This window comes from Streptomyces sp. NPDC049887, assembly GCF_040656535.1.
GTDB lineage: Bacteria > Actinomycetota > Actinomycetes > Streptomycetales > Streptomycetaceae > Streptomyces.
On the sequence record NZ_JBFAMM010000019.1, the window covers coordinates 1 to 57671 of the forward strand.

At 66.6% G+C, this 57671-nt stretch carries 36 protein-coding genes and 11 pseudogenes; 18 read left to right on the top strand and 29 right to left on the bottom strand.

Translation table 11 applies throughout. The features are described 5' to 3' along the window. Window positions 1–214 precede the first annotated feature (214 nt). The gene (locus AB0J10_RS22280; RefSeq protein WP_363064177.1) at window positions 215–727 is read right to left on the bottom strand and encodes a hypothetical protein; all 513 of its coding nucleotides are present in this window, start codon (window positions 725–727) and stop codon (window positions 215–217) included. 503 nt (window positions 728–1230) lie between these two features. Between AB0J10_RS22280 and AB0J10_RS22285 the strand changes: the two are divergent. The 5 genes and pseudogenes from AB0J10_RS22285 to truD form a co-directional block, all read left to right on the top strand. Continuing rightward, window positions 1231–1494, top strand: a pseudogene (locus AB0J10_RS22285) (transposase); the annotation flags it as partial. A gap of 629 nt (window positions 1495–2123) precedes the next feature. Next, window positions 2124–3386, top strand: coding sequence for a dicarboxylate/amino acid:cation symporter (locus tag AB0J10_RS22290; RefSeq protein WP_363064179.1), 1263 nt, complete (start codon window positions 2124–2126; stop codon window positions 3384–3386). Then, window positions 3373–4386 (top strand): hypothetical protein, encoded by a 1014-nt coding sequence (locus AB0J10_RS22295; RefSeq protein WP_363064181.1) that lies wholly within the window; start codon window positions 3373–3375, stop codon window positions 4384–4386. Before AB0J10_RS22290 ends, AB0J10_RS22295 begins: the two co-directional genes overlap by 14 nt. Continuing rightward, on the top strand, window positions 4383–5252 hold the full coding sequence (locus AB0J10_RS22300) for a hypothetical protein (protein ID WP_363064183.1): 870 nt from the start codon (window positions 4383–4385) through the stop codon (window positions 5250–5252). The genes AB0J10_RS22295 and AB0J10_RS22300 overlap by 4 nt, the downstream gene beginning before the upstream one ends. A gap of 4 nt (window positions 5253–5256) precedes the next feature. Continuing rightward, window positions 5257–6180, top strand: a complete 924-nt coding sequence (gene truD / locus AB0J10_RS22305; RefSeq protein WP_363064185.1) for a tRNA pseudouridine(13) synthase TruD — start codon at window positions 5257–5259, stop codon at window positions 6178–6180. Window positions 6181–6193: 13 nt separating this feature from the next. On the opposite strand, the pseudogene AB0J10_RS22310 reads toward truD, so the two are convergent. Further along, a pseudogene (locus AB0J10_RS22310) lies at window positions 6194–6438 on the bottom strand (transposase family protein); the annotation flags it as partial. Between the two features lie 313 nt (window positions 6439–6751). Here AB0J10_RS22310 and AB0J10_RS22315 point away from each other — a divergent pair. Together AB0J10_RS22315 and istB are read left to right on the top strand one after the other, a co-directional pair. Next, a pseudogene (locus AB0J10_RS22315) lies at window positions 6752–7030 on the top strand (IS21 family transposase); the annotation flags it as partial. Then, a pseudogene (gene istB, locus AB0J10_RS22320) lies at window positions 7027–7788 on the top strand (IS21-like element helper ATPase IstB). The pseudogenes AB0J10_RS22315 and istB, both read left to right, overlap by 4 nt. A 10-nt stretch (window positions 7789–7798) precedes the next feature. On the opposite strand, the gene AB0J10_RS22325 reads toward istB, so the two are convergent. From AB0J10_RS22325 to AB0J10_RS22345, 5 genes are all read right to left on the bottom strand, one after another. Continuing rightward, entirely contained in the window at window positions 7799–8200 is a 402-nt protein-coding gene (locus tag AB0J10_RS22325; RefSeq protein ID WP_363064187.1) for a hypothetical protein, read from the bottom strand. Window positions 8201–9186: 986 nt separating this feature from the next. Further along, window positions 9187–9723 (bottom strand): GNAT family N-acetyltransferase, encoded by a 537-nt coding sequence (locus AB0J10_RS22330; protein ID WP_363064189.1) that lies wholly within the window; start codon window positions 9721–9723, stop codon window positions 9187–9189. A gap of 846 nt (window positions 9724–10569) precedes the next feature. After that, the gene (locus AB0J10_RS22335) at window positions 10570–12048 is read right to left on the bottom strand and encodes an MFS transporter (RefSeq protein ID WP_363064191.1); all 1479 of its coding nucleotides are present in this window, start codon (window positions 12046–12048) and stop codon (window positions 10570–10572) included. 162 nt (window positions 12049–12210) lie between these two features. Continuing rightward, window positions 12211–13671 (bottom strand): FAD-dependent monooxygenase, encoded by a 1461-nt coding sequence (locus tag AB0J10_RS22340; RefSeq protein WP_363064193.1) that lies wholly within the window; start codon window positions 13669–13671, stop codon window positions 12211–12213. After that, on the bottom strand, window positions 13668–14516 hold the full coding sequence (locus AB0J10_RS22345; protein ID WP_363064195.1) for a hypothetical protein: 849 nt from the start codon (window positions 14514–14516) through the stop codon (window positions 13668–13670). The genes AB0J10_RS22340 and AB0J10_RS22345 overlap by 4 nt, the downstream gene beginning before the upstream one ends. Window positions 14517–14616: 100 nt before the next feature. Here AB0J10_RS22345 and AB0J10_RS22350 point away from each other — a divergent pair, with 100 nt between their 5' ends. Beyond that, window positions 14617–15531, top strand: a complete 915-nt coding sequence (locus AB0J10_RS22350; RefSeq protein WP_363064197.1) for a hypothetical protein — start codon at window positions 14617–14619, stop codon at window positions 15529–15531. Between the two features lie 35 nt (window positions 15532–15566). Next, the gene (locus tag AB0J10_RS22355; RefSeq protein ID WP_363064199.1) at window positions 15567–16157 is read left to right on the top strand and encodes an LOG family protein; all 591 of its coding nucleotides are present in this window, start codon (window positions 15567–15569) and stop codon (window positions 16155–16157) included. A gap of 53 nt (window positions 16158–16210) precedes the next feature. On the opposite strand, the pseudogene AB0J10_RS22360 reads toward AB0J10_RS22355, so the two are convergent. Continuing rightward, window positions 16211–16535 (bottom strand): annotated as a pseudogene (locus AB0J10_RS22360) (transposase); the annotation flags it as partial. Between the two features lie 3 nt (window positions 16536–16538). On the opposite strand from AB0J10_RS22360, the pseudogene AB0J10_RS22365 reads away from it, so the two are divergent. After that, a pseudogene (locus AB0J10_RS22365) lies at window positions 16539–16784 on the top strand (IS5/IS1182 family transposase); the annotation flags it as partial. Window positions 16785–17189: 405 nt separating this feature from the next. Continuing rightward, window positions 17190–18515, top strand: coding sequence for a hypothetical protein (locus AB0J10_RS22370; protein WP_363064201.1), 1326 nt, complete (start codon window positions 17190–17192; stop codon window positions 18513–18515). Between the two features lie 344 nt (window positions 18516–18859). Here the strand turns inward: AB0J10_RS22370 and AB0J10_RS22375 are convergent, their stop codons facing one another. Then, a complete protein-coding gene (locus AB0J10_RS22375) occupies window positions 18860–20263 on the bottom strand; it encodes a hypothetical protein (protein WP_363064203.1) in 1404 nt (467 codons plus the stop codon). 448 nt (window positions 20264–20711) lie between these two features. On the opposite strand from AB0J10_RS22375, the pseudogene AB0J10_RS22380 reads away from it, so the two are divergent. Both AB0J10_RS22380 and AB0J10_RS22385 read left to right on the top strand, forming a co-directional pair. Beyond that, a pseudogene (locus tag AB0J10_RS22380) lies at window positions 20712–21503 on the top strand (transposase); the annotation flags it as partial. A 165-nt stretch (window positions 21504–21668) separates the two neighbouring features. After that, window positions 21669–22628 carry a TAXI family TRAP transporter solute-binding subunit gene (locus AB0J10_RS22385; RefSeq protein WP_363064205.1) on the top strand — a complete coding sequence of 320 codons (960 nt, stop codon included), beginning with the start codon at window positions 21669–21671 and terminating at the stop codon, window positions 22626–22628. Between the two features lie 12 nt (window positions 22629–22640). On the opposite strand, the gene AB0J10_RS22390 is transcribed toward AB0J10_RS22385, so the two are convergent. The 13 genes and pseudogenes from AB0J10_RS22390 to AB0J10_RS22450 all read right to left on the bottom strand — a co-directional run. Further along, window positions 22641–24071 carry a HAMP domain-containing sensor histidine kinase gene (locus AB0J10_RS22390; protein ID WP_363064207.1) on the bottom strand — a complete coding sequence of 477 codons (1431 nt, stop codon included), beginning with the start codon at window positions 24069–24071 and terminating at the stop codon, window positions 22641–22643. A 15-nt stretch (window positions 24072–24086) separates the two neighbouring features. Next, the gene (locus tag AB0J10_RS22395) at window positions 24087–24854 is read right to left on the bottom strand and encodes a response regulator transcription factor (protein WP_363064209.1); all 768 of its coding nucleotides are present in this window, start codon (window positions 24852–24854) and stop codon (window positions 24087–24089) included. A 1444-nt stretch (window positions 24855–26298) separates the two neighbouring features. Then, window positions 26299–27423 (bottom strand): DUF475 domain-containing protein, encoded by a 1125-nt coding sequence (locus tag AB0J10_RS22400; protein ID WP_363064211.1) that lies wholly within the window; start codon window positions 27421–27423, stop codon window positions 26299–26301. A gap of 57 nt (window positions 27424–27480) precedes the next feature. Then, window positions 27481–27918, bottom strand: coding sequence for an ATP-binding protein (locus AB0J10_RS22405; RefSeq protein WP_363064213.1), 438 nt, complete (start codon window positions 27916–27918; stop codon window positions 27481–27483). Between the two features lie 117 nt (window positions 27919–28035). Then, entirely contained in the window at window positions 28036–29034 is a 999-nt protein-coding gene (locus tag AB0J10_RS22410) for a TAXI family TRAP transporter solute-binding subunit (RefSeq protein WP_363064215.1), read from the bottom strand. Next, window positions 29031–31136: a TRAP transporter fused permease subunit gene (locus AB0J10_RS22415; protein ID WP_363064217.1), complete on the bottom strand. Its 2106-nt coding sequence runs from the start codon at window positions 31134–31136 to the stop codon at window positions 29031–29033. Before AB0J10_RS22415 ends, AB0J10_RS22410 begins: the two co-directional genes overlap by 4 nt. A 266-nt stretch (window positions 31137–31402) precedes the next feature. Further along, a pseudogene (locus tag AB0J10_RS22420) lies at window positions 31403–31519 on the bottom strand (IS5/IS1182 family transposase); the annotation flags it as partial. After that, a complete protein-coding gene (locus tag AB0J10_RS22425) occupies window positions 31464–32168 on the bottom strand; it encodes a winged helix-turn-helix domain-containing protein (protein WP_363064219.1) in 705 nt (234 codons plus the stop codon). The pseudogene AB0J10_RS22420 and the gene AB0J10_RS22425, both read right to left, overlap by 56 nt. 58 nt (window positions 32169–32226) lie before the next feature. Continuing rightward, a complete protein-coding gene (locus AB0J10_RS22430) occupies window positions 32227–32658 on the bottom strand; it encodes a hypothetical protein (RefSeq protein WP_363064221.1) in 432 nt (143 codons plus the stop codon). Between the two features lie 381 nt (window positions 32659–33039). After that, window positions 33040–33537: a hypothetical protein gene (locus tag AB0J10_RS22435; RefSeq protein WP_363064223.1), complete on the bottom strand. Its 498-nt coding sequence runs from the start codon at window positions 33535–33537 to the stop codon at window positions 33040–33042. Beyond that, entirely contained in the window at window positions 33531–34502 is a 972-nt protein-coding gene (locus AB0J10_RS22440; protein ID WP_363064225.1) for a hypothetical protein, read from the bottom strand. The genes AB0J10_RS22435 and AB0J10_RS22440 overlap by 7 nt, the downstream gene beginning before the upstream one ends. A gap of 350 nt (window positions 34503–34852) precedes the next feature. After that, entirely contained in the window at window positions 34853–35179 is a 327-nt protein-coding gene (locus AB0J10_RS22445; RefSeq protein WP_363064227.1) for a hypothetical protein, read from the bottom strand. 27 nt (window positions 35180–35206) lie between these two features. Next, window positions 35207–39181, bottom strand: a pseudogene (locus tag AB0J10_RS22450) (RHS repeat-associated core domain-containing protein); the annotation flags it as partial. 894 nt (window positions 39182–40075) lie between these two features. Here AB0J10_RS22450 and AB0J10_RS22455 point away from each other — a divergent pair. Next, window positions 40076–40180, top strand: a pseudogene (locus AB0J10_RS22455) (IS5/IS1182 family transposase); the annotation flags it as partial. A gap of 11 nt (window positions 40181–40191) precedes the next feature. Here AB0J10_RS22455 and AB0J10_RS22460 read toward each other — a convergent pair. The 6 genes from AB0J10_RS22460 to AB0J10_RS22485 form a co-directional block, all read right to left on the bottom strand. Beyond that, window positions 40192–40689, bottom strand: a complete 498-nt coding sequence (locus AB0J10_RS22460; protein WP_363064229.1) for an IS5 family transposase — start codon at window positions 40687–40689, stop codon at window positions 40192–40194. A gap of 277 nt (window positions 40690–40966) precedes the next feature. Then, window positions 40967–41338 (bottom strand): DUF742 domain-containing protein, encoded by a 372-nt coding sequence (locus AB0J10_RS22465; protein WP_363064231.1) that lies wholly within the window; start codon window positions 41336–41338, stop codon window positions 40967–40969. Continuing rightward, a complete protein-coding gene (locus AB0J10_RS22470) occupies window positions 41335–41769 on the bottom strand; it encodes a roadblock/LC7 domain-containing protein (protein WP_363064233.1) in 435 nt (144 codons plus the stop codon). Before AB0J10_RS22470 ends, AB0J10_RS22465 begins: the two co-directional genes overlap by 4 nt. Then, on the bottom strand, window positions 41766–44105 hold the full coding sequence (locus AB0J10_RS22475; protein WP_363064235.1) for a nitrate- and nitrite sensing domain-containing protein: 2340 nt from the start codon (window positions 44103–44105) through the stop codon (window positions 41766–41768). Before AB0J10_RS22475 ends, AB0J10_RS22470 begins: the two co-directional genes overlap by 4 nt. A gap of 272 nt (window positions 44106–44377) precedes the next feature. Beyond that, window positions 44378–45157, bottom strand: a complete 780-nt coding sequence (locus AB0J10_RS22480; RefSeq protein ID WP_363064237.1) for an MHYT domain-containing protein — start codon at window positions 45155–45157, stop codon at window positions 44378–44380. Between the two features lie 1452 nt (window positions 45158–46609). Beyond that, entirely contained in the window at window positions 46610–50029 is a 3420-nt protein-coding gene (locus AB0J10_RS22485; RefSeq protein ID WP_363064239.1) for a GH92 family glycosyl hydrolase, read from the bottom strand. Window positions 50030–50426: 397 nt separating this feature from the next. Here AB0J10_RS22485 and AB0J10_RS22490 point away from each other — a divergent pair. Then, window positions 50427–50864: pseudogene (locus AB0J10_RS22490) on the top strand (transposase family protein); the annotation flags it as partial. 193 nt (window positions 50865–51057) lie between these two features. Here the strand turns inward: AB0J10_RS22490 and AB0J10_RS22495 are convergent. Further along, window positions 51058–52749, bottom strand: a complete 1692-nt coding sequence (locus AB0J10_RS22495) for an RICIN domain-containing protein (protein ID WP_363064241.1) — start codon at window positions 52747–52749, stop codon at window positions 51058–51060. A gap of 1123 nt (window positions 52750–53872) precedes the next feature. Between AB0J10_RS22495 and AB0J10_RS22500 the strand changes: the two genes are divergently transcribed. The 3 genes from AB0J10_RS22500 to AB0J10_RS22510 are packed head-to-tail and all read left to right on the top strand — an operon-like array spanning window position 53873 to window position 57006. Further along, window positions 53873–56170, top strand: coding sequence for a nitrate- and nitrite sensing domain-containing protein (locus AB0J10_RS22500; RefSeq protein ID WP_363064243.1), 2298 nt, complete (start codon window positions 53873–53875; stop codon window positions 56168–56170). Continuing rightward, window positions 56170–56592 (top strand): roadblock/LC7 domain-containing protein, encoded by a 423-nt coding sequence (locus tag AB0J10_RS22505; RefSeq protein WP_363064245.1) that lies wholly within the window; start codon window positions 56170–56172, stop codon window positions 56590–56592. Before AB0J10_RS22500 ends, AB0J10_RS22505 begins: the two co-directional genes overlap by 1 nt. 27 nt (window positions 56593–56619) lie before the next feature. Beyond that, a complete protein-coding gene (locus tag AB0J10_RS22510; protein ID WP_363064247.1) occupies window positions 56620–57006 on the top strand; it encodes a DUF742 domain-containing protein in 387 nt (128 codons plus the stop codon). Window positions 57007–57671 lie beyond the last annotated feature (665 nt).

Genomic DNA, 57671 nt, shown 5'->3' on the forward strand with positions numbered 1-57671 from the left:
ACTCCGACACCATCAACCCACCTACCTCAACCCCCACCACACACCAACCACACAGATCAACCAACATCACCACCAACCACACACAAGGCCGCAAGGTGATGTGGGAGGGCCCCACCAGCCGGCGGCGGCTGGTGGGGCCCTCTCGTATCACCCAAGAATCACCCGGCATCGTGATCGCCCGTAGGCGGGCACCGGCCTCGGTCGTGGTGACCTGCTACCGCAGGGTCAGGAACAGCACCGCGCAGACAGCGGCCGTCAGCAGCAGCGCGTCCGCGACGACGTCGGCGACCAGCTTCCGGCGTATCGGACCGTCCGCCCCGGGCGCGCGTCGTCCCCTGTTGCGATGCCTCTTCAGTTCGGCGGCCGCCTTGTCTGAAGTTCTGAAAGCGCGGTCGAGCAGGGAACCCGCGAAACCGACCACGAGGTACCCCTCGCCCTCGGTGTCCGCGATCTTCTCCTTGGGGAGCACCGTCAGGCTCCCGGACTCACTGACCTCGATCTTGTGGATCGAGGCGTAGGGCACCTCGTAGCTGAAGAGCGGATTGACTACGGTGAGAGAGCTCGCACCCGCGTGCACCCGGGAACTCGTGATGCGGTAGCAGAACGCCCCACCCGCGAGAATCAAAGCCGCCGCCATCCAGCCATCCGGTTCGTCCCTCCACAGCGCGTCGTAGAAGGCCAGTGCAGATGCCCCGCCGACCAAGGTGAAAATCAGTACGGCAAGCACCCGGAAGGATCGCCGACGGAGCACGTGCCCGCCTGTCACACGGCCGTATTCCATTCGGCTTCCCGTCCTTCGTGTGCTGGAGCCCGCCGGGGGGCCTGGGAACGGCCCCCCGGCGGGATCTTATGATGTCCGTCGGTTCAGCAGGAGCCCACGAGCAATCCGGGGCTCGCAGGGCGAGCACCGCAGAATCCCAGGGCGAAATCGGCGTTGCTCACGGAGTTTCCGCGGGTGACACCCCAGTTGATCGCCCCTGACTGTCGGCTCGCCCCGCTGGTCGTGGTCGCCGGCTTGACGACGACGGAGGACCGGGTGATCGCACTGCCCCAAGTGGCCCCCTTGAGGGAGGCACCACCCCACTGGCGTACTTGATGGCGGCACCTGTCCCGAAGGCGGTCCAGGCCAGGCTCTTCCCGGCGGTCCCGTAGTCCCACTTGCCGGTCGTGACGCGATCGCCGACGAGGACCACGCCGGCGCTCACGACGCCGGTCGGCGTGCCTGATCGACGCCAGACCCCCGGGGCCAAAGGATTCACCCCGATCCCGAAGCGGTGGGCCGTCGAGCGGACCTACGGCTGGCTGATGCTCCACCGCCGCCTGGCCCGCGACTACGAGACCCTCGCAGTCCGCTCCGAAGCCATGATCCACCTGACCATGACGGACCTGATGGCCCGACGTCTCACCGGCGAGAGCACCGTATCCTGGCGCGCCCCGCAGATACCGATTAATTGCCTGTTACAGGATGAACCACCGAGAGAAGACGACCTCTGAGGTCCTGGCGGCTCCTTCGCAGGATCCGGTGCTCGACCACTCGAATCACCGGACTCGCCCAAGCCGCCCTCACATTGAGAACGAGCCATGAGTGTCCGGTGCCGCCTTTAACAGCCCTTAAAGTTTAACGAGCGCCAGACGCGTCTGCGGTTGTCGGCCACCCCAGCCCTATCGCACCCTGAATGGGAGTCGACGGACAGACGGTTCAAGAATGGCCCCGCTGATTCTCGTCCTGTCCCGCCGCGACTCCGCCTCAGACAGCTTGGTTTGTGCTCGAAGGGTCCCGTCATGCCCATAGATCTTCCAGCCGCCATTCGATCCGGACTCGGCGCATCGATGCCGCCCCACCTCGCCACCAGCTCCGCCGCCACCACCCCACCGTCGCTATTCTCGGTGACGGCGCCGGAGACTGTGATCCCGCGTCGGGATCGACCTACGACCCCGGGTGCTCCAGTCGGCACTCGCCTCGGAACCGACTGCGAGGGGAGTGACCTGATCACCATCACGTCAGGGGCCCCCGGCAGCCGTACGCTACTGACCTGACCCTGGCATGGAACCAACACACGGGTAATTGGTGATCGGGTCCTGTGATGCCGCGGTTTTCTGCTGTTGTTGACGACCACGGGAAGATGCCCTACTGGGTTCGGGTTGTCCTGGGCCTCGTTCTGGGTGTGGTTCTTGGCTGTATGGCTCGGTACGCCGAACTCGACTGGCTCGTAGCCACTCTGGGAAAGATCGGCAGCCTTTTCGTTCAGTTGCTCAAGCTGGTGGTGCCGCCGTTCCTCTTCACCGCGATCGTGGCGAGCACGGTGGCGTTGCGAGGCCTGGCCAACGCGGCCAGACTGGCGATCAGCACTCTACTGTGGTTCTGCGTCACGGCGCTCCTTGCCGTAGGTATTGGCATCGGACTGGGGCTGCTCAGCGCTCCGGGGCGCGGGGCCACGGTCATCGACACGGGCCAGGAGCCCCGGCAGGGCTCCTGGCTGGACTTCCTGACTGGCCTGATCCCCGCCAACGTCATCGAGGCGTTCGCGCAAGGCAGCACACTGCAGATCGTGTCGTTGGCCGTTGTGACGGGCGCGGCAGCAGTGGCGGTTGGAGACAGAGCCCAGCCTTTCCTGAGCCTCAATCAGGCGGCGTTCGAGATTGTTCAGAAAGTGCTGTGGTGGCTGATCTGGCTTTCACCGTTAGGGACACTCGGGCTCATTGGCCACGTAACGGCAACGGTCAGTCCACATGTCATCGAATCGCTTGGGCGCTATGCCGTTGCCGTCAACGTCGGCTCGGCGATCGTGCTCTTTATCGTCTACCCAGTGGTACTGGTCGCCGCTACTCGCCTCAACCCCCTGCGGTTTTTCCACGTCACATGGCCGGCCATGTGGCACGCGTTCATCTCTCGGTCCTCGGTCGCCGCAATGCCGGTGACGCTACGTGCCGTGGAGCGTCTTGGAGTGCCACGTGACTATGCTTCCTTTGCCGTACCCCTTGGAGCAACCACCAAGATGGATGGCTGCGCCGCGATTTCTCCGGCAATCTCGGCGATCTTTATCGCCCAGGTCTCCGACATCGAGCTTCGCCCCTCCGACTATCTCCTGATCGTGTTTGTCTCCGTAGTCGGGTCAGTCGCCACCGCCGGCCTCAACGGAGCCGTGGTCATGCTCACGCTGACAGCCGGCGTGCTCGACCTTCCGTTCGCTGCTTTAGGCCTGCTCTTGGCGGTCGACCCTCTTCTGGACATGGTGAGGACGGCCACCAATGTGGGTGGTCAGGCTCTGGTACCCACCGTCGTTGCGGTGCGCGCCGGGATCCTCGATGCATCCGCCTACGAGTCCGCCGCTGCCGACCCACTTGCGCCGACCTCAACGATTGGGAGCAGCCATGCAGTTCGGTAATACACCGTCCGAGCCGACCCTGATCGCCCTGAACGTGGCCATGATGGACGCCTACGAGCACGCCAACGCGCGCTTTCAGGAAAACCTGCTCGCTCAGACACCGGTCATTCTGGCGCTCTTCAGCAGCTCGGGCGGACGCATGCTGCTGTACACGCCAGGTGCGGAGCCACTGGAGGCTGCATGTGTGCCGGCCGTCTACGAGCACTTCAAGGCTGTTGGGCACAGTCCGGTAGGCGTCTACGAAATCGTGGCTTCCGCTCTGGCTTCCCGCGACTACGACTGGCGCCAGCCGCTGGCCGACTATGCGGACGTCTGCCGAGCCGCTCTGGAAGGCCTGTACCGACTTGAACTGCCGGACTCAGACATCGCGCTGCTCCGAAAGATCCTCGGCCACAATGTTTCATTCGCCGCCCGGTGCCTGGTCGAAGACACCGTGGACCGGGCAGGGCTGCGGAGATTCGGGCGCTCGATAGCTCCAGACCTCGCTCTGACGGTGGACAAGGCCGCCGACATCCAGGTCCGCCACTGGATGCATGTGCTCAGTGCCTGGCGAAGAGAACTGGGCCCGGACTGGGCACACACCTACGCCGCCAGCAACACGCTGTACGTGACCCGCCGCAACAACATCCTCTTCAGTGTCCTGGCCCAGTTCATGGGCGAGGAGGCGATCGGAGACCGATTGTTGCTGTTCGAAACGCCGCAGTTCACCACGACCTCGGAGATGATGCTGAGCGGTTTGGCCCGAGTCCTGTCCGACCGTCAACTCGGCGAAAACTTCTTCGGCTGCTACTACCTCACCGACAGCGAGGTCCTCGGTGGTGCCGCCCGAGCAGCCATCAGCCGCGAATCCGAACGGCTGGGTATCAAAACCGTGCTGCCCTCGCTTGCGCCGGTGAGAACGCATGAATGGCCGTGGCAGACCGAACCGGGCGATCCGGTGTGCCCCAGAACCCTGGCCGACGCCGTCGCATGCCTGCCCAGATTGGAAGAGAACACGTGAACTCCAGCATCGGATGGCACAGCTTCGGCGAGTCCAACATCGAGTTTCTTGTGGTGGACCGCAGAGCACCACAGCACAGCGTCCGCAGGTTCAGTGTGAACACCGAGTTCATAGGCAACTTCGAGAGAGTCTACACCGAGGGCGACAACACCGAACTCCTCCCCAGTAGCGCGGTCAATAACACAGTACTGGCCTTCGCGCAGCGCCACATAGCGGCCGAGCCCGAACATTACGCCAGGGCACTCGCAGAGCGCTTCCTCACAGCCTGTCCCACCGCACGGGTGGTGGAGACGACCGTAGTGGTGTCAGCTTTTGAACCGCTTCGACTGTCGGACGGGAACAGCTCTAGGGAATTCGCCCCCTCTGGACAAGAGAAACAAAGCGCAACTGCACGGATCGACCGGGAGGGAAGAATAACCATTTGCGGCGGAATACGGGGGATGCAACTGTTCAAGACCACCGGCTCACATTTCAAGGGATTTCTGTGTGACCAGTACACCACCACGCCAGTGTTCGACGATCGAGCCCTGGGGATGGAGATCGACATACGCTGGTTCCCAAAAGACTCCAACACTGAGTTCGCCTGCTGTCGACAGCGGGCCCGACAGGCCGTTCTCGACGCATTCGCTGAACATATCAGCCACTCCAGCGAACACACCTGCTATGTGCTCGCCGACGCAGTGCTGACCGCATGCCCCGAGATCTTCCGATCCGTTGTCACAGGAGTGCACCAGACACGTCGCCTCGCCGACATGTCCGCATACGGATGCGACAACCCGGGTGAAATCTATGTCGTCGACGATGCTCAGGCCACCACCGTGGCCGCAGAGGCCATTCGGTCCACATTGCATCGCGAGGAGGCGTGAGACGGTGAAACCTGAAGGATCAGGGTGGCCGGGCGACGAAATCCGGGCCCTGGGATGGTCCATCGGCCGGAGTTCAATACCCGTCCTCAAGCAACGGCGCGCCGATTTCCGAGTGTGCGAAGCTCTCGTCCTTCCCCTCGCCACGTCCCCTGCCGAGAATTGCTGCAGCTACTTACTGCTCAGTAAACAGGGTTCCAATACGCATCAGGCCATCGCGGCGATCGCAGATTTCCTGGACGTACCGGCAGAAGAAATCGGTTACGCATGTTCCAAGGACGATGACGGCATTACCCAACAGCACCTGTCCGTCCGGCCGACGTGCACCAGCCGCACGCTCGAAGAATTTAATACCCGCCACCATCGGGGAAACCGCTGGCTGCATCTGGCCTGGCTGGGGCAAGGCAACCGCCCCCTATCAGTAGGGATGACGCACGGTAACAATTTCCGAGTAAACGTGCGCCATCTCGACGAGAAGGCCGCAGGCTATCTGGGAAGGCATCGCCAGATTACCCACTACCTGCTCAACTACTTCGACGCTCAGCACTTCACCGGCACACCGTCGCGCCGAACCACTGAGGTCAGAGCCGCATCACATTGGAATGAACATCTCCGGGCCTTGGTGCGTGACCTGGCCGGAGGCGACGTTGCAGAAGTAAGCAGGGCCGGTCAGCAGTACACCTTCACCCCGACAACAGATCCCCTGATCGCCCTCCTACGCAAAGTACCTGCCATCCCCGAGCTCGCGAACGAGCGCCCCACCGTGGCACAAACCCGGATCCACATCGGAACGCCCACCACCGATGACGCGCACCCCCACGCCTTCCAATGCGAACTGTCGTTCTTCCTACCCGAAGGCGTCTACGCCAGCAGCGCTCTGGCCCAACTCCTCGGCCCCGTACTCGACTACCGGTGCGTCCAGCGACAGTGAGCTCTTTCCATCCTCACTCTGAGCTGGCCAGATGCAGGGCGAGGACGGTCTGGACGAAAGCGGTGATGAGAGTGGTCGAGCACCGGAGTTTGCGGAGAAGTCGCCAGGCTTTGAGGGGGCCATGGCCTCCTCGACGAGTGCGGGGACTTTCGCATGGGACCGGTTTACGGCCTTCTGACCGGTGAAAAGGCTTTCCCAGCGGCTCCAGCCGAGGGTACGGACCGTGGCCCCGGCGCCCCTGTACGCGTTGTCCGCCCAGCGCTGGAGGCCGGTCTCGGCGCCGGCCTCGACGATGCCTGAACCGTCCCGGTTCGCATGGAGACTCGCGGACTGTCCCGAGTTGGGTGGAGTCGAGTTGCTTGGTTTCACGCTACCGGCGGGGTGCGGAGTCCGTACTCCACCAGGCTGAGCATCCCCACCGCGGAATGCCTGCGCTGTCGGTTGTGGAAGATCCCCAGGTACTCGAAGAGCGCGGTGGACAGCTCCAGGCGGGGTCCGCCACCGTCTGCGGAGGAGTTCGACCTGGACCCGGGCTAGAAGGACTCCATCATCGGTTGTCCACGCAGTCCCGCTGCCGGCGACCCACCCGCGGGCGATCCGCCGCGGGGCCCGCGTCGTCGAAGAGGCTGGGACGGCCTGCCCACGGGCAAGGGGCGCCGCACCACCACCGGCGATGTCCCAGCACCGTCGTGAGCGTCCTCGGGGCGAGGAGACAGTGCCTTTGCGGGCTCTGCTGAACCGGGCCGCGGCCACCCATATCGAGGTCGGTCGCCGTCCACTGTCCGACTATGACGAGTCGACTGGCACCCGTCCCTTCACCACCCGTCCGAGCACGAGGGAAACGTCTTGAGCGAGCTGGTCTTCACCCGCATCCGCACCACGGCCGGCCGGCTCGGCCTGCCCCACCTCGCGGAAGCCATCGAGGAGTACACCCGCCGGGCCGACGAGGGGAAGATGGGCTACCTCGACTTCCTCGACCTGGTGCTGTCCGAGAAGCTGGCTGTCCGACGACCGCCGCTTCCGCCAGGGCCTGCGGCTCTCGAAGCTGCCGCACCACAAGACGCTCGACGAGTACGACTTTCCCTTCCAGCCCGATCTCGACCCGCGGAACGTCAAGGACCTCGGCACCCTCTCGTTCCTCGAGGGCAAGGCGAACGCCGCCCTGCTCGGGCCGCCGGGAGTCGGCAAGACCCACATCGCCGTGGCTCTCGCGGTCGCGGCCCGCGGGCCGGCTACTCGATCTGCTTCACCAGCCTCGACGACATGGTCCGCAACCTCGAAACCGCCGAGGCCGCCGGACGGGTGACGAACAAGCTCGGCACCTACCTGCGGCCCGGCCTCCTCGTGGTGGACGAGGTCGGCTACCAGCCCCTCGAACGAGCCGAGGCAAACCTGGTCTTCCAGGTCATCTCCAAGCGTTACGAGAAGGGCTCGATCATCCCGACCTCGAACAAGACCCCCAGCGAATGAGGACAGGGCTTCGGTGACGAGGTCCTCGCCACCGCCATCCTCTTCCGCCTTCTCCATCACTGCGAAGTGATCTCCATCCACGGCCGCAGCTTCAAGAACCGCCTCCAAGCCAGCGAGTGGGAGAACGAGGTGGCCTGACCAGCTGCGATCAGAACACCGGGTCCTCGCCCGGCGGGATGAAGGCGTCGGCGCCATCGACATCCTCGACATGCCCCTGGGCATCGACCGTGATGGCCGTCGCCCGCCCCTGCGAGGTGATGAGCCAGGCCAATACCTGTTCCGTCAGCGGCGTTCCCCCTGGGCCCTCGTCCTTCCAGTGCACCCGCCACCCTCCGCCAGGCACCGCGGCCACGATCTGGTCGGCTCGCTCCAGGTGTGAGAAGTCCTCGTAGTCAGTCACCGAACGCAGGGCGCCACGCTTGGGATCGACGATCAGGGCCGTCCGGGTCGCCTGGTCCCAGCCCTCCACACGCACCATGCGGCCGATCTCGGTGTCGGTGCCATTGAAGATCGCGGTCCAGCCGGTCTGATTGAAATAGCGAAGAGACACCCCTCCATCATCTCGAACCACGACGCTCGCGTTTCACAGGTCTCCCCTTGCTCTGCAGGTTCATCCGTACGCGGTGCACATAGGCGAGTACGCCGACACGTGCCGCATCAACAACTCCATGGTGCCGTGGCTCAGATGGACGCTCAGATCCCTGATGGCGCTTCTTGAATCTCCCCACTTGCTGCTTAGGGGTAGCGCAAACCTGCTCTGTTGATCTCCCCATCCATCGTGTGCTCCTGCCCGGTGTGTCGTCTTATCTGGCGGCTGGTCCGGAGCCTTCGGCGACGACACCGCCGCCGCCGCCATGCGACCGGCTCCTGCACCAGGCTGCCGTCGCCGGCATCGACGGACCCTCCTACCGACTCCGCGGCCACCAGAACCAGGCCGAGGCCATGCGCAAGGGAGTCAATACACGTGTCTCCTGGCCCCACTCACAACGACGAACGGCTCAATCCCCGGGCACACCAACTACGCAGTCTAGAAAGGCGAGTTCATGCCGAGCCCCAGACAGATCTGCTGCTCACCCCGCTGCAAGAGCGCCGCCCACCGACGCGCTCCCACCAGCTTGGCCGCACACACCTGCCCAGTCTGCGAGGGCATGTTCACCGCCCACCCCCGACTCCGTCAGATCTACTGCTCGCCCGAATGCCGTCGCGAGTCGGAACGACAACGCAACCGCGCTCGGGACGAAGAAGCGAACACGCCGCCTCGGCGAACACCTCCGAGCCCTCCCCCGCAGCCGGCACCCCCCGGCCCCATCGACCCACTGGCACCGACAGCCGTCCGAAACTGCCCGCACTGCGACCAGCCCGTCACGATCGTCGCCCTGCTCGCCACTCCGGAAGCCGCCCGCCCCACGATCAGCAGCCGCGTCACCGACATCGCCTCGCTCAGACGCCTCCAGTGAGCTCCGGCTGACCGTCACCGATCACCGGGCCCGCCGACCTGACGGTCGACGGGCCCGCAACGCGGCTTCGTCCACGAGTTCAAGCAAACGGCACCACGGGGGACCGCAAGCCGAGCCACTGCTCGGCATCCCAGGCTTGGAACCGCTCTACCTCGGCAAACCCCAGCTTCGCCGCGAGACGCATCGAACTGACGTTGGCGGTCTGGGTGGCGAGCACCACCGGCTCGCCGGGAAGAACACCGCCGAGCCAATCGAGTGCCGCCGCGCACGCCTCGGCGGCATACCCGAACCCCCACGCCCGCGGCAGGAACAGATAGCCGAGATCGACCTTCCCCACAGCAGCCGGGCGAAGATGCTCCGTTGCCCTCCTGAGCAGGATCTGGCCGATCATCGACCCGTCGAGATCAACGACGAAACCCCCCGGCTGCTCGGGCACCCCAGGCAACTCGCGCTCAAGCTCGTCCCGTGACCGAGGCCCGCCGAGATAGGCGTGCACTTCTGGCGACGCCAGCAGTTCGATGAACGCTGCACGGTCCCGGGCCTCGGGCTGTCGGAGCACGAGCCGCTCAGTCTTGATCGGGGCAGGCGGCCAGGCCACGGGTCCGAGTTCAGTCATGCCGACCAACCAATCAGCAGGCTCGGCAACGATCAAGGCTTGCGGACCGATCAAGCCAAGGGGGCCATGCAGACCCGTTGCGGGAATCAAGGGCCGCTCTCCACTCCCCATCTTCCCCCGACAGTCCATAGACCAAGCAAATGGGGCGAGAGCACCCCCGGCCGCTTTGAAAGGGTCCCATCAGGCCCAGGCGAAGCTCGGCGTGCGCCCGGCGGGAGCCGTAGGTGCCTCGGGAGGCGGCGTGGATGCCCGTGATGGCCTCCGTCAGCCACGCGTGTCCGACCAGGCGGTTCGACGGCGAGCGGTCCCGCCAGGCGCAGTACCCGGACTCCGCGACACCCGGCGGGCCAGCTGCACCGGCAGGTGCTCGCGGACCATCACGCGGATGGCTTCGAATCGCGGGCCGCGGCAAGTTCGGACTGGTCGCTGCTGGTCGTGCCGGGCAACTGGCCTGTGTTGATGAGGTGCTGGCGACGCCGGGCGTAGATCGTCTGGCCGCTGATGCCGAGGAGTCGGGCGACCTCGGTGACCTTCCTTCCGGAAGCGACGAGATCCCGAGACGATCACCATCACTCCAGCCTCCAGGACCACCTCCAAAGCCACGCAAACTCCCCCAAGTGCCTAAAGTCAGCAGCATTGGCCCTACGCACCCGTCCTCAACCCCGTCGAAGGTGTCTGGGCCCACCTGAAGAAGTCCCTGGCCACACACCCCGCGCGATCGACGACCCCGCCCCGCTCGTCAAGAACCGCCTACGCTAAATCCAACGCCGCCCCGAGACCTTCGACGGCTTCATCACCGGGACCGGACTGGGTCAGGAGCCCCCATAACCCTGTCACCCCGCCCTTTCAACCTCGGCGTCTACTCGCTGAAATACAGGCAATGGCTGTCAGGACTGCGGCAAGAAGCGTCAACAGGCCAAGAGCGATAAAGGACCGGCTGATGCCGTGAGTCAGCACCTCCTCTGCGGCAGTGATGAGAGACTGCGGGTAGGACTCCTCCTCCAGCGGAGCGCCTCCACTTGCCGCACGGTACGCCGCCTCGGACACCTTCGCTGACAGGTCCAGGCCCTGACGCCAGTCGGCGGCGTGGAACGCCACCACCGTTCCCGCCAGTGCCGGTCCCAGCGCCCCGCCCAGCATGGACATGGTGGCGGCTGTCGCTGCGGCCCTGGCGGCACGGTCCCGAGAGGCGCGCAAGGTAATTTCTGCCAGGGCTGCGCTGTTGGTGAGGCCGAGCCCGATGCCGGTTCCTGAATAGACCAGCAGCGAGGTGGCGTGCGGCGGTCCGGCAAAGGGCATGAGGAAGAGCGAGCAGGCCATGACGGTCAGTCCTACTGCAGCCACACCGGGGCTATTGGCTGCGTAGCGGGAGGCGAGCCGTGTGGTGATGACGGCGGGAGCGCTGGCGGCTGCCAGCAAGAGTGAGGACTGAAAGGTGGTTTGCCCGCGCACTTGGACGAGGTAGATGTAACTGAAGTAGAGGAAGCCGGAATTGGCAGCGAAAAGAGCGGCCAGAGCAAAGAGGAGCGTTCGTCTGACCGGGTCCCGAAGTGCTTCGGTGTCAAGGATAGGGTCGTGTCGCCTATTTTCCGTGCGTACCAGCAGAACCGCCGCTCCTATCGCGGCCGTTGCGCCGAAGGCTGCAGCACGAGCGGTGGGAGGATCGGAGGATCCCAGGAGCGTGACCAGCAAAGTGCCGGTGACCGCAGTGCACAGCACCATGCCTGTGATGTCGAGTTCCGCGGGCGATCTGGACTGTGAGGGCAACGCCAGCCGGCACAGGGCCAGAGCGCACAGGGATTCACAGGTCAGCAAGAGATAGAGAGAACGCCAACCCCAGAGGTCGACGATGGCGCCACTCAGTAACGGCCCGGCTGCGGTCGCCGCTGCAGCGGTTGCCGCCCAGCCGCCCACCGCTCGTACACGCCGCGACGGGGCAGACTGTGTGGCCAGAAATGCGAGCGTGACCGGTGTCAGGACGCTACCGCCGACGCCTTGGACGATGCGCGCAGCAATAAGCAGTGATGCGTCCGAAATGACGGCCCCCCAGGCAGTGGCCACAGCGAACAACGCCAAGCCGGAAAGCAACGTAGTCCGCGTCCCTAGGCGATCGGACCACCGAGCAACAGCGAGTTGTAGCGCCCCGGCAACCGCTGGATAGCTCGATGCCGTCCACTGTGTCTCGGCCCGGTCCATGCCCAGGTCGCGGGCCATGGCGGGCAGCGCTGCCGGCGCCATCGAAATGGCCAAGCCGCCGGCCGCAAAAGCCGCGTAGCAGGCGGCAGCCTGCAGTCGGAAACGTGCATGCACGCCGTACTCAGTCATGCGAACCCGCTCGACTGCTGCACACCGAAATTCGCCGCGCGGGTGAGCAGAAGCCTCAACCGGACGGCCTGGCAAACAACCGAACGGGACCGTGCACCGATGGCTTTCCGGCGAGAGCCATTGTCCCAGGGCCGAGCACCAAATGGCCTCGGAGCATGCCCTCTACTGGGCATCGCAGCGTCCCAGTTGCCGGCTTGCAGAGAGATCGGCTATGTATCCGTCGGGGCGGACGAGAATATCGCCGTAGAGGAGCAGCTGCTCTGCAGCCAGAAGCGGAAAGGCGTGGACTGCACCGTGCATCGGCCGATTCGCGGGTGACCGGCTGAGATGTACTGGCCTGCCCCGGCGCAGTACCTCATAGAGTCGCTGCGGTCTACCGGCAAAGAAGACCGGTATGTCAGGTACACGATCCCCCACAGGGCCTGCGTCTTCCTGGGTACGGTAGGTGACGTCCAGCCCTGACAGGGTCATCGCCATCCGACGTTGCAGAAAGGGCAGAGGCGCTGCGAAGAGCAGCCCTCGTCGCGCGGCCCTTCCAAGCACCGTCGACATCGTGTTGAACTTCAGCAAGGCATCCGTCCACCTCAGGATTCGAGATACGGCTCGACTGCGTTCGGCGTTGTACGAGTCCAAGAGATGCTCAGCTTCGGTGTCCGCGATGGCTGTGCTCAGCTTCCATCCCAGGTTGAGCGCGTCCGCAACTCCCGTGTTGAGCCCTTGCCCCCCGGTGGGAGGGTGAACGTGCGCGGCGTCACCGGCCAGCAGTACCCTCCCCTGCCTGTACGTTGCGGCGTGGCCCTGTTCACAGCGGTAGCGGCTCATTGACAGTGACTTCCGAACCCCGAAGTCACGGCCCGCCGTGCGAAGCAGAGTCTTTCGCAGTCCTTCTTCAGTGAGTTCGTGGACTGATCCGGGATTCCGGTAGTCGTAGATGATGAAGCGCCCACGGCTGTCTCCCCAGGGAAGCGCAATGACCATCCCGTCAGCACTGAACCGGCTCCACGGCTCGGACAATGGAGTACGCAGTTCCACGTCCGCCGAGATCACCCAGTCCGGGTACCTGCGGCACGGGAAGGCGATCTCTGCCGCGCGTCGCACGGTGCTGTGGGATCCGTCGCAGCCGACGAGCCATGAGCAGGTCATTTCCCGACGAAGGCCGTTTACATCGAGTGTCAGGCGCACCTGCTCAGCATCTGAAGACAAGGCAATCACCCGAGCTCTTCTGATGACGCGGGCCCCCAGCACCGAAGCATGCCGCTCCAGCATCGCTTCCGTCCGGTTTTGAGGCAGGCTCAGAGCAAAAGGGAAGCGGGTCGGAAGCCCGGACAGGCGCACGCTGCTGCGGGCACTTCCCAACGGATACGTACTGAAGCGATGACCCGCCAGGACGGCAGACTCGGCCAGGCCCCTCATATCCAGGTACTCCAAGGTACGAGCATGCAGGACCAGCGAACGGGAGGTGGGCTGCCTTGCAGAAAGTTGCTCCAGCACCACGGCTTCCGTGCCCCGCAGCGCAAGCTCAGCAGCCAATGTCAGCCCCGTCGGGCCGGCACCTACGATGGCGACCTCCGCATGACGTGGCGGCACAAGGTCGGTGAAGCCGAGAGCGGAGTCGGAAGTCATAGCTCCTCGCCCCCAGTGGCCGCGTCGGCACCCACCGTCAGACTGATGCGATGCCTCGGGCGCGGCCAGCTCCGCACGACGGAGCTGGAGGAAGAACGGTCGAACCGGGCCAGATCCACCTGAATGCTGTCGACAGACTCGTAGTCCAGTGTGACTGCACATATATCCGGTACAGCGTGAACAGCCTCAACAGCCGCCGCATGCAGGGAATGCTGCACAGAATTTCCCTTGTGCCTCATGAACGCCGCGAGGAACGCCTTCCGCACCAAAGGCCCTGTGACACGGTGATCACCAGCAGGCAGACTGTAGCGCCATGCGATGGATACCATTCCCCGAACGGGGCGATCCTCTGTTTCCGTGGCATCAGTAAAACGATCTCGGAGAAATCCGGCAAAACTGGTGCCACCGGGTTTGAAGAGAGAGATCTGCTGATATCCGGCATGCAGAGCTACTTGCGCACCGCGGGATTCAGCGGTTATGAGGATACTTCCGTCGCTTCCCCCTGGCCCTCTTGTGGATCCCCCATGAGATTCAGGTGACCAAAACTTTTCCGTAATCCGAACTTTACAGAGGCTGACTGCCCGGCATGTGGCCGATAAGTTGCGGGCGAGACCCACTGCAAAAGTCTCGGCCGGGTCCTGCAAGTGCTCATGCAGCAGGACAGCGGCGGCGTTCTCGAGTGAGGAGGTGGGCAGCAGGTCCTGGTTGACGCCGTTACGGAACACCTCCTCCATACCACCGACCATCTCCACGGATACGATCATTTCGCGTATACGTCCGTTCGTGACACCGGTCAGCATGATGTCCGACTTGCCGTAGCAGTGCATTCCGAGAACAGTGTGCATGCGGAATTCTCCATTACTGCAGGGAAGGAGGAAGACAGTTTCGGAAAAATGGTCGTCCCGTGCATTGCGCTACAGAACGGTGTCTGCTCATACTCCAAGAGTGGCCCCGAAGGAGTCACCTCCACTTCTCCGCGAAATACATCTGCGAAAGGACGCGGTTGTGCGCGCGTACACATTGAACGAACACAACTACGGAGAGTCAGGTATAGAGTATCTACTCGTTCACCGCAATGGAGAGAAAACACGGATCCGTAAATTCCGGTGCGACGTTAAGTTCCTCGGCGGCCCGCCGGAGGCGTACCAGGACGGAGACAACCGCCGCCTCTTCACAACGGGGACGATCAGCAACACGGTCCTTGCCCTCGGTGCAGAACACAGCGATGGGGAGCCCGAGGCGTACGCGCTGGCCCTGGCCAGGAGGCTCACGGACGCCGCACCTTCGGTACAGGCCACTGTCGTCCACCTCTCGGCCATGGAGTTCACAGCCATCCCCGGTGCCGCGCCGGGACCAGCTCGCCACTTCACAGGACCGCCGGGGGGCGCATTGCAACACACCGCGACAGTGCGTCTTGGCCGCGACGCAGACCTGCATGTCTTTGGGGGGCTCGACGGCCTTGAGCTCTTCGCCACATCAGGTGCGACGTTCACCGGGTTCCCCCGCGACTTCTACACCACAACACCCCATCAACCAGATCGCGCTCTGGGAATCAGCTGCAGGATTGCCTGGCGTTACAACCGCCCGAGCGCCGACTACGGAAAGTGCCGGCTGAACGCTTATCGGGCGGCCACTCGGGCCTTCGCCGAGCACACGAGCAATTCAAGCCAGCACACCTTTCACCATTTGGCCCGGGCCGTACTTGACGCCTGTCAGGATACAGATTCGGTCCGTATCGAGGGAATCCATCAGACTCGACCGCTCCTGGACCTCGGTCCGTTCCTGCCGGATCAGGATGTCATATACGGGGTGCAGGATTCACAAACCAGCCCCGTTACGGTGGAGGTCAACCGCTCCTGATTGACCAGTGCGAGCAAGAACCGGAAAGAGGAACCGTGCTCAGCAGAAAAGGAGAATCTCCGTTCATTGGTGTCCTCTGTGATGCTGGTGGCCGGGACGGAGGAAAGTACGTGGAAGCCGCCGAAGAGGTAGGACATATGCTTGGATCCTGTGGTTACGGGGTTGCCTACAATGCTGGCCTGGGATCGATGGGCAACGCCCTGGCTACATCCGCCATGCGCACCGGATCCCCGGTCATAGGCGTAATCTCCCGGCGCACTATGAATCATCTCCTGGAAGACCGCGGTGGAGAGCTTCCCATAGGCACGCTTCACGTCGTGGACGCACCAGCCGAAAAGGCGAGGGTACTACAGTCCTTAGCGGCCCTGTATATAGCTCTGCCCGGCGGATTCGAGGTCCTTGGCAGCGTTCTGGATGTAGCGAGAAGTGCAGTTGATGTCGCCCGACCCGTCGTCCTGGTGAATGCCGACCGATTCTTCGATGGCCTGACAAGCCAGCTCGAGAGGTGTATATCCGCAGGATTCTCCGATCGAGCGTCCGTGAATCGAATCGTAGTAGCGCACAGCGTGGCCGAAATCCCGAACATGATGCGCCGCCTGCTCCGCGTAACCGGCTCGGCTCCCTGAGGGCTGTTCCGTAAATGATCTACGGCATGTTGGTTGACCAGCTCGTTTCCCCGTCACCCGGCGAGGGTGAGGTTGTGCAGGCGGGCGATGCCGAGCATGGTGTGGTGGAGGCCGTCGCCTTTCAGGCGGCAGTCGCGGAGAATCTTCCAGCTCTTCATGCGGGCGAAGGCGTGCTCGACGCGGGCCCGGACCTTTGCGGTGGGAAGTGTTGTGCTCCTCCTTCCAGGCTGGGAGTTCGGCCTGGCCGCGTTCGCGGCGGTGCGGGATGACCAGGCCGGTACCCCGGTAGCCGCCGTCCGCGATCACCGTGGTCCGGCCGACGGCGACCACGAGGCGGGTGTCGGCCTCGATGACGACCTGGTGGTTGGTGGGGTACCGGGCTGGGCCGGGAAGGGCTACCGGGGTGCCGGCGGCACCCGTACCCCGTGCTGGGGACGATGGGAGAACCTTTCCACCGGCCAGCAGGCGGTGAACCGGTCCCATGCGAAGAGCTGCGCCCTCGTCGAGCAGGCCATGGCCACCCTGAAATCCCGGCGGCTCCTTCGCAGGCTCCGGTGCTCGACCACTCGAGTCACCGAACTCGTCCAAGCCGTCCCCACCCTGCATCCGGCCAGCTCAGACCGATGATGGAAAGGCCTCAGTGATTCAGAACATGTTCGTTGCAGGGCTGGGCAGTTGGGGACAGGCACCGACCCCGCCACGGTGGGCGGAAGGCTGCTCCTACCCCGAACTCTCCACGACCGTACCCTCCGGACGCCGCCCCTTGATCTCGGGCGTCCGTCGAAGCAGATCAAGCCCGGAAGTCTCACCACCCGGTACGGTGTCGGTCAGCTGCTGCCCGCCCCCACGCCTGGTTGCTCGGCCTCTTTACATCTGTCAGCAGATCTGCAATCGATGGATGAGCCGCCGGCAGAATCCAGATGGCTGGGCGCTGCTCCCCCGCCCTCATATCACTGATGGCGCTGCGCGGGGATCGCAAAACGAGGGAAACTCATGGTCAGCAGACGGGCGCCCAACGAGCGGCTCCGAGGCTTGCTCAAGGAAGCACAGTGGACAGGCGATGCCCTGGCGAAGGCTGTCAACGTACTAGCGGCTGAAGCGGGGCTTTCCTTGCGCTACCAGCGTCCCTCGGTGGCTCAGTGGCTGGCGGGAGCCGTGCCGCGCGCGCCCGTCCCCCTTCTGGTGGCTGAAGCCATGTCCCGAAGACTCGGTCGCGAGGTGACGGTGGAAGACGCTGGTTTCACTGGCCCCGACGACAGCCGCAAGACCGGCACCGCTTTCGGTGGTGAGGACGCCGGCGAGGTCCTGCATGCTTTGGCACGGCTCTCTGAAGAAGCCAGCCACAAGCGGGACGATTCTCGCCTTGTCTATGCTCTCACCGCCGTTGAGGAGATGTCCTCAGAGGCACGCTCCAGGACGTTGTGGGCTGCAGCGAGGCCGTCCGGGAGACGCATAGGCAGGGCAGAAGTCAGCTCCGCAGAAGCGATGCTGCAGCTGCTCTCCTCCATTGAGCAGACCTTCGGCGGAGGGTACGTGCGTACCGCACTTGCCACGTATCTGGCTACTGTGATCGGGCCTTGGCTTGCGGCACCGTCCAGCCCGGTCGTGGGCCGTAACATCTATTCTGTCGCCGCAAAGTTGAGCTGCCTTTGTGGGTTCGTTCACTTCGACGACGAGCAACATGGTCTGGGTCTGCACTACTACGTGAGCGGCCTGCGGCTGGCGGCAAGCGCGGAAGACGACTTCACCGCGGCTGCCGTCCTACGCGGCCTGAGTGTCCAGGCATACACGCTTGGGCATCGTAGGCAGGCGCGATGGCTTGCTGAAGGGGCAGCGCGTCGGGGAAGCCCGCGGGTGCCCGGGCATCTGCGCGCCGCCGTGATGGGGCAGCAGGCGGTCACTGCTGCGGCCGTTGGAGACCGGCGGGTGGCCCGCGACTGCCTACGCCTGGCTGAACGGTGGCTTGATGACTCGGCTATTCCGCTTGTGCCGATAGGGGCCTACCATCTTGGCTCGCTGGCCCACCAACACGGGGAGGTCGCACTGCTCCTGGGTGACTTCCAGAGGGCAGAGAGTTTCCTGCGGACCGCGATCCGCCAGCGCCCTCCGTATGAAGGCCGTTCCCGCGCGCTGATCCTGCACAAGCTCGCGGTTCTGCAGCTCTCCCAAGGAGAGTTGGACGCCGCCTGCGACAGCTGGCATCAATTCGTCAAGGCGTCCACTTCTGTCCGTTCGCATCGGGTCGAATCTGCTGTCGCTGAGATGCGAGCCCGGCTCCTTCCCTACGCCAATTATTCGGAAGCAGCATCTGTTCTGCGCTCTGTCACATACCCTGGGCCTATGCGAAAAACGGTGTGACTCCGCTCGCTGAAGACCGGGCCTGCGACGAGCGGGAACAGAGCGATGCCGTGGGAGGACGCCGGGACCTCGCTCGCGGAGCGGAGCGGGCAAGGATGCCGATCGGCACCCGGGAGGGTGACCGCCGCTGCAAGCTCCCACGCTCGCAGCGAAAGTGACACCGCTGGTGTGTCTGCGCGGGACGAGGCGCACGAGAGGGGTCGGTGGCATTGTCACCGACCCCTCACAGCGATGGTGATCGCGAAGTCGCTTGCCGAGTAGCCGATGTGCGACGCACACGCTTGCATCGCTACGCCTGACACGTCCGTGGCCATGCTGATGCGCTGCCGAGGTCGGCAATCGCATCACACGCTTCCTCCACGCTCACACGTCGCACCTCCGGCGCAGTCGGGCCAGGAATCGAGTGTGGTGTGCTCAGTTGTCACTCGCCGACGCAGAACACTCAGCGGACCCAACCCCGACAGCGCATGCACCACACCGCTGACCGCTCCGGCGGGAGCAGATCTCGTCCCGGTGACCCCTATCGCCGACACCTCCGCGAGCCAGCGGGAACGCAGGTCGGCGGCATCCCGCACCAATTTCACGACTCCTTCGGCTTCCGCCGTAACGGCCGCTGCCGCCCTGTGTGTTTCGGCAGCGCCCAGTTCCCCGACGACGAGAACCAGGTCACAATCCGCTGTCAGAGAGCGAAGCGTCAGACGCGAGTCGGTCTCCGCATAGCACCAGCTGGAAGGATGCTGGCCTCGCAGCTCCGGAAAGCGCTTCCGCAGAACCTTGACGATTTCCGCAGCATCAGTCACCGCCACTCCTGGCTCCAGTACATAAGCGGCCTGATCAGCATCGGACACGTCCACACATTGCGCCTCACGAGCCGAACCAACCCGTGTCAAACGCGCCAGGAGTCCGCACACAGCTAAGTGACGGCGCTCCGACCCGATGACCAGGACACGACACCCGTCCTTGGCGAAAGCCGCTGCGTCCCGGCACGCCCGGGTACCCGACGGGCACATGCCCTGGTATGCACCGCCCTTGCCATCAACCGTCAGCCCCGGCTCTGCCATCGGCAGACTCTCTCCCGTCAGTACCTCCTGACACCACGGCCCTCCGCCGGCACACATCTCCATCGGAAGGTACCCCCCACCTGATTCCTGTCCTTCAGACATATGCGGGAGCGGGGCGACGGCCGCGCAGCAACGCCTCCGCTCTGCCACCACCACGCGACGGGTCCTCAGTAGGCGTGACCACTCCGCAACAGCAGCACTCGCCGCGCGTGCAGCCTCCGGGTTCCCTGCGGACGCCCCCACGCCTATCCCTCGCGCGGTACCGTCCGCGCCGACGTAGGACACCACGGACAGGGGATCGTTGCCGGGGCGGCCTTCTGCGCCGCTGGCCCCCGCCGCCAACGGTTCCACCCCTACCCGCCAGCCCGCCTCTCGCAGACTCTGCGCTACAGGATGAGCCGCCGCGCAGCGCACACTTCCTCTCGAAGGATGCGTCAGCTCGGACGCGACGATCAGGTCCACCCCCCCTGCCGCAGCGAAGCTCAGCAGGTCGTGTCGCACCGTCCTGTTCACTTGCAACTCCTTCATGAGGTTCTTCCGGGAACCCTTTTCATCTGTAGCCCTGGCGGGTGGGGAGTGGTCCGTGGTTGGGGCGGGAGGATCGTTGTGGCTCTCCCGGGTCACCCGCCGACCACCGCGGGCGTCCGGACACCACGTCCACGGGCCTGGGGCGCGGCACCCTTCCATACCACCGCCACTGGCCTGTCAGGCCGCCACTTCGCACCATCCGACGGCCTCCGATCATCGGAAAGGGTGTGCGGCCCCGGCGCGTGGAGCGGACCACCGGCCTCGGGACGCGCGGCCTCGCATCCCGCGTACTTTCGCGCGCCGCCGTGCCAGGCGATTTGTGGCAGTGGGGAGAGCAGTACGTTGCCGGGACAGGACGGTCGACTTCGACCGTTCAAGGCGCCCTGCACTCCGTTCTATTGGACAGCGTCTCGCCCGGCGGGCCGGTTGCGTCTTGGGAAGTGGTGTACGGGCTCCCACCTGATCCGGGCGTTTGGCCCGGCGTCGGAGTGATTGTCCGGACTAAGAACGGCCACCGGCTGATCTTTCAAGACGGCCAAGTCCTTGAAGGGGATCAGCACGATGACCGCACCCGACGGTCTGCCCTGCACGCCCTCGCGGAGGACATCTCGCCTCGGCGAGTCCGGACCTGCTGCGCGCTATGACCAAGAGGTTCGCCGATGCGCTCATGTCGGCGGAGGCCGACGCCCTCTGCAACGCAGAGTACTGGCAGGTCAGCGAGGAACGCGTCAAGCATCGGGACGGCCACCGCCCGCGCGAGTGGGACACCCGCGCCGGGACCCTAGAGCTCGCCGTCCCCAAGCTGCGGCGGGGCAGCTACTTCCCGCACCGGCTGCTTGAACGACACCGCCGGGTGGAGCAGGCCCTGATCTCGGTGGTCGCCACCGCCTACCTGCTCGGCGACTCCACCCGCCGGGTCGCCAAGCTCGCCGCGTCCCTCGGTGTCACCCAGCTGTCGAAGTCCCAGGTCAGCACGATGGCCAAGCACTGGACGAGCACGTCACCGCCTTCCGCAACCGGCCCCTGGACGCCGACCCAGATGCGGCACGTACTGGACGCGCCGGAGGCCAAGTTCCCCAAAGCCGCAGCCCGCTTGGACGCTGCTCAGCACGACCTGCTGGCCTTCACGGCCTTCCCGCGGGAGGTCTGGCGGCAGATCTGGTCGAACAACCCGCAGGAGCGGCTGAACAAGGAGATCCGCCGCCGCAACGACGTGGTCGGCATCCTCCCCGACCGCACCGCCGTCATCCGGCTGGTCGGGGCGGTCCTGGCCGAGCAGAACGACGAGTGGGCCGAGGCCCGCCGCTACATGGGGCTCGACCTGCTGGCCAAGGCCCGACTCCACCCGATCGAGGCAGAAAGCAACGACACCGTCCTGCCCACCGAACTCACCGCATAGCCTCGAACCGAGATCGCCGAGTGGCTGTCGATACACCACTCCAGCGGACGTGACCGACGCCGGGAACCGTCGGGTGTCCTAGATTACGCTGATCGGGTGGGCCGTGGGAGCGTCCGCGCAGCGGAATCGCAGTCGGCCGGCTTCATCGTGTCCAGGGAGGCCTCCATGCCGGTAGCACGTCTGCTCATTGCTGCTGTCGCCCTGATGACGGCGCTGGTCACAGGGTGTTCCGGGAGCGATGCGCCGCCTCGGCCGACTGGTGACATCGGCGTGGCCACCGGGAACCGCGGTGGCGTCTACGCGGCGTACGGGGCTGGATACGCCGAACTCATCGATCGGGGCCTGCCCGGCGCGACCGCTCCGGTGCTGTACACGGGCGGCAGCATCGACAACCTGCGCCGGGTGGGCGCGGGCGAGGCACGCGTGGGCTTCACGCTCGCTGACTCCGCCGCGGACGCAGTCGGCGGGCGGGCGCCGTTCGCCGAACCAGTACCCGTGGTGGCGCTGGCCGCGCTGTACGACAACTACGTGCAACTCGTGGTCCCCGCCGACAGCCCGATACGCAGCGTGGCGGATCTGCGAGGGCGACGGGTCTCTTTGGGGGCCGGGGCTTCGGGTACCGCGGTCACCGCCGAGCGGATCCTGGACGTCGCGGGGCTCTCCCTGGACGGCGACGTGGCCGGAGAGCGGCTCGATGTCCGTGCTGCGGCGTCCGCCTTGGCCGAGGGGCGGATCGACGCGTTCTTCTGGAGCGGCGGCCTGCCCACCTCGGCGATCACGCAGTTGCGCCGGACCACGCCGATCCGCCTGGTGGATCTCGGCGACGTGGTCGACGGCCTGACCCGGTCCTACGGTGAGCTGTATACGGAGACCACGGTGCCGGCCGTTGTCTACGGGGAGCAGAGTGCGGTGAGCACGGTGAGCGTGCCGAACTTCCTGGTGGTGCGTCGGGACATGCCGGAGGCGGAGGCGTACTGGCTGACCCGGGTGCTGTTCCAGGGAACACGAGAACTCATCCGCGTCCACCCTGAGGCCCGTAGGCTCGATCGCCGTACTGCGATCGCCACGTACCCGCTGGAGCTGCATCCGGGTGCGGAGCGCTGGTACAAGGAGTCCCATCCCTGACGCGTGGTGCGGTCAGGGCGCGGCGGCCGGTGGCGGCGGAGCGGCCGGCAGCCGTACGGTCGCCGCGAGGCCATGAGGCTCAGCTGCCGTGAGGCGCAGCTCGCCGCCGCCTGCCTCGACCACGAAGCGGGTCAGGGCGAGTCCGAGTCCAGTGCCGCGGACGTTCTGATGGCGTGTGCTGCGCCAGAACCGTCCGCCCGCCTGGGCCAGTTCCTCGGCGGTCAGTCCGGTGCCGCCGTCGCTTACCGTCACCTCCACCACCTCGTCGCCCTGCCCTCCCGGCGCACCAGCGCCGTCGCCGTCCGGGGCCCGGATGACCGAGATATTGACCGGGGTGCCGTCGCCGAACTTGAGAGCGTTGTCGAGCAGGGTGTCCAGGGCGTGGTCGAGGCTGTCGGGCAGGGACAGCGCGCTCACCCCGTCCGGAGCGTGCGTGGTGAGCGGGACGCCCTCCGCCTCGTAGGCCGTCCGCCAGGCGTCGACTCGGTGGGCGACCACGGCCGTGACGTCGATGAGGACGCGTTCCGCCTCGGACGCCTCGGCCCTGGCCATGCTGAGCAGTCCATCGAGGATCTCACCGAACCGGTCGGCCTCTTCCGCGGCGGCGTGCAGTTCGTGCAGGCCATGGGGGTCATTCACGTAGTCTTCGAGGTTCTCCACGCGCAGCCGGAGCGCGGTCAGCGGATTACGCAGCTGGTGTGAGGCCTGTGCCACGAACGCGCGCTGCTGTTCCTGCGAGGCGTGCATGCTGCCTGCCATCACGTTGAAGCTGTTTGCGAGGCGGCGCAGTTCCGGGGCGCCCACGCGTTCCGAGACCTTGGTCTTCAACCGGCCGAGGGCGACCTCGTGCGTGGCGCGGTCCAGTTCGTGTATTGGGCGCAGCACCCACCCTACGAGGGGGGCCGCAACTGCGATGATCACGGCGGCGAGGGCGGCGAGGCTGCCCAGGGCGACGAGGGTCAGATGATTGGCGACCTCGGAGCGGGCCTGTTCGGTGGGCGAGACGATGAGGACGGCACCCAGCATATGGCCGTCGCGTTTGACCGGCTCGGCGAGGACGAAGGGGCTGTCGTCCCACGGCCACATCAGGTCGGGCTGCCGTGCGGGCCGGTCGGCCAGGGCGCGCAACAGCGCCGACTGCACTTGTGGTTCCTCCAGGTCGAGGGGACGCGGGGCAATGACGATCTCTCTGTCCGCGTCCACCACGGCGACCTGGGAGTCGTACAGGGCGGCATAGCGGTCGGCCGCCGCTTCCAGGCGGTCGGTGCGGCCCGACTCCAGAGCCGTACTGGCCATGTCGGCGAACCAGGCGCCGTCCTCGACGCGTCCGATGAACGAGGTTTGGAATGTGTACTCTGCAGTGGTCCGTACCAGTGGCACGCTGAGCGCCAGGATGAGGCCGGCGACCAGGGCGCAGACGATGACGAGGAGCCGGCGGCGCATCGGCGATCCGTGTGCTCAGCTGCCGACTGCCGTGGGCGGCAAGACGGGGGACGAGAGCCCCCGATGCGAGGACGGTGGCACCTCCGGGCCGGTATCCGAAGCCGCGTACGGGGGGCCTTCGGCGGCGGTTGCGAGGCGGTAGCCGATGCCGCGTACGGTCCGCACCACGCTTCCCGACCGCCCCAGTTTCCCGCGCAGGTTGGCCATATGCACATCCAGGGTGCGCGACATGCCCTCGTAGGTCGTCTGCCACACCTCGACGATGATGCGGTCCCGGGGCACGGCGGCACCCTCGGCACGCACCAGCACGGCCAGCACGTCGAACTCCTTGCGGGTCAGCGGCACCGGCCGCCCGTCCAGGGTCACCTCGCGGCGCCCGAGATCGATCTCGAGACCGTCCACCGCGACCAGCCGGTCCTCCCCGACGCGCCGGGTCATGCTGCGCCGCAGCACCGCCTCGATTCGGGCGAGCAGTTCGGCCGCGTTGAACGGCTTCACCACATAGTCGTCGGCACCACTGCGCAGACCGCGTACCCGGTCGGGCCCGCCTCCCCGCGCGGTCACCGCGATGACCGGGACCGATCCGCGGGCGCGCAGCTCCCGGCACACCTCGATGCCGTCCCGGTCCGGCAGGCCCAGATCCAGCAGCACCAGATCAACGGCGGGAGCGGCCAGCGCGTCGGCGGCGCTCGCCGCACGCCACACCTCGTACCCGTTACGACGCAGCGAACCCGTCAGCGCGTCGGCAACCCGATTGTCGTCCTCGACAAGAAGTATCCGCACCCCAGCCTCCCAGTGCTTCACACGCCGGGTCCGTAAGCCCCGCTGGGGCACGTATGCGGGCGGCAAACGTCCGGACCGTCGAGTCGAGCATAGAAGTGATCCACGTCACCCAACCCTAAGCCTTCGTTAAGAGCACGGGCATCCCCTGTTGCCCGTACGTAACGACTGGCACGGTCAGGGGAGAGCGGAGCCCCAGCCCCGGAAGATGGCCACGATGAGCATGACAGCAGTGCCGTCCGAGCCGCGGCAGCGAGCAGCCGGTCAACCGATGTCCCCTCTTGACGGTGCGGAAACCGACGGTGCGGCCTCCCCGGTGGCCTGGCACACGGACCCGCGGGGTAGCCGGCGACACCCGCGCACCGGCATCCGCGCACGGCCGCTGTCGCACGGCTTCGCGGTGCCCGCAAAGGACCCGGCAGCCGTCCCCAGGGCCCGTCGGCTGCTGCTGCCAGCGGTCCGCGCGTGGGGAGTTCTACTCGTGGACGAGGTCCCGTACGATCATTCGCTGTTGTCGGGTGAGGTCATCGCCAACGCGGTGCTCCACACCACCGGCCCGTGCTCGGTGACGGTGAGCCGGACGGGGGCCCGGCTGCGGGTGGAGGTGGCCGGCACAGCCGACCGGCTTCCCACTCAGCGCGCTCGCGAGCTGTGCGCCGAAAGCGGCCGGGGCCTGACCCTCGTCGCATCGCCGCGAGCTGGGGCAGCGCAGGTACCGCCACCGGCAAAGTGATCTGGTTCGAGGGGGTGCCTGCGGTGCCGGCCCTCGACGTCGACCGGCCGGACGGCCCCGTGTACCGGCAACCGCGCAGCTGAGAATCTCGGCACAGCACGAAATGATCCTTCGACGGCCGGATGCAAGTGATCGCCCGGCCGTTCGCCCGGAAGGGCCCGATACCCGCCCCGGCATCTGCCACGCTCCCCCACTACCGCAGACACCGGGGGGTTACTGCAGTCACGGCCACTGCACCGCACCGGGCCCTCGGGGACGAGGCTGCTGGGCCGGGGCGCCGCGCGTCCCTGCGTCCCCCGGACCCGCGTAGCGGCGTACGGCTGCTGGCGGGACCGACACATCACATTGGTGACAGCAGAGATGGCCTTGTCGAGGATCGGCAGCAGCGTCGGCAACGAGGTTGCCCGAACCGGCAGCCGGCACATCCTGCGCCCCCGCCTGCAACTTGGTGATGACATGCCGTGGGATGAGCCGCCTGGTGAATCCCGCTCTGGTCGCATGGAGTGCTGCGTTGGCGCTGTCGGTTTGCCTCCGCCGGTAGTGGAGAGTTGGGAGCCGTCCGCTTCGAGGCCGACACGAGGCTGGCAGGAGAGCAGGAGGACGGCCGTCCGCTTCGCGAACCGGGCCTGGACGCCGGGGGCGCGGACTACCACGCGATGGCCCGGGGGTTCACGCCTCGGGCAGGAGAGCGGAAGGCCCGTAAACGGCGTGGGATCAAGCCGAGACCGGGGTTCTGCTTCTGTCCTCTGGAACCGCGAGTGTCCGGTTGCGGCGCACCGACGCCAGGAAGGACGCGGCGATCAGGACCACGCCGATCAGGCCGGTGATGATCTCGCTGATCTGGTGCTGGATAGTGATCAGCAGGATCGCGGCGAGAGCGCCGATGGCGTAGTGGGCGCCGTGCTCCAGGTAGACGTAGTCGTCGAGGGTGCCCTGACGGACCAGGTACACGGTCAGTGACCGGACGTACATCGCGCCGATGGCCAGGCCGAGCGCCATCCAGAAGATGTGGTTGGTGATGGCGAAGGCGCCGATCACACCGTCAAAGGAGAAGGACGCGTCCAGCACCTCCAGGTAGAGGAACAGAAAGAACGCCGCCTTCCCGGCGAGGGCGACCGCCGAGACCTGCCTGCCCTCGGCCCCGGATCTCTCCTCCTCGTGGTCGTGCTCCTCCTCTGCCTCCAGCCTGTCCTCGAAGAAGCCTGAGAGTCCGCCCACGCTGAGATAGGTGATGAGACCGGCGAGGCCGGAGATCAGGACCGTCTGTGCCTTGTCGGCATGCGCGCCGCCGTGCTGGTGCGCGTTGGTCGCGAAGGTCATCGAGGTGATCAGCAGGACGATCATCGCGATGCAGACCGACAGCATGTCGATCTTGCTCAGCTTGGCCAGCGGGCGCTCCAGCCAGGCCAGCCACTTGATCTCGCGGTCCTCCAGGATGAACTCCAGGAAGATCATCAGCAGGAACATGCCGCCGAAGGCCGCGATCGCCGGATGGGCGTCGGTGACCAGGTCCTCGTAGTGCCCCGGTTCGTCGAGGGCCAGCCGGACGGCTTCGACGGGCCCGACCTTGGCGCTGATGGCGACGATCACCACCGGGAACACCAGCCGCATACCGAACACGGCGATCAGAATGCCGAGAGTGAGGAAGATCCGCTGCCAGAAGGCGTTCATCCTCTTCAGGATCCCGGCGTTGACGACCGCGTTGTCGAAGGACAGCGAGATCTCCAGAATGGAGAGGATCAGTACGACCCCGAAGGCCTCCCAGCCCCACTGCCACGCGGCGAAGGCGAGGCCGGCCGCCGTGACGGCGAACGACCAGCCAAACGTCCTCAAGACCATTTTCATCCGAACTCTCAGGGTGATGGGTGATACGGCAGAGGCCGGCGGTCGCCCACGTCACGACGCCAGCCGGTCGGGGTCCGCGGTGGGCGCCGCGGGCGCCACTTCGAACCAGACGACCTTTCCTGTGGCGGTCCGGGCGCTGCCCCAGCTCGCCGCCACCGAGGCGACCAGCAGCAGGCCCCGGCCGCTCTCGGCGTACGGCGCACGGCCACGCGGCGTAGGCAGGCCCGCAGCTGTGTCGGTCACCTCCACCCGCAGCCGGGCCCCCGTCCAGCGCACGGTCACCGAGCACGGCCCGCTGGTGTGCCGTATCGCGTTGTTGATCACTTCGCTCGACAGCAACCCGAGGTCGTCGTGCGTTTCGTGCGCCAGGGGGAGGTTCCAGTCCCGGACCAGCGACAGGAGCAGCCGGCGGGCCTTGGGCACGCTTGCCGGGTCCTCGGGGTCGAGCTGGAAGCTGTGGAACAGGGTCTGTCCCGGAAGATCCGTCATGATCATTCCTTGGTGGGCGGTCAGGACCGGCAAGAGCGGAAGGGACTCGGGAAGGTAGGCCCGGGCCGGTCCGGCGTGGGGGGGGCGCCCGGACCGGCCCTGCTCTTGGGGGCAGGCTCAGGCCTTGTCGGCCAGCCCCTTGAGGGCCTTCTCTGCGCCGGGGTTGAGCGGAACGGGCGAGACCACGCCTCCGTTGTCGGCCTCGATCTCCGCCGCGGCCGCGTTGACCTTCTCCAAGTCGCTCTTCTTCTCGTAGATCAGGTTGACGATGTCCGCGGCCAATTCCGGGTCGAAACCCTTGTTCACCAGCAGTACGTTCGGTACCACGATCGTCGGCACGTCCTCGGACTGGTTGTATACGGACGCCGGGATGGAGCCCGTCTGGTAGACGTCGCCGTACTCCTTGTTCAGAGCGGGCAGCTGCGGGGTGACGTCGAGGAGGCGGACGTCCTTCTTGAGAGTGGTCGTGAGGTCGGTGATGCCGCCGGTGGGCAGTCCGCCGGACCAGAACAGGGCATCGATGGTGCTGTCCTTCATGGCGTCGACGGTCTCGGGCAGCGCCAGGCGTACAGCCGTGACGTCATTCGCCGGGTCCAGCCCGGCGGCCGTCAGCAGGCGGTTGGCGATCACTTCTGTGCCGGAACCGGGCGCGCCGGTGGACACTCTCTTGCCCTTCAAGTCCTCGAGGGACTTGATGCCGGAATCGGCCCGGACCAGGACCTGGGTGTAGTTCGGGTACAGGCGGGTCAGAGCCTCGATCTCCTGGGGCGCGGTGAATGCTTCCCTGCCCTCGACGGCATCGCCGGCGGTGTCCATCAGTGAGAACGCGATGTCGTAGGTGCCGGCTTTGAGCCCCTGGATGTTCTGCACCGAGGCGCCGGTGGAGGTCGCGGTCGCCCGGTAGCCGTCGAGGTTGTCGGAAATCAGCTCCGCGAGGCCGCCGCCGATCTGGTAATAGACGCCCGTGGTGGCGCCGGTGGCGATCGTGAGCCGGCCGCCCTTCACGTCGCTCCCGGCCTCGTTGTCGGTCTGCTTGCCTCCGCCGCATGCGGTGGCGGCAAGAGCTGCGAGGAGGGCGGCGACGGCGAGACGTGTGGCACGTATCCGGTGTTTCATGAGGGGAGGTGTCCTTCCATGAGGGTGTCCGCCAGGGAGTTCTCACCGGTGGTGGGAACCGCGGGGGTCTGGTGCCTGCGGCGTAGACGATGGACGCCGAAGGCGAGAGCGAGTGCCACGACCCCTGCGGTGATCGCGGCGGGTTCGAGGTAGAGGAGGCAGAGGGCGGCGGCGGCGCACAGCGCGCGCTCCACCGGCCCGGCGGGGCCAAGCAGCCACCCTCCGGTAGCAGCGGCCAGCGCGGCGACAGCGAGGGCGGAGACCGCGGTGGTCCAGGCGATGCCCGCAAGGCTTCCCGTGCCGAGCAGCTGGGAGCCGTTGTCGGTGAGGACGAAGGCGAACGGCACCAGGAACGCGGGCAGCGAGTACTTCCACGTCGCCACCATGGTGCGCATCGGGTTGCCCCCGGTGATGGCGGCAGCGGCCGCCGCGGCGAGCGCAGTCGGCGGGCTCACCTCGGACAGCACGGCGTAGTAGAAGATGAACATGTAGGCCTCATGGGTCGCGATCCCGAGCGAGAGCAGCGCCGGCGCGATGATCACCGCGGCGATGATGAAGGAGGCGGTGACCGGGACGGCGAGGCCGAGGATGGAGACCGCGACCGCCGCGAAGACGGCTGTGAGGATCAGCCTCAGGGTCTTGTCGTCGCCGAAGAGTCCGGCGGCGTCGACGATCACGGAGGCTAGGTTGAGGCCGAGCCCTGTCTGGGTGACGACGGCGACGATGATGCCCGCCGCGGCGCACGTGGCGACCACCGGAAGCACCGAACGGCAGCCCTCTGCGAGAGCCGCGTACAGCCGCCGCGGCGTCATCCGGTGTTCCGGGTCGAGGAACGAGAGCAGGAATTGCAGGACCGTTGCGTAGACCACGGCCTTGAAAGGGGGCAGGCCCGCCGCCATGAAGCCGACAATCATGAAGAGGGAAAGGAAGTGGTAGCCGAACCGGCCCAGCAGCCTCAGCGCCGACGTGCCCTTCTCGCCCACGACGGGCTGCGCCTGGTGCTTGCGGGCGTCGATCTCCACCGCGAGGAGGATGCCCAGGTAGTACAGGAGCGTGGGCACCAGGGCGTACAGCAGGACGGTGAGGTAACTCTCCCGTAGGTACTCGGCGATGATGAACGCCGCGGCGCCGAGGGTGGGCGGCGAGAGGATGGCGCCGATGCCGGCCGCCGCCAGCACGCCGCCGCCCTGCTCCTTGCTGTAGCCGGCCCGGCGCAGCACGGGCCAGGCGACCGATCCGAGACTGACCGCGGTCGCGGTGCCGGACCCGGAAACGGTGCCGAGCAGAAAACCCGCCGTGGTCACCGTGCGGCCGGGGGCGCTGCGGGAGCCGCGAAAGGCCGCGAAGGACAGATCGATGAAGAACTTGCCCGCGCCGGAGATGTCGAGGACCGCGCCGAAGATGGTGAACAGCACGATGTACGTGCCGGCCACGTTCAGCGGCACGCCGTAGACCCCGTCGGTGCCCATGAAGAAGTGGGCCGCGATCGCGTCGATGTCGAACCCACCGTGCGCCAGGGACCAGTCGTACGGCAGCAGCCCCCCGTAGTAGGCGTAGAACAGGAAGGCCGCGCAGAACGCCGGCAGGACCCAGCCGGTGGTACGGCGGCAAGCCTCCAGGACGAGCACGATGAGGACGAGACCGGCCAGGACGTCGAGGGAGGTGGGCAGCTGCCGCCGCTCGATGAAGGGGTCGAACTCCAGCAGCGGGTAGAGGCACACGGCGAGCGCGGCCGCGGCGAGCAGCCAGTCGAACCAGCCGGGGTCGTCGCGCCGTGCGGGCCTGTCGCCGGTCTCCCCCTGGGCCCGGGCCCCGCGCCGCCGGGGAAGAAGCACCGCCGGTACCTTCACCGTCCCGCGGTAGGTCACGAAGACCAGCGGCAGCGTCGCGGCAAGGAAGATCGTCAGGTAGTACTGGGTGCCCTTGGCCAGCGGAAGGAAGATCGAGTAGAGCACGAAGACCGACACAACCGCGCACACCAGGGACACAGCCCCCGACACCCGGGGGGAGAGTTTGCGGGCCGGCCGTTCCTGGTCGAACTCGGCCACCAGTTCCTCAGCTGTTCGCTGTCGCGGCTCGGACGGCGCCGTTGCCATGCTCATCTCGGCCATCTCCTGGGGCTAGGTGCTTCGCTGTGCCCCAGACCGTGGCAGTCGGTCACGTGCCTGCAACAGGGGAGGCCTGTGCTCTTAACATAGGTTTAGGGTTGGGTGACGCGGATCACTCCTTTCGTCCCCACGACGTTGTCGTACCAGTGGAAACAACTCCCCCTCGCTGTCCGCGCAGTAGTAGTCGGCGCCATGAACCCTCCCCATGTGGTGGTCGAATCGGTGACCAGCACCGCACGACCCGCGTGGCGGCGAGTGGATCACAGCCACTGATGAATCGATGCGACGTGGACGGCCGTCTCGAACCGAACCGCGAGCTTGTCATAGCGGGTGGCGACCGCCCGGTCCTGCTTGAGGCGGCTGATCCCGCACTCGACCGCGTGCCGGGCCTTGCAGTCCTGAGAGGGCGGCGCACAAGCGGGCCCGTGCGGCGCTCAAGCGGGCGCTGCGCACCGGCAGCGAGCCGCCCCGCCCCCAGCGCCGCCGCACCGACTGGGACGCACACTGAGTCGGCCCGACGAAACGGCCCCGCCCACCGGCGGGGCCGTTCACGTTCTCGACGCGCTCGGCGCGACCGCCCCCCTTGGCGTGCTCATCACGCCCCAGGGCCCGGCGGGCGGGCGCCTGCCAGGACCAGCCGTGCCGCTTGAGCAGCCGCCAAACCGTCGCCACCGACAACGTCAGCCGGAACCGGCGGCGGATCACCGTCTGGACCCGGGCCAGAGTCCACCGCTCATCCTCGAAGCCGTGCGCGACCGGGCCCTCGCCGAGTTCCTCCTCGAGTACGGCGAACTGGGCATCGGTGACGGTCGGGGAGTTCGCCGGACCTGCCGAGCGCAAGGCCTCCATCCCGCCCTCACGCCAGGCCCGGCGCCAGCGCTCCACCGAGCGCACACTCACCCGCAGATCCTTCGCGATCACCGCAGTCTTCTCACCCGCCGCGAACCGGGCCCCGGCCTGCAGCCGGATCTTCTCCCGAAAAGCCCGACGCTCAGCGGTCAGGCCCCCACCCTCCGGATCACGCATACCAACGGCATGCCGCAGGGATCACGACCCGTCACTACCCGACGACAACCCGAAAACCTCAGTAACAGGTCGCGGGTGCCGGGAACCGGGCCGGGCAGAAGCTGCCGGTGAAGGCCGCGGCGGCTGCGCAGGCCGTCTCGGTCTTCCCGAGGAAACCGCCACCGCTGATCATGAGGCCGTCTCGGGTGCCCGGCTCGAAGTTCAGCGCGTTGTTCCGCAGCCGGCCCCGCATCAGTTTGGTGACCCTCGCGCTCATCGGGGTCTCCAGCAGTCCCATGTTGACGTGGGTAGCCGTGCGGTGCAGATCGTTCAGGGCCCTCCGCCTGGGGCTCAGCGCCGCGTACTGCTCCAAGGACAGCCGCGGCGCCGCAACGAACGTGCCGCGCTGACGCTGCCACTGCTGCCAGCCCTCCCAGGTGGTGCAATCCGGCGGCGGCCCGGACCGGAGGAAGGGGACGATGCCGCTCTCATCCTGCGTGTGGTCCGCCATGCGGCTCCTCCTCGTCGTCCTCCGGGAGGAGGAAAAGATCCCGTCTGCCGACGACTCACCCAGGGCGGGCGGCGGCGTCGGACGGCGGCGGACGGCCTGCTCGCGCCGGTGCCGACGCTGGGTGTCGATGCTGTGCTCGGCCTGTCTGGCACGCTGGCTCCAGCGCAACGACGTCACCACCGCGCCGGCTTCCAGGACATCCGCGGTCCGGTCAGCAGCGGGCTCCTGCGGCGGCCGATCAGCTTGAGCCGCAGCGGCCTGGGTGATCTCGCGGGCATGCTCGGTCCGCTCCGTCTTCCGAAGGCTCTTCCAACCGCTGACCGGGGCCCGCAGCCCGATCAGCTCCAGTAGTACCGGCAGCAGCTCCTGGTCAGACTTCGGCTACATCCCGCTGGCACGGACCTTGGCCATCAGCTCGCGTACCCGTGCGTCCCCAAAGGCCGGGGCCTGGCCATCCGGCGGCAGCCCGGTCCACTCCAGCGGGTGCCAGTAGTGGGTGAGCGGGTCCTGGAAGAAAGCCCGTCGGCGGTCCCGGGGATCGCGGCGGATCACCCACTTGCCCTTGTGCTGGCCACCACGGGTGGACCGCTGGCCGCGGTAGTCCGCCAGGGCCGGGCCGTCATACCAAAGGTCACGGATCTTCACCCCGCGCCGGGCGTCGATGCCGACGTAGTGGGCCGGCAGCAATTCGTAGAACAGCTCCGGCGACGGGATGCCCATCGCCAACCCGGCCTGCGCGAAGGACGCCGCGAACAGGGTGTTCGGGCTGTGGTCCCCGCCGGGATCCCAGCTCGGTGCGTACTCCCCCAGCCGCCGCCTCTGCCAGACCGCCACGATCCACGTCGCGATCAGGTGCTCCATCTCGTCGATGGTCAGCACCGGTCACCTTCCGGATCGGCGCCCCGGTCGGCCGCGTCAATACCGGTGTAGCCGGGCAGCTGCTCGAACAGCAGTGAACGGATCGAGCCGAAAGCCCGCTCGACGGTCTGCCTGTCCGTCGGCCGCAGCACCCGGGCCGGGAGGATATTGCAGCCCACCACCCGCTCGACCTCGACCAGGTGGTGGTTGCGGTAGACCGAGCCGTGATCCGTCGTCTCCGTCTCGGGTGCGAAGAACGGCAGGCCCGCGACCTTGTGGCCGGCGAACTCGGCGACCACCGCCGCCGGCAAGCCCGGGTAGGGCCACTCCAGGTCCTCGCCCCAGTCGTCCCGCATCGGCAACGGCGGCATCACATCCCGCAGCAGCATCGCGACGTCGACCGAGGTGTCGGACACCAGCGTGAGCCGGAACGCGCAGAGCGAGTGCGTGTGGACATCCATCGCCAGTGTGAGGTGGACCTTCACCGGTTCACCGAACACGCTCTCCCGAACCATGACCGGCAGCACCGTGGTGTCCAACGCCACCACCTGACCCGGACGGTGCACCAGCACGTGCCCGTTCTTCTCCGGCAGTTCGCCGGAGCGGACGTAACGCTGGCGAGAGCCACCCGGCCCGAACCACTCGTGCCAGACCGTCCTCAGAGTGTTGTAGCAGGGGACCTCGACTTCCCGGTCGCGGAATGTCTCGCGGACGTACTGGTGGATCATGCGCTCGCGTGTTCGCATGGTCACCTTCGACCGGTGCAGCGTCTCCTGCCGGACAGCGAAGATCGCTTCACGGACTTCCTCGGTGATGCTCGGATGACCGCCGCTCTCACGCAGCCAGCGGTCATCCGCGCATCCGACCAGGCCGTGCTCCTCCCGCTTCTGGTCCCAGCGGATCAGCGTGCGATAGCTGACCCGGTCCAGCCCCAGCAGCTTCGCCTCACGCCGGTCCATGGCCCCTAGCTCGGCGACCTTCGCCAACCGGCGGCTGGTCAGCGTCGTCGTGGCCGGGTCGTACTCAAAGCGGCGAACGCGGCGTAGGTAACCAGCGTTTCACCAAGGGATGGGTTGGCCACTGTCAGGAACAACAGGGGCCAGACACTGCCGAGAGACAGTCCTGCCAAGAAGGGGTGGCGCGCACACCACCACTGCGCGGTTTCACGAAGTCGAGCGCGTGCCATTACCAGCGACCTCGGTTCCAGCGGGAGTACCTGTTCCACATGCTGTGGAACCCGTACCTCCGGTAGCTTCCCCAGACACGGCGGACATCACAGGAATGGCAGCGGTCCCGGCGTGGGGTGCCGGGGGCCACTGTCTTGCTGTGACTGGGGCTATTTCCAGCCGGTGGTGGTGCGGATCAGTTCGCACTCCTCAGGGGTGGGCGTGCGGAACTCAATCCGCTCGCCATACCAGTCGAGCACGCCGCTGCGGAGTTCGGCGGCCAGCTCGTCCAGCTCGTCGGTCTCGAACATGTCGTTCGCGTCCGCGGGCTGGCCGGGTGCCGCCGTCTGGAAGAAGTAGACCTGGATGTAGTCCATGATCTCCCCTCCGCGGTCGTAGGTGAGTCGACCGGCGGCGACGCGCAGGTAGAACTCGCGTCCCTGGGCGTCCCGGCCGATGCCCAGGAGCCCGTCCAGAGCCGAGTATTCCTGGCTCATTATGCGTGCCTTTCTCATGGGAGCGGGTCACCACCAGCGGCGGTGGTACACGTGGTAGTTATTCTTCCACTTGCCCTTCGGTGAACGCCGGTACTGGTAGATGGACTTCCAGTGGCCATCCGCCTTGCGCTGGGGGCGCCGCCACTGCCGCAGACCGCTGCGGGAGATCCGGCCCAAGCCGTTGCCGAAGCTCCTGGAGCCGCGACCGACCCACATGCGCCCCGCCAGCCACGACGTGGCACGGCTGGCGCGAATGCCACCGTCCATACCCCTCGCGGCGCGCGCGATGCGCACGATCCTGTATGCCCGGTAGGCCCAGGCAGCCGCGCCCAGGCCGGGCACGAAGCTCGCAGCTGTCAGCGCGATGTCCCACTTGTTGCGCCAGGCCCAACGCTTGGCTCTCTTGAACCAGCCCCATCTGCCGTCCAGGTCATAGCGGTTGATCGGGTCAGCGTTGACGTATTCATAGGCGTTGGCATTGCCTCCATACACGGGGTCGGATTGCAGGAATCGTCCGGTCGCGGGGTTGTAGAGGCGGACGCCCATGAGAGTGAGGCCGGTGAGGATCTCGGTGGAGCGTTGTTTGGCGCCGAGCCAGTTGTAGCGGGTGGCTACTTGGCCGGTGCGGGGGTTGCCGTACTCGTCGCTGTCCAGGACGACGGGGCCCTTTGTCGTGTCCAGCGGGAGCTGGAGGGTCACGTCGCCGTGAATGGAGGTGAGCTGGAGGACGGTGTCGCCGGTCTTGCTGGTGGTGGCGGCGAGGTCACCGCCGACCGAGTCCACGTTGCGGGTCAGTGCGCCGGTGGTGGTGTCCTCGATGATCCAGCGGGGGTTGTCGCTGTCGCTGTCGTAGTGGTTGCGCTTGGAAGCGGTCTGCGTCCAGGTGCCGCCGCTGTCGGTTTCGACCGTCCAGGAGCGGAAGCGCAGGTTGGCGTCGAGCTGCCAGGTCTGGCGCTTGCCGTTCGCGGTCTGCTGGTGCGCGAGGTCGTTGGTGTAGTAGCCGAGGGTGCTGCCGGGCAGGGCGGTGGTGCGGCCGAAGGCGTCGTAGGTGTAGCCGGTGTCGACGAGGCGGTCGGCGCTGTCGTAGGTGTGGCTGGTGGTGGTGCCTCCCGTGGTGGGGCATGCCGCGCTGGGAGCGGCGGTGGCCTTGCTCAGTGCGGTGCGGTTGGTGCGCTGGTCGAAGGTGTAGGACCGACGGGTGCACACGTCGCTGACGGTGTCGTCGACGTGGCCAGGCGGCCGGTGTTGTCGTACTGGTAGTTCTGGCTGGACCAGCCGGTGTGGGCGGTCACCTGGCCGTTGATGGACTCGGTGACCGTGTCGGAGGCGGCGATCACGCCGTCGCTGTCTCGCGTGCAGATGCGCGATGTCGTGGCGCCGGCGGTGTCCTCGGTGACGGTGAGGGTGTAGCCGCCGGGCAGCTTCTCCGTGGCGACAGACCCGTCAGCGTCGTAGGTGGCTTCGAAGGCTCCGGCGATGGAGTCGGTGGTCTTCGTGGCCATGCCGCGTGGTTCGGCGGTGTGGTCGTAGGTGTAGGTGGTGGTGGACGGGACGGTGTCGGTGACCTTGACCGGGCGGTCGAGCAGGTCATACTCGGTAGTGGTCGTGCCCCCGTCGGCGTCGGTGTAGGAGATCTGGCGGCCGAGCTTGTCGTACGCCTTGGTGATCGTCCCGCCGGTGGGCGAGACGGTCTTGATCGCCTTGCCGGTTGCCGGGTCGTACTCGGTGGTGGACTCCGGTACCGCCTGGCCGAGGCCGCCGGTGACCGTGACCGTTGTTGGGCGGCCCGCCGCGTCGTAGGTCTTGGTGGTGGTGCGGGTGGTGCCGTTGGCGGTGTCGGTGACGGTGGTGGGGTTGCCCCACCGGTCGTACTCGGTGGTGGACGTGGGCAGCTGGCTCGGGTTGGCGCCGCCGCCGGTGATCGCACCCGCGGGGCCCGTGGAGCAGACCAGGTCGGCCCATTCCGGACGGCCGTTACAGGTGCCGGTGCCAGTGGCGGACCAGTACGTCGTCACGCGGGCCGCCGCATCGGTCCCGGTGCTGCCGGGCAGGAGCGTCTTGGTCTCGCGGCCCTGGGAGTCGTACTCCTTCGCTGTGGTGAGGGCGAGGCCGACGGGGTCCTGGATGGTCTTGATCGGCAGGCCCTTGACCCAGTCGTAGTCGGTCTGGGTGGGACGGGTCTCGGCGTGGATGGTGGGGAAGTCCAGGATCTGGGCGCCGGTGGTGCTCTTGGTGACCTGGTCCTGGATAGTGGCGGTGCCGTCAGTGGGGCGGCCGGTGTCGTATTCGTTGACCGTCCAGGTGCGGGCGGCCACGGAGGCGCCGGACTGCAGCAGCGTCGTGCCGCCGGAGACCAGATCCTTGGTCAACTCTACTCGGCGCAGCGGGCCGAACTCCTCCGACTCCCGGGTTCCGGTGGCGTTGTAGACGGAGCGGGTGGAGAGCAGGTCGGCGCTGGAGTGCTGAGTGATGCCCAGGCTGGCCTGAACTGCGGTGTCACTGGCGGTGAGGCCGAGAGCGACAGCTCGGTTTGCCGCGCTCAGTTCTCGCACGGTGTTGCCGAACCGGTCGTACTCGGTGGTGGTGATGTGGCCGCCGGGGGTGATGCTGTTGACCTCGCGGCCGGAGGCATTGGTGTAGGTGATCGACGCGCGCGTGTAGTCCGCGGCCGTCAGGCTGGAACCGGCGTGGCCGGCCGGAGTGACGTCCGCAGGGAAGACGGCGGTAGCGTCGGTGGGGACATCAATCTGGCCCCATGCCTGCACATTTGCGGCGCCCATCGCATACGGGGCGGTGGTGCCGGTCAGCGGGACGTCGTAGACGACGCTGGTGGCTGCGGTGCCCTCGGTGATGTCGGCGCTGCCCTGCTGCAGACCGGGTCGGGATGCCTTCAACAGCATGCCCGCCCCGGCAGTGGCCGCGTTGCCGGCCGTGCCGTAGGTGAAGGTCCACGGCAGTTCGCCGGGAGGGGTCAGTGTGATGACGCGGCCAGCGGTGTCGTAGTCGTAGGCGGTCTTCAGCGCCGGGGAGACCCTGGGGTCCCACACCTCGCGCAGACGGCCGGAGTCGTCGTAGGTGTATTCGGCGATGGACGCCGCGGTGGAGCTGGTCGCGCCGGGGGCCGTGGACCACAGGCGGACCTGCTGGACCCGGCCGGCATAGTCGCCAAAGGACGTGGCGGTCGCCGTGGTGGAGGTCGCGTAGACGAACTCCAGCATCCGGCAGCCCTTGGTCGACGGGGTCGTCTCACAGGTCGCGGTGGATACCGCGGTGGTGGGGGCGATCATCGGTCTTGCCGTCCACCGTGGTCGTCTGGGAGATGACCTTGGTGGTGGAGTTGGTTGTCGGCAGGTAGGTCGAGGAGACCGTCCAGGTGGTCACCGCGGCGTCGGCCTTGGTGAAGGTCGTGGTGGTGCCCTCGGTGTCCTTCAGGGTAAAGGAGCCGGTCAGCGAACCGGTCAGGGTCAGGTCCTCGGCACCGGGCTCGCTCTTCCAGCCGCCGCCGGTGGTGGCGGTGAAGCCGGTTTCCTCACCGTCGACGTCGACCAGGGCAACCGAGGTGGCCGAGGTCTGCTTCACGTACACCCAGTCGGATTCGGTGAGCTCCGCGACCGTGCCGGAGGTCCACTGCGGGCCGAAGATCGGTGCCTGGCCCTCCTGCTTCGCCCCTGCATCAGGGCGGCGTGAGGAGGCGGTACGGGTCACGCTCATGTCGAACGCGGAGGCGTCGGTCTGGGAGAGGGTGTAGTCGCCGGTGAGGGTATTCACGCTACCGGGGCCGGCCGCTTCGGCTGGCGCGGTTCCGGCGTCGCGGTCGACGGTGGCGGTCACCGGCTGGGAGTAGCCGGTGGTGGTGCCGTCGGTGAACTCGGCCCGTACGTCGATGGGGCCGTCCTCGGCGAAGGTGCTGGTGATGTTCCAGACGAGTGCGGGCGGCGCACCGTTGGGCGCGGCCAGCGGCCAGGCGGTGACCGGGGAGCCGTCGGAGTTGTGGGTGACGTCGGCCAGCGGCTCTTCGGAGGCAATGCCAACCCCTGCGAGTACTGCCACGGCGACCCGGTAAACTGCACCGACCTGAGCGGAGAATGGTCATACAGCACCTGGAGCGCCTGGTGGTCACCGTACAGGCACGTCAAGATCTACACCACACGCAGTGAAGCAGGCTAGCTCGCCATCAAGATTCTTCGGTACTACATGTGGTACATCGCCACAGTGTCAGGCTACGCCTGGAAGAGAGGAAAGGGAGTCGTGATCTACAGCTATCTAGTCACAGTTCCATTCCTTCACACAGGGGTTCCCACTGTATGGCCGAGGGGAGGATGGTGATGTCGACTAAAAGGACGAAGGCTCAAACTGCCGCCTTCGCTGGAGAAGTGACTGCGGTCCTCGTACTGGCCGCCATGGCAGCTTTCATGGGGACAAGCGAGCCGTTGTTCCTTGGTCTTTTCGCTACAGGCGCCGTTTCGTTCCTCCTCGACGCCGGGAGACGCGCGCTTTCCTGGAAAAAGGAGCCACACGAACAGTGACTGCCATGCCGGTAGCACAAAGGTAGTACCGTGCCCTAAGCGGTGAACCGCCGAGGGAGTTTCACGTGAGGCAACCGCCTCACGCACCTGAGTCCCCGCCAGTTCCCTGGCGGGGACTCAGCCTGTTTCTGCTTTCCCAGCGCCGGTCTCGGCTGGTCATTCGTAGGATCGCGGGCGCGGTGGCGTCATTCGAGCCGTCGATCAGCAAGAACGCTCGGAAGAGGATCAGCAGCGCCACCAACTTCTATAGCTGCGACTGGCTCAACCCGGAGAACGGCTCGATCCACTTCGGATCATCCGCTGAGATCACCCCACCCATGCTCAGCCAACGCCCCAGCTACCACACCAGTTGCGGGACAACCTTTGGCCCGCCCGCGACTACGAGACACTCACCGCCAGCTCCGAGGCGATGATCCACATCGCCTCGATCGACAACCTCGCCAAGCGCATAACGGACGAGACCACGCCAACCTGACGAGGAACCCACTAGGGTATACAGGGCAATACACCTAGATCAAATGCCCTCTGAGAGTCCTGCTCGCACGCCAGTTGGATCTTCGTGGTGAACTCGCCGCGCGACCTGCCCAGCCCGTGGTCGTCCGGCTGGGCGGTGAGCGGGCCAGACGGCTCCTTCTGCCTGTTGCCGTCACGGCGGGCACCGGCCGCGTGCTGGTGGGCCCGGCAGATTCTGGAGTCGATGTTGACCTCCCAAGTGATCAGCCCGGCCGCGTCGGCTCTTGCCTGCAGCACCGTCAGCAGCCGGACCCACACGCCCTGCCGCCGCCAGCGCCGGAACAGTCCGTAGACGGTCTGCCAGGGTCCGTACTCGGTTGGCAGGTCACGCCACGGAACCCCGGTCCGCACCCGACACCGCACACCGTCCACCAGCCGCCGCCGACCCGGCGACCTGCGACCCACACCCGCCGCAGGCAACAAGGACTCCAGTACCGACCACTCCTCTTCAGAAAGATCCCCACGCCCCACACCGTGATCATCACGGGGCGAGGCGCGAACCGGAACCCGACCCAAAACGCTTCCTGGACGCGGCCGCCCGGGCTACGGCCCGAACCTCACCGTGCCCCAGGACACAGGCCTCGGCAGCCACCAACAGCCGACGCTACCGCTCGTCCAGATGCGGGAACAGCGCCGCGAACTTCACGGAGAGCTGGTCACGAACCTCGTCAGAGCGGCGCATGCCAGGCCAACGAGCCCCAGCACGGAAAGCAACACCTCGATTCCCTGTAAGCGTGTGGGGACACCGTCACAGTGCGCGCAGACCATCGATCACTCCCCTGAGCAGGCGCACGTCCACCAGTTGGGCTGGTGGTGCCGGAGGCCTCACACGGATGTGGCCGGCCCGCAGCAGATCTCCCAGCAGGACTCGCAGCACGCTCACCGGCAGGTCGCAACCCGATGCAATATCCACGACCACTCGGCTCTCGTCCCAGCAGAATTGAAGAATGGAGAGTTGTTCGGGTGTGAGCGTCAGATCCCCCACCTGCTCTCGCTCAACGTGGATGACTGCCAGCAGGTCGAATTCACTGCTCGTGGGGTGGGCGCGACCCGCAGTCACCGCGTACAGTCGCACCATCGGTCCTGCTTCGTCGTCGTACCATCGCCGGGAGTCGGTCATGGTGCGGCCACTCCGCCCTCCACGGTGTCATCGACCGCACGCGCAGGTGTGGTCAGATGCTCTCCCACCCGTCTCACGAGTGTGGCCATCTCGTAGGCCACCACGCCCACGTCGGCGCCGGTGCTGCTGAGGACCGCCAGACATGAGCCCTCTCCCGCCGCCACGACGAAAAGCATGCCGCCCTCGAGCTCGGCCACGGTTTGGACTACATCGCCGGCCTCGAAGTGGCGGCCGGCTCCCTTGGCCAGGCTGTGAAATCCCGAAGAGATGGCAGCGAAAACCTCTGCGTCCTCTTGGGAAACGCTCCCACAGGCCCCGACCACCAAGCCATCGCTGGAGAGCACTACTGCGTGTCGGATCTGAGGTACACGGGAGACCAGATCATCCAGCAGCCAGTCGATTTCACCCGGTTTGTGGGTGGTGTTGTTCATGATTCTTCTCCGGGTGACGGGTTCTCGGCGGTGCTGTGGTCGGTGGTCGCGTTCCGGCCTCGCAGCCATCCGGTACGCATGGCGTGCATGACGGCCCGCGCATCGTCGGGCGACGGCCTGGCGGAGACCGGCCGCTGCGAGGTAGCTGGGGCTGTCGGATCCTGAGGGATCGGAGTGCGCTCCTGCTCAGGCGCCTTGCCCCACTGGCGCGCCGTGTTAGGCCGTCGGACACGGCGCGGAAGTCCGGAGGGCAGTTGGGGGGCTTCTCCTGCGCCGGTTCTCCTGTCGGCGGCTGAGGAGTCCCCGACCGGGGCGGACCGCCGAACTTGCGGTGGGCCGAGGGGCGCAGGACTGGGCGCGGCGGGTTCCCCCTCGCGGTGCGGGTCTAGTAGCTGGATGGGACGGCCCTTCAAGGGCGGTTCGTCCCGTTCGGACATCTCCTGATAGGAGGATGCCGCATCCAGCAGAGCTTCGGGGACCAGGATGATCGCCAGCACTCCGTGGTAGGGCGACCTCTGGAGCGTGACCGTCACATCATGTCTCCGTGACAGCCGGTTGACCACGAACAGACCTATTTGTCGGGTCTCTCGCAGATTGATCTCTGTTTGCCGTATCCGGCGATTGGCCTCGGCCATCGCGTCGTCACCCATACCCAGCCCCCGGTCCTCGACCTCGAGGGCCAGTCCCTTGCCCACTCTCTCGCCTCGGACGATCACCCTGGTTTGCGGCGGGGAGAAGGTCACGGCGTTCTCTGCCAGTTCGGCGATCAGGTGTGTGATGTCGGCGACAGCCGGGCCCTTCAACCGAACTTCCGGTATGGCGCGGACCTCGACGCGAGGGTAGTCCTCGACTTCGGACACGGCGGCCCGTACCACGTCGAGGAAGGGCACGGATCTTCTCCAGCCCCGGGCCGGCAGGGCACCGGACAGAATGATGAGGCTTTCGGCATGGCGGCGCATACGATTCGTGAGATGGTCGAGGCGGAAGAGGTCCTCGAGCAGGGCGGGATCGTCCACCCGCCGTTCCATCTCATCCAGCAGGGACAATTGGCGATGGAGCAGTACCTGACTTCTGCGCGCCAGTTTCACGTAGACGCCGGAGATCTCGCTGAGCATCGCGGCCCGCTCCATACCCGCCCGGAGCTTCGCGCGCTCTACGGCACCAACGAGAACGGCTCGGTGAAGCGTATCGACGGCCGCACGCACCTGCCCGATCGTGTCGTTGCTCCTGGATTCCGGTGGCACCTCGGAGATGATGGTCACCTGCATCCCTGCCTCGATTCTGTCCAGATCCCGAGGGAGCCTGTGTCGGGCGAGGTCCAGGGTGGCGCTGCGCAGATCGACCAGATCGGCCACGAGTCCACGTCCGATGCGCATCGAGGCAAGAAGTGACAGCAGTACGCCAGCCAGACCTACCGCGATCGCGATGCCGGATGTGTCGATCAGGTCCAACCCGAAATGGTCGGGGTCGGACCTCTGTGGAAGGCCGACCTTTGCCTCCACCTCGCCCAGTTGCTGCAGAAACGATTCGGCCGATTTCCACTTCGCAGTGGAGACCGCGCGGGCCGCACCGGCACCGGCATGCACCGCCTCGACGTCTCTCTCCACCGACCTCATGGCCCGATGGGACGTGCTCGTCACGGCGTTCTCGTAGGCGGCTTCGGCCTCAGGGCGTAGATGCACCGCACGTGAAGCGACCAGTGCCTGGCGCGTGTGCGCTGCGGCCAGGAACACCCGGTGCTGCTCCACGGTGAACCGCCCGGACGCCTGGACGGCAACTGCCACGGCGTCCTCCCTGGTGACCATCTCTTTGACCAGGGAGAGCAGGGCAAGACCACGGGCATCCGGGAACACAACTGCGTCCTGCACGTCTGCCAGTGCGTGGTCGACTGCCGAGGCATGTTCGATGATCTCGGAGTAGTCCGAGAAGACCCTGTGCCAGCCGGCGGCGCGGTTGTGTATCAGGCCGCGCAGCGTCGGCAGTTTCTTCGACTCCTCCAGCAACGCTTCGATACGTGGGGACAGGTGCTTGGAGAGTGCCGCGGTTTCGGTCCTGCGCGCGCCGGCAGCCTCACGCAGCGCGTCGATCATGGAATTCGTGCGGTTCACCTGAGTACTGAACAGACGCGTGTTTCCGGCGGTGGGTGCCGTCATGTATCGCGACGCCGCGGTGCGTTCCGCCTGTGCCGCGGTGACAACACCGTGGAGAGGGACCAGCAATGTGGCATCCACTTCTCTGAGCCGCGCCACATCCGAGAAGTGCCGTGCACTGGTGACCGAAGCCAGGGCCACCAGCACCATCAGTGACAGCACGGGCGGGATGAGCAGGGCGATCACCCTGGTTCGCAACGACATCGCGCGTGGCCGAATCAGGTTGACTGGCAGCCCTTTTGCCGTACCTGAGCGGAAGCGTTCCCACGCGCGCAAGGACGTGCTCTCGAGCCTCGGCCCGTGATCGTGCGATCCCCGGGGAGGTGTTGTCTGACCTACCATGATTACTTCCTCTGGCGGAGGCGGGGGCGGCTAGGCACGGGGCAGGCACCACCACACCGGGACGGGACCGTGGCCGGACGACAGCCGGCGCCGTGCGGTACGTCTGGTCGGCACGGTCACTCACTCGGGACCGAGGCGCCGTAGGACATGGCGGCCGATACGGGCTCCTCCATCTCCTGCACTGTCGGTGACAGGGCGACGAATCCGCAGGTGACGAAGAGAAACGAGCCCACAGCCACGATGATCGGGAAGATGAACTCAATGGGGCTGGCGCCAGGCAGCACGGTGCGAACGGGCGTGGGGTGCACTTGCGCCGCGGTCATGGCCGTGTAGTGCATGCTGGCGATCGTCAGGCCCATGACCAACGAGGCGACCAGCGTTCCCCAACTCCCCTTGATCATGACAGCGGCCCACAGCGCTGCGGTGGCGGCGACCACGGCGATCAGCACGGACGCTGCGACCAGGAGCCGGTCGTAGACGATCTCCCCGTGAAGTTGCAGGGCGGCCATTCCCAGGTAATGCATTGCCGCAACGCCGAGCCCCGTGCAAGGGCCCGCCAGAAGTACGGAGCGAGTTCGAAAGCGCCCATAAGCGACCACGAGGAGCCCCAGCCCGACGACGACCATGGCGACCAGCAGGCTTACAAGGGTGAGCGGTACGTCGTATCTGATTTCCGAACTGGGAACACTGCAACCGAGCATCCCGATGAAGTGCATGGTCCAGATTCCGGATCCGATGCAGGCCGCGGCGATCAGAAGCCAGTTGAGCCGCGAACGCCCGGTGGCGACGAGTGACCGGGCTGTGCACCGGAGTCCCATCGCTGCACCAAGACAGGCCGTCACGTACGCAATGACTGGCGCCAGCCATCCGGTCTGAAAATGGTGCATACCATTCATATGGACTCCATTGGGTGTCTGCGGTTGACGGTGGAACCGGTGGAGGTGCGGCCGTGGTCACCAGAAGCGGCCAAGCGCTGCAACGATCCGAGGCGCCGCGCGGGAACCGTGGGCCATACGGCCACCGCGGCGACAGTGCGGAGCGTGCATCGGGGGCAGTCGGATGCGCCCTCATTCGCCCGCCGGACTCAACCGGGTCCCGTGGTGCGCCCGTGTCGCGCCCCGGGCCGATGGTGCATCTCATGGCTCCCGGTCAGACCTGCTGATGCCACTGCGCTCGGACGCCGGCCCCTCGGGGAGATCTCGTGGTGCGCGGTCCGGCGCGAGGGCCATGCCGTCACCGCGGTGGCGGCTGCCCGCCAAACAACCCGACGCGCCGGGGCGAACACTCGATCCGGCGGATCCGCCACCTGGAAGCTGGGGATTCCGGAGGGTCTCCGAATTCTCTGCATCACCGGGTGGAACGCTGCTTGAGCATTTTCTGGGACGGCGGCCCTGACCGGATGGCGGCCGGGAGTGAACACCTGCGGGACGAATGCGCTATGCGTCGGAGAGGGCATGCGTACGGGTTCCTTAGGGTCGCGTCACGCCAGAGGGCATGCCGCACGGACCGTCCCGGGCGTCTGGCCCCAGCAAGGGCCGAGTCCGTGGCGGCTGTGAATCGTTCTTGAGTGAACGCAATGTATGAGGGGCGGTTCTCGCTGAGCCAGTCCCGGACCATTCCGTTCTGTCATACGCAGGGCGGCTCGGCAGGTGGGGGTAGACGTGGTTGCCGGCTTCTCGGAACACATGCGGCACACGCTTCGGGCAGGAGTCCTGGCTGGTTCGCTCCGGCGGACGTCCAGTTCATGGAGAGCGCAAGGAAGAAGAAGCCTCGCCCCACCGTCCCTTCACGCCGGAGTTCAAGGGCGGGATCCCCGGTCGTACCGACGTGGTGACCGATCCACCGGTCAGGTCGCCAAGGACTTCGGTCGGGCCGAGACCGCGACGCGGAACCGGGTGTGCAGGATCCAGGTTGACGACGCCAGAGAACGTCACGGCCCGACCGGCGACGAGTGCGAGAACTCTCGCGGCTGCTGCGAGAGAACCGACGGCTCATGCGAGCTCACACGGCAGCTGCGGAGACCCAGGTGTCCACACTGCTCTCCAGAGGGAAGACGACCGGTACGGCCGTCGCCGGGTCACACGGCTGATGCGTCCGGCCGGGTCGAAGGCCGGCTCCGCAGAAGGCGCCGGTTGGTCGCCGACGCTCTCCCCGTCATCCGACACACCCGGCATCTGGGCGGGTGCCTCTATGTCCTTCGCCAAAGCCCGGGCTGGTCATGCTGCAACGGCCCTCTTGCAGGACCACGAAAAAAATAACGGGGTGTGCGGCCTGACGGCTGATACTGGCTGTTGAGTGGAGCGGCCTCCGCCGTCTGACGGAGGCCGCTGGGCCCGCGTGCGGGTGCGTCAGCTGACGGCCCATTGCTGGCTGGCGAAGAAGTTGCGCGGATCGCAGGGCTTGAGCACGACCGGGATACGGTCGCCGCCCGCGGCCTGCGCGTTCAGATCCAGGCACAAGCCGAGTTGCTGGCTTCGGATGGTCCCATCTGATTCGAACGTCCACTGCTGCTCTGAACGGCCGCAGTCGCCCAGGATGACGGCGGTGCTCTGCCTGCTGCGGGATGCTTCCAGGCACTGGGTACCGTTCTGGAGTTCCATGCGTGAGGTGTAGGCCCACAACTGGTTGGACGGGCGCAGGCGGTTGCAGGAGGAGACCTCAGCGTTCGAGCCTCGCTGGTCGAACGCGGCGTTGATGCACTTGTTCCACGTCCGGTTCATCAGCAGGTACTGGGCGCCGTCACCCTTGGCAGGAGAGGAGGGCGGGGTCCGCCTGGCTGTGGTGGGATTCGGCGTTGGGGTCGGGCCGGCTGTGGTGGTAGTGGGGGTCGGTGGGTGAGGGGGAGTCGATGGCAACGGCGCGTACACCTCCAGCTCCTGGATGCGTGAGGTCCCGTCCGCTTCGTTCTGGTTCGGCTGGGTCGGCTGGGTCGGCTGTGAGACGGTCAGCTTGACGTAGCGGGCTGACACCGGCGTCTTGAGGGGGTGGTGGGTGCGGCTGGCGCTCGATCCGGACACTGTCACGGAGGTGTCGAAGTTCGTACCGTCGGTGCTCGTCTGGATGGTGAAGGCGTTCGTATTCCGTACGGTGCTCTGTCCACCGAGCCCTGCGTGCTTGACCACGAACGATGACACGGTCCTGACCGAGCCGAGGTCGACCTGCAGGTAGCTCGAAGACGCGGGCGAGCACCAGGAGCTGTCAAGGGAGCCATCGACGGCCTCCGTCGGCGTGTGGCTCGCGTCGCAGGACGCGGAACCGCTGGTCGTCCGTCCCTGGGCCAGATTCGGACCGAGGTCCTCGGCGGCAGTCGGCCGGGGGTTGTCTTTGGTGAAGCCGTCGGTGAACGAGGGGGGCACGTCGCCGGCAGCCGTTCCCCAGACGGTGCTGGGCGACGAGCTCATCGTGAAGGCCAAAGTGCCTCCGCCAGCGATGTCCTGGTAGCGGATGAAGTTGTCGGTCGTCGTGGCGCCATTGACGGACAGGCTGTGCACATACGGTGCGTTCGGTTCGGCGCCACTGCCTGTTATCTGAATGCTCTTCCGCTCCCCGGGGGGCTGGATGAGCACCGAGGGGAAAAGCGGGCCGTGCAGGGCGAGGGTGTCGGCGCCCGGGGTGACCGGGTACATGCCCATGGCGGCCCAGACGTACCAGGCTGAAGTGGAGCCGAGGTCGTCGTTTCCGGGCAGGCCGCCTGCGTCGGTGGTGAACTCGTTCATGATCCGCCGCACCACCTCACTGGTCTTGGCGGGGGCGGCGGCGAAGTTGTACGCCCACGGCACGTTGTGCCCGGGCTCATTGCCGATGTAGAAGCCCGCCTGCCCAATGCCGACGTTGAGACGCGTGAAGTGCTGGTCGAGCCGCTGGACGCCGGTCGCCGGACCGCCCATCAGGTCGAACAGCGACTGGTAGTTGAATGGAACCATCCAGGTGTACTGCGAGGCGTTTCCCTCATTGAAGTTCCGGTGGTCCGCAGGGTCGAGCGGCGATTTCCACTCCTCCTTTTCCCAACGCGGCTGGATGTAGCCGGACGTGGAGTTGAACACCCTGGCCCAGTTCTGTGCGCGCTGCATGAAGGCGCCGGAATCATCGTCGTTCAACGCCTGCGCGAATGCGGCGATGGCGAAGTCCGAGGCCGCGTACTCCAGAGTCGTCGACGGCCGGCCCTTCACATAGCCGTACTCGTTGTAGCTTCCGTGCTCGTCCCGGATCGGCTTCCGGTCGAAGCCGGAGTCCGCATCGAATTTGCTGTCCCCCGAGGCATACGACTCGCCGGAGGCGTTCCTCTTCATCAGTTTCAGCGCCTTCGCCGTGTCGAAGTCCCGGATCCCGAAAGCGTAGGCGCTCGAGACGACGATCGGGCCGGGGTCGCTGTCCTTCATGGCGTACGTCTCGGTGTTCTGCTGTGACCAGTTGGGCAGCAGGTATCCCTGTTCCCCGTCGATTATCATCGATCTCACCACGTCCGTCATGACGTCGGGCACCACCAGCGCCGCAAGGGCGGCCCACGAACGGTAGATGTCCCAACCGGAGAAGTTCTGGTACACCGCGCTCATGCCGTCAGGTACTGTGTGTATGCCGTTGTCGAAGCCAGCGTATTTGGCATCGACTTTCTCTCCGTCCTTGACGTACGAGACGTCGCTGGAGACGTTGGGGGCCAACATCGTGTGATACAGAGCCGTGTAAAACTTCGTCAGGTCGTCGTCTGAACCACCGTTGACCTGGACCGAGTTCAGTCTTGTGTCCCAGGCGCGATCAGCCGCGTCCCTCACCTTGTCAAAGGTCGAATCGGCAGGCTGCTCCTTGGCCAGGTTCTGGCGGGCGCCCTCTGCACTGACGAAGGACAGACCCACCGCGACGGTGACCGTCTGGTCGCCCGTGGTGTCGAACGTGACGTAGGCGCCCGTCTGCTGGCCTTGCACTGCGGCGCCTCCGGCTCTGACCTCATCGCCCTTCCATGTGCCGGAGGCCGTGGGTGTGCGGTCGAACCGGAGCACGAAGTAGATCGGGAAGACGTTCCGCTGGGCGCCCGGCCGTGTGCAGAAGTCACCTCCATAGGTCTTCCCCGAGATCTCGTCTCCGTCCACGGCGATCTCCCCGCCTGTGCTGTTGCCGTGTGCGTCGGTGGACGGGTTGACCAAAACCTGCGCGGTGGCGGTCTTCGGGAATGTCAGCCGCGCCGCCGCAGTGCGCTGGGTGGCGCCGAGCTCCGCGGTTATGGCTGCGGTCTGCGTCGTCGTCTCTTTCAGCGTCACCTTGTAGTAGCCGGGCTTCGCCTCCTCGTCGCCCTTCGTGGCCGCGTAGCTACTCCAGTGATTTCCAGGCGAGTTCTGCTTGTCGAACGAAGCGGTGGTGGAGGGCATGATGGCGATGTTCTCGCCGTTCGGACAACCCGCCCCGCTGAAGTGGGTCAGGCTGAACTGGTCGATCTTCTCGTCTTCCCGGTGGTACCCAGACGTCCGCTCGCCCGGTTTGCTCGCCGCCTTGGAGGTGTCCGGGCTGAATTGCGCCATTCCGAACGGATACATGGCTCCGGGGTAGGTGGCGCCTCCCGCCCCACCCGGCACAGGGTCGGGCGACGCGCTGTCAGCAGTGCCGATGAACGGGTCCACGTAACGGCTCGGGTCCGTCACGGCCGCATGGCCCGATCGTTGGTTCAGAGGTGAGAGACTCACGCCGATCGCCGCGGCGCACAGCACCAGGACGAGGGTGATCACGTTTCGGCGACGGACGTGTCGCCCCCGGCGACGCAGCACAACGAAAGTGCCCATGCGAGTACGCTCCTTTGCCATTTCGGAGGAACATGGGCCCGCATATTTCTGGGCGGTCGTCGGACACCCGGTCCGGCGCTCGAGGCCGGAGGTCTGCTGGCCCGTGGGCAAGAACAGTGAAGGACTGGCGTCCGTGCCGGAAAGCGTACTTTTACCTGTATCGCTTCCTGTGGGGGCACAGCGGCTCCGTCGCGGCCCCATCGGCTGTGTGGTGTAAAGCACGCCTCCGCCGGACCGCCCCCGCTGACCAGCAAAGGGCTGTGGGAAAGCATGCTCACTGCTCCGTTCACCGCGGCTACCAGCGAGTCCTCGTCCATGACGTAAGCTGGGCTGACAGCACGAAGCCCCTGGCAGATGGGTTCTCGGTCGAGAAAACCGTCTTTATCAGGGGCTTCACATGCTTGTCTGCACGTCAGGGATCGACGTGTCGAGTTCCGCTCTGCGTTTCCTGTCCGCACAGCTGCGTACCCATCGCCGCCAGCGTGGCACCCGCTGGCGACGGCTGACCACAGGCCGCCAGGCCGTGTTGGCCCTGGCCCACCTGCTGTGCGGGCACATCCATGCCCAACTTGCGGCCGGCTTCGGCGTAGGCATCACCACCGTCTACCGGTACATCGCCGAGGCCGTCGAGGTCCTGGCCGTGCTCGTCGCCACGAACCTGGCGAGTGCGGTCAATGCCGCATCCCGCAAGGCGTTCGTGATCCTGGCCGGAACACTGCTGGCGACCGACCGGATCGCCGCCGACCGCCCGTTCTATTCCGGGAAGCACAAGAAACACGGGATGAACGTGCAGGTCCTCTCCGATCCCTTCGGCCGCCTGCTGTGGGCGTCGCCCGATGTGTCCGACGCCGTCCACGGCACCATCGATGCTCCTACCGACGTCGGCCTTGTCTGCTGGGGCCGACTGGATGCCGTGTTCGATCAGTCACACAGGAGCCATGCTCGACCGATCAGCCTGCCCGGCGACAACCAGACGACGTCCGCGACCGAGTCCACCAGCCGGGCTTTCCAACGAGCACGGGGCGGTTTCACAGTCTGCCGACGCACTCGAAGACGAAACTGTCTGAGGAGTAGTAGTTGGGCAAGTGGGCCAGATAGGTGCCCTCGTGAGGCGGATTGCCGCTCGTCCAGTCCTCCGGGCCCAGCACGTGCCACGCGTAGGCACTGTCGTCAACCGGCGGCACGAACTCCAAGAGGTACGAGGATGCGTCTCCCGCAGGGGCGAATCTCCACCTCTGATCAGCCTCCCAGTCGTCCGTCAGGCTGTGGCAGTCCCACTGCATGAGCCTGACGCTGTCTCCACGGCCGGCCCCGTCCAGGCACTTGCCCGTGCCCATGTTGCGAAGTCGGTAGTCCTGACCGGCCGCCACACGCTCCCAGCGCTGGGTAGACGCACTACTGCAGCGCTGCAACTGCACCAGGGCCCCGTCGGTCATGCTGTTGCTCCTGATGCCCACGCACAGCCCAGACTTCTTGTTGACGAGCTGGAACCCAGCCGGCGACTCGGTGGATGGACTGGCCGTGGTGTACTGCGAGGGGCTGGTCTTCGGCGGGGTGCTCGACCTGGTGGTGCGTCGGGCCGGTTGCGAGGCCGTCGGGCGGAGAGCCGGCCTGCGGCCGGCCGTCGCGGTCGCGGTCGGGGTCGGGGTCGCCGTTGCGGTAGCTGTCGCGGTCGCGGTCGCGGTGACCGTTGTGGTGGCATGGGCGGCAGTGAACTGCGAGTGCCCACGCATGTCCTCGCCCCTGCCTGTCGGCATCGCAGTGGTGACGACCACCGTGACCGCCGCGCAAATCACCACCAGCATCGCTGCGACGCCCGCTGGTGAGGCGGAGAGGATGAAGCCCCCTCGGCGGGACCGGTGCGAATTCGTTCGTGGCGGGGTGGGGGCGCTGGGGACCGTCCCCGGTGGCAGTTCCCCTGCCGCCACGGTGGAACTCCTCACGGGCGGGCGGCCCACGGTCCACAGCAGCAGCGCGTCGGCGAGGACGGCATCCTGGCCGTCATGGACGGCCAGGAGTTCGGCCCGCGCACGCGAACAGTTCCCGCAGGTCTCCGTATGCCGCTCGAGTTCCTGGGTACGGCTGGGCACGCCTCGTCGCACGGTGTCGTCCATGACGGCGACGAGGTGACGACAGGCACGACTGGAAGCCTGAGCCGCGTAGGCCTGGAGGTACGCCTCGTACAAGTTGCGCCGGGCGGCTTCGGTCTCCGTGGGGGCGGTACTCGGCTCCGTCGATGACTCCCCCGGCTCAACGGAGTCCATCACGGTGCTCCACAGAGCCGCCTGCTGGAGTTCCGGTAGCGTCCAGAAGGCCCGCAGCATGGCGGAGTTCTCCTCCGCGGCTGTGGTGGCGCGCTCCTGGTGGACCTCGTCGGGCAGTCCGTCGAGCCATGCGGCGAAGCCTGGGGACAGATCCAGCCGCCGGCCGGAGGCGGCCCATGCGGTCGCGGCGTGGCGCACCGCGGCTATCAGGTACGGTCTCCACGCACGCCTGGGACCGCGGCCGGCGCGGACTGCCTCGAAGGCGCGGGCGAAGGCCTCGTCGGTGAGGTCCTCGGCCGCCTCCGGAGCGCCGCAGCACAGACGGGCATAGCGCAATACGACCATCCGGTGGCGGCGTACGAGTTCGATTTCCGCCGGCTCCCAACCGTCGTCGCCGACGCGTATGCGTCCGGTCAGTTCGGCATCCGAAACTCCGGCAACTGCTCGCTCCGGCACGTGGGTCCCCTTGCAATGGTGTGAATGCCAGGTGGTTCGCGGGCCGCCTGGTCGGAATGACTCGCCCGGTGAAACTGCAGCCGGTGTCGCACACTGACCAATGCGAAGCATTGCCACTGTGGCTGCCGACATCGTGTGGCGATGCCGCCAGCAGTTCCGCTTCTCGGCAGGTAAGGGGCGGGTCCTTCCGTCGCAGACCCCCGTGGGCACCAGATATTGGATCTCTCCGCTCTGCTGCGTCAAGCTGCGGCGGACCTGTTGCGAATATGGAATGGACGCCTGCCGGCGAACCTGACCTGGCTCACCCGACGCAGCCCATGAGCGCGCCTCGTCGCTGTCGGAGCTGACGGACTGTTCAAGGCCCCGTACCGCGTGAGCGAACCGAGCATCGGCCTGTGCCGGCCCTACCCCATGAGGCTGCCGCATCAATTTGCCGAGGTTCAGTGGACGTTCCATGACCGGTCACGCCGTTCGTCCATGGGGCACCATCCGAGGCCGGAGCAGACCCCCGGATCAGGTCGAACCCGTACACCACTTCCCCGGACAACCCCACGGGCAGGGTGGCGTCCAATCGCAGTGCGCGTCGCACCAGTTATGCCAAGACGTCGAGTCCCGCTTGTCCGCGCAGATGTTGTGGGCGACCCCGACGCGTGAGGTGCCCCACCGCGCCGACCAGCGCATTCGGGCGGTCCGCACGGCACAGCATTGGCACGACGGCCCATGAAGGATCCGCATGATCCCACGAACTCCGTACTGGAGGCCGCCCCATCTCGTCTACGGTGTGCCACCGACTGACGGAGGAATCGCTTGTCGGCTCCGTGGATGGACGAGAAGGACGTGTGAACGACCAAGCCACTACGGCGTACCAGGGCGGGGGTTCCGCGGGAGGTCTCCTATCGGGCCGGTGAAGGAGGTGTGCCGGGGCACCACGGGCAGTGCTGACCGCCGCGGAACGCTCAGCAGGAACAGAGGAGTGATGTGCATGCCCAGGAGCCGAGCAGCGAAGGGGTCTTCATCGGCGACCTCATCACGCATACGCCGGTTTTGGTCTCCCGTGAGGAAGATGTCTCCCGCCCGCACCCCCGCCCGCGCACGTGGCCGACGGCAGTCGATACGGGCTTCCTTGCTTCTCCTGGCCCTGGTCCCCTGCCTCGTACTTGCCGGCTTCTGGGGTGTGACGACCAGTCAGGTACTCGGAGAAGGGCTGGATCTCCGCAACGGTTCCAAGGCCGGCAGGCTACTGCAGTCGCCCGCCATCAAGATGTTCTACGGCCTTCAGCGTGAGCGTGCCCTGACCGCGGTCTGGCTGGCCGACCCCCAGGCGTCGCATGCGGCGCTGGACTCCCAACGCCCCTTGACAGACGCCGCCCTGGCCACCATGACCCGTATGGAAGAGGCGTTGAAGGAGGCGCCGCCACGGGCCCGCACCTCTTTCCAGCCTCTCGCGGACGCACTCCACCGGTTCCCGCTTCCGGCGTTGCGGACAGCGGTGGACACTCGGTCGGTCGAACCCGAGCAGGTCATTGACTCGTTCAGCCGGCTCATCGCCCTGGAGACGAAGGTGGTGGGAGAGGTGAGCGCCCAGGTGGACGACGGTGCCCTGGTGTCCGCAGCGACACCGCTCGGATTCCTGGTCAACGGCGCCGAGCAGATCGGGTTGCAGGACACCGTGCTTGCACCAGCTCTCGCCTCCGGCACGCTTACCGCCGACGCTCGTGCACGATTCATCATGGCTGCGGGTACCCGGCGCTTCCTTCTGGCGGGACTGTCGGCCCAGATCCCCGCCGAACGGCGATCGGCGCTCGCAGAAATCACCAGCAGCGCCGACTGGAGGACCATGGAGTCCATCGAGAACGAGGTGCTTCGGCAGACCTCCTCCAGTGGCTCCAGCGCTCGGAGAGTCGGTGCGTCCGTTCCCCTGCCGGCGTCGGGCGACCGGTGGGGCGCGGCACTTCACCAGGTGAGCATCGATCTTGAACGGTTCACCCAGGACCTGGCCCAAGACCTGCTGCGGCTCCAGAGGGCGCGGGGAAGTGACCTCATGCGAGACGCCCTGGCAGTCAGCGCCATAGGTCTCGCCGCGGTGGCTGTCGTGACCCTGCTGTCGTCGAGCGTCGCCCGGTCGCTCCTGCACAGGATGGCAGGCCTGAGGGTGTCCACGCTGGAGCTGGCAGAGGGCCGCCTTCCCACGCTGGTAGACCGGCTGAACCGTGACGAGCCGGTCGACCTCAGCGAGGAGGCCCCCGAACTCGACTACGGGAACGACGAGTTGGGCCAGGTGGTCAAGGCATTCAACGCCGCCCAGCGTACCGCCGTCCGCGGCGCCGTGGCCCTGTCCGACACTCGCCACGGCCTGGAGAAGGCGATTCTCGGCATCGCCCGGCGCACCCAGAACCTGGTGAACCGCCACATCGCCCTGCTGGACACGCTGGAGGCGGAGCACCGGGACCCCGAGGTGCTCACGAAGCTCTACCAGCTGGACTCACAGGCGTGCCAGATGCGCCGCTACCAGGAAAACCTGGCGATCATGGCCGGTGCACAACCCGGACGCCGCTTCACCGAACCGGTCCGTGTCGTCGATGTGCTCCGAAGCGCGGTCAGCGACGTCGCCGACTACCACCGCGTGTCCGTACATGCCGATGATGCGCTCGGGCTTGAGGGACACGCCGTCGCCGACGTCATCCACCTACTGACCGAACTCGTCGACAACGCCACGAGTTTCTCCCCCCCGCTCTTCCTCGTGTCGATCAGCGTCGAGCGGGTCAGCAAGGGGATCGTGATCGAGATCGAGGATCGCGGCTTCGGCATGAGCGACGACGACTACGCAGAGGCGACCGAGAAACTGGCGGAGCCGCAGCCCTTCAACGTCTTCTCGCTGGCCGACGACGCTCGGCTCGGCCTCTTCGTGGTCGCCAGACTCGCGGCCAAGCACCGGATAAGGATCACACTGCGGGCCTCGCCGTTCGGCGGGACCACGGCGCTGGTCCTCGTCCCGGCCCGGCTGGTAGTCGATGCGCCGGAACCCGAGGACGCTCGCGGCAGCGCTCGGAAGGCGCCCGTGACCGAACCGCCCGACCCCCGCATCGACCATCCCGAGGCCGCGGCGGACGTCAGCGAGTCGGCCCGGCTGTCTTCGTGCCCGCCGTACGCGCGTCCGGACACGGCACCACTCACTCAGCCGAACCACCGCACGGACAGCCTGCCCCCGCAGCTGCCTCGACGCGTTCCGCAGGCGAGCCCGCACATGCGGCTCGGCAGCGGCGGGGCTCACGTCTCGCGGCCGGAGGGGCGTCCGGAGTCGCCCCCTGCCCCGGAGACTCTGGCCACGACCATGTCCGCGTTCCAGCGCGGAACGGAACACGCACGCGACTTCGGCGGCCCCGACCCACGGCCCGCGACTGACCCGACGAAGGGCCCCTGATGCAATCTCGTCCTGAACAGCCCCCGGTGAACGACAGCCGGCTCAGCCTTCTGCTGACCAGTCTCGTCGACCGCGTCGCAGACCTGCGGCACGCCATAGTCCTGTCCGAGGACGGACTGGTGATCAGCAGGTCGACCTCGCTCGACCGTACCGGCTCGGAACGCCTCGCGGCCACAGCCTCCGCCCTGATGAGCCTGGGCAGTGCGATCTGCGCCGATGCCGGCGGCGGCGGCGTGCTCCAGGTACTGATCGAGATGCGGGACGGGTTCCTCGTTCTCACATCGGCCGGACGAGGTACGCACCTGGCTGTCCTGGCCGCTTCCAAGGCGGACATCGGCGTCGTCGCCTTCGAGATGAACATGCTCGTGAAAAAGATCGGCGCTCATCTCGGCGCGGCGCCGCGCATCGAGCCGGCCTCCTGACCCGCGCTCCGCGACCTGCTCCCGACCATGAGCCGGCACAGTGCCCAGCCCGGAGACGCGACAGCCCACACCAGCGGTCGCCTGGTACGTCCCTTCACCCTCATCGGCGGACGAACCCGTCCAAAACTGGATGTTTTCTCTCTTATCACCCTCATCACCGCGACCAAGGTCCCAGAAGCCCGCCAGGTTCGCGCGCTCTCCCCTGAACACCGTCAGATCCTCCGGCTGTGCGCGGAGCCGAGGGCGGTGGCGGAGGTTGCCGCTCACCTCGACCTGCCTGTGTCAGTGATCGCCATCATGCTGTCAGACCTTTTGGACGAAAGCCTGATCACCGCTCACCCGCCCGTCAGCATGCCGCGGAGCGCCGGGATCGACCTCCTGCGCAGACTGCGGGACGGGCTCGCCCGACTGTGATGGGGTCACCACAGCAGCCGAGGGCCCCGGCAGAGGCACAGCCGCCGGGTGCGACGGTCACCGCCGTACACGCCCAAGCATCGCCACTGTCTGTGAGCGTATGACGAGGCTCTGCTCACGGACAGTACCTGCAGGGTGCCGGTCGAACGTGCACCGCACCCGTCATAGAGACAACGCAGACGTGAGCTCGCCGTCAGGGGCCAGGCCCGCCGGACCATGCGCCGGCCCCGAGTGACCGGGCCCGGGGCCCGAGGGACGCGCCCCCGGGACGGGGTAGCGGACTGATCGACTCGCCGTCTGCACCGACGGACGACACCGCCCCGTTGGGACCGGGGCCTCGACGAGGGCAGGGAAGTCAGGGACCGCAAGCGGTTCACCGTCACCGATGCCCTCGGCCTGCTCCTGGCCGCCCAGCCGTCGCCGTCGAATCCAGGACCGTGGTTGGGGCAGGTGCCCGCTGCTGCGAACCCGCCCCGCCATCCACCGCCGCCTCGCCCGCGACCACGAACAGCGGTCCGCACACTCCGGGACGTTGTCCGCTGGACGGCAATGGGCCGCCGACTCACGCGCGTCCGGCCGTAACCCGCCCGGGCTCCGCCCCGACGACTCTCACGCCCCATCGAACCCCGCCTCATCATGAAAGGGGTTCAATCAAACGAGTTCCA

Excerpts from the sequence above, each read along its gene's own strand:
- AB0J10_RS22290 (WP_363064179.1), top strand. The coding sequence starts at position 2,124 with ATGCCCTACTGGGTTCGGGTTGTCCTGGGCCTCGTTCTGGGTGTGGTT.
- AB0J10_RS22295 (WP_363064181.1), top strand. The coding sequence starts at position 3,373 with ATGCAGTTCGGTAATACACCGTCCGAGCCGACCCTGATCGCCCTGAAC.
- AB0J10_RS22330 (WP_363064189.1), bottom strand. The coding sequence starts at position 9,723 with ATGACTGAACTCGGACCCGTGGCCTGGCCGCCTGCCCCGATCAAGACT.
- AB0J10_RS22335 (WP_363064191.1), bottom strand. The coding sequence starts at position 12,048 with ATGACTGAGTACGGCGTGCATGCACGTTTCCGACTGCAGGCTGCCGCC.
- AB0J10_RS22340 (WP_363064193.1), bottom strand. The coding sequence starts at position 13,671 with ATGACTTCCGACTCCGCTCTCGGCTTCACCGACCTTGTGCCGCCACGT.
- AB0J10_RS22345 (WP_363064195.1), bottom strand. The coding sequence starts at position 14,516 with ATGCACACTGTTCTCGGAATGCACTGCTACGGCAAGTCGGACATCATG.
- AB0J10_RS22375 (WP_363064203.1), bottom strand. The coding sequence starts at position 20,263 with ATGGAAGGGTGCCGCGCCCCAGGCCCGTGGACGTGGTGTCCGGACGCC.
- AB0J10_RS22385 (WP_363064205.1), top strand. The coding sequence starts at position 21,669 with ATGCCGGTAGCACGTCTGCTCATTGCTGCTGTCGCCCTGATGACGGCG.
- AB0J10_RS22390 (WP_363064207.1), bottom strand. The coding sequence starts at position 24,071 with ATGCGCCGCCGGCTCCTCGTCATCGTCTGCGCCCTGGTCGCCGGCCTC.
- AB0J10_RS22400 (WP_363064211.1), bottom strand. The coding sequence starts at position 27,423 with ATGGTCTTGAGGACGTTTGGCTGGTCGTTCGCCGTCACGGCGGCCGGC.
- AB0J10_RS22405 (WP_363064213.1), bottom strand. The coding sequence starts at position 27,918 with ATGACGGATCTTCCGGGACAGACCCTGTTCCACAGCTTCCAGCTCGAC.
- AB0J10_RS22410 (WP_363064215.1), bottom strand. The coding sequence starts at position 29,034 with ATGAAACACCGGATACGTGCCACACGTCTCGCCGTCGCCGCCCTCCTC.
- AB0J10_RS22415 (WP_363064217.1), bottom strand. The coding sequence starts at position 31,136 with ATGAGCATGGCAACGGCGCCGTCCGAGCCGCGACAGCGAACAGCTGAG.
- AB0J10_RS22425 (WP_363064219.1), bottom strand. The coding sequence starts at position 32,168 with ATGCGTGATCCGGAGGGTGGGGGCCTGACCGCTGAGCGTCGGGCTTTT.
- AB0J10_RS22430 (WP_363064221.1), bottom strand. The coding sequence starts at position 32,658 with ATGGCGGACCACACGCAGGATGAGAGCGGCATCGTCCCCTTCCTCCGG.
- AB0J10_RS22445 (WP_363064227.1), bottom strand. The coding sequence starts at position 35,179 with ATGAGCCAGGAATACTCGGCTCTGGACGGGCTCCTGGGCATCGGCCGG.
- AB0J10_RS22465 (WP_363064231.1), bottom strand. The coding sequence starts at position 41,338 with ATGACCGACTCCCGGCGATGGTACGACGACGAAGCAGGACCGATGGTG.
- AB0J10_RS22470 (WP_363064233.1), bottom strand. The coding sequence starts at position 41,769 with ATGAACAACACCACCCACAAACCGGGTGAAATCGACTGGCTGCTGGAT.
- AB0J10_RS22480 (WP_363064237.1), bottom strand. The coding sequence starts at position 45,157 with ATGAATGGTATGCACCATTTTCAGACCGGATGGCTGGCGCCAGTCATT.
- AB0J10_RS22485 (WP_363064239.1), bottom strand. The coding sequence starts at position 50,029 with ATGGGCACTTTCGTTGTGCTGCGTCGCCGGGGGCGACACGTCCGTCGC.
- AB0J10_RS22505 (WP_363064245.1), top strand. The coding sequence starts at position 56,170 with ATGCAATCTCGTCCTGAACAGCCCCCGGTGAACGACAGCCGGCTCAGC.
- AB0J10_RS22510 (WP_363064247.1), top strand. The coding sequence starts at position 56,620 with ATGAGCCGGCACAGTGCCCAGCCCGGAGACGCGACAGCCCACACCAGC.